The 57,671-nt window shown below is 51.1% G+C and carries 44 protein-coding genes, 2 tRNA genes, 3 rRNA genes and 1 pseudogene (2 of these 50 only partly in view); 20 read left to right on the plus strand and 30 right to left on the minus strand.

The genetic code is table 11. From position 1 onward, the window contains the following. The 3 genes in view from H4O27_RS10660 to H4O27_RS10670 are tightly spaced (at most 60 nt apart) and all read right to left on the minus strand, a layout consistent with a single transcriptional unit that may run on beyond the window. Positions 1-529, minus strand: the 5' portion of a protein-coding gene (locus H4O27_RS10660; RefSeq protein ID WP_165008739.1) for an efflux transporter outer membrane subunit. It extends 908 nt beyond the left edge of the window; only the first 529 of its 1,437 coding nucleotides appear in the window; its start codon is at positions 527-529; the stop codon falls past the left edge of the window. Between the two features lie 60 nt (positions 530-589). Continuing rightward, a complete protein-coding gene (locus H4O27_RS10665) occupies positions 590-3,808 on the minus strand; it encodes an efflux RND transporter permease subunit (RefSeq protein WP_165008737.1) in 3,219 nt (1,072 codons plus the stop codon). An 18-nt stretch (positions 3,809-3,826) separates the two neighbouring features. Next, positions 3,827-5,080 (minus strand): efflux RND transporter periplasmic adaptor subunit, encoded by a 1,254-nt coding sequence (locus tag H4O27_RS10670; RefSeq protein WP_165008735.1) that lies wholly within the window; start codon positions 5,078-5,080, stop codon positions 3,827-3,829. 233 nt (positions 5,081-5,313) lie between these two features. On the opposite strand from H4O27_RS10670, the gene mtrR reads away from it, so the two are divergent. Beyond that, positions 5,314-5,952, plus strand: coding sequence for a multidrug efflux system transcriptional repressor MtrR (gene mtrR, locus H4O27_RS10675; protein ID WP_165008733.1), 639 nt, complete (start codon positions 5,314-5,316; stop codon positions 5,950-5,952). A gap of 79 nt (positions 5,953-6,031) precedes the next feature. On the opposite strand, the gene H4O27_RS10680 is transcribed toward mtrR, so the two are convergent. Then, positions 6,032-8,020 (minus strand): O-linked N-acetylglucosamine transferase, SPINDLY family protein, encoded by a 1,989-nt coding sequence (locus H4O27_RS10680; protein ID WP_165008731.1) that lies wholly within the window; start codon positions 8,018-8,020, stop codon positions 6,032-6,034. Positions 8,021-8,296: 276 nt separating this feature from the next. Between H4O27_RS10680 and H4O27_RS13635 the strand changes: the two genes are divergently transcribed. Both H4O27_RS13635 and H4O27_RS10685 read left to right on the plus strand, forming a co-directional pair. Further along, positions 8,297-8,443, plus strand: a complete 147-nt coding sequence (locus H4O27_RS13635; protein ID WP_371870283.1) for a hypothetical protein — start codon at positions 8,297-8,299, stop codon at positions 8,441-8,443. Beyond that, a complete protein-coding gene (locus H4O27_RS10685) occupies positions 8,440-8,766 on the plus strand; it encodes a type II toxin-antitoxin system HicB family antitoxin (RefSeq protein WP_165008729.1) in 327 nt (108 codons plus the stop codon). The genes H4O27_RS13635 and H4O27_RS10685 overlap by 4 nt, the downstream gene beginning before the upstream one ends. A 71-nt stretch (positions 8,767-8,837) precedes the next feature. Here the strand turns inward: H4O27_RS10685 and ettA are convergent, their stop codons facing one another. Beyond that, on the minus strand, positions 8,838-10,511 hold the full coding sequence (gene ettA / locus H4O27_RS10690; RefSeq protein WP_165008727.1) for an energy-dependent translational throttle protein EttA: 1,674 nt from the start codon (positions 10,509-10,511) through the stop codon (positions 8,838-8,840). Between the two features lie 392 nt (positions 10,512-10,903). Between ettA and H4O27_RS10695 the strand changes: the two genes are divergently transcribed. From H4O27_RS10695 to H4O27_RS10705, 3 genes are all read left to right on the plus strand, one after another. Beyond that, positions 10,904-11,470 (plus strand): aldehyde dehydrogenase family protein, encoded by a 567-nt coding sequence (locus tag H4O27_RS10695; protein ID WP_165008725.1) that lies wholly within the window; start codon positions 10,904-10,906, stop codon positions 11,468-11,470. Between the two features lie 48 nt (positions 11,471-11,518). Further along, positions 11,519-11,854 (plus strand): DUF4298 domain-containing protein, encoded by a 336-nt coding sequence (locus H4O27_RS10700; protein ID WP_165008723.1) that lies wholly within the window; start codon positions 11,519-11,521, stop codon positions 11,852-11,854. Positions 11,855-11,919: 65 nt separating this feature from the next. Next, positions 11,920-12,231, plus strand: coding sequence for a GMC family oxidoreductase N-terminal domain-containing protein (locus H4O27_RS10705; protein ID WP_165008699.1), 312 nt, complete (start codon positions 11,920-11,922; stop codon positions 12,229-12,231). A 358-nt stretch (positions 12,232-12,589) separates the two neighbouring features. Here H4O27_RS10705 and murI read toward each other — a convergent pair whose 3' ends face one another. Then, positions 12,590-13,402, minus strand: coding sequence for a glutamate racemase (gene murI / locus H4O27_RS10710; protein WP_193004424.1), 813 nt, complete (start codon positions 13,400-13,402; stop codon positions 12,590-12,592). A 252-nt stretch (positions 13,403-13,654) separates the two neighbouring features. Between murI and tsaE the strand changes: the two genes are divergently transcribed. Next, positions 13,655-14,125 (plus strand): tRNA (adenosine(37)-N6)-threonylcarbamoyltransferase complex ATPase subunit type 1 TsaE, encoded by a 471-nt coding sequence (gene tsaE / locus H4O27_RS10715; RefSeq protein ID WP_165008719.1) that lies wholly within the window; start codon positions 13,655-13,657, stop codon positions 14,123-14,125. Beyond that, on the plus strand, positions 14,113-15,345 hold the full coding sequence (locus tag H4O27_RS10720; RefSeq protein ID WP_165008717.1) for an N-acetylmuramoyl-L-alanine amidase: 1,233 nt from the start codon (positions 14,113-14,115) through the stop codon (positions 15,343-15,345). Before tsaE ends, H4O27_RS10720 begins: the two co-directional genes overlap by 13 nt. Positions 15,346-15,494: 149 nt before the next feature. Here H4O27_RS10720 and H4O27_RS10725 read toward each other — a convergent pair whose 3' ends face one another. The 5 genes from H4O27_RS10725 to grxC form a co-directional block, all read right to left on the minus strand. Beyond that, positions 15,495-15,995 carry a GNAT family N-acetyltransferase gene (locus tag H4O27_RS10725; protein ID WP_165008715.1) on the minus strand — a complete coding sequence of 167 codons (501 nt, stop codon included), beginning with the start codon at positions 15,993-15,995 and terminating at the stop codon, positions 15,495-15,497. Between the two features lie 12 nt (positions 15,996-16,007). Continuing rightward, complete coding sequence (locus tag H4O27_RS10730) at positions 16,008-16,544, minus strand: isochorismatase family protein (RefSeq protein WP_165008713.1); 537 nt, start codon at positions 16,542-16,544, stop codon at positions 16,008-16,010. 96 nt (positions 16,545-16,640) lie between these two features. Next, complete coding sequence (gene recG / locus H4O27_RS10735) at positions 16,641-18,683, minus strand: ATP-dependent DNA helicase RecG (protein WP_193004263.1); 2,043 nt, start codon at positions 18,681-18,683, stop codon at positions 16,641-16,643. 99 nt (positions 18,684-18,782) lie between these two features. Continuing rightward, positions 18,783-19,217: a protein-export chaperone SecB gene (gene secB, locus H4O27_RS10740; protein WP_165008711.1), complete on the minus strand. Its 435-nt coding sequence runs from the start codon at positions 19,215-19,217 to the stop codon at positions 18,783-18,785. Between the two features lie 23 nt (positions 19,218-19,240). Then, entirely contained in the window at positions 19,241-19,498 is a 258-nt protein-coding gene (gene grxC / locus H4O27_RS10745) for a glutaredoxin 3 (RefSeq protein ID WP_165008709.1), read from the minus strand. Positions 19,499-19,791: 293 nt separating this feature from the next. On the opposite strand from grxC, the gene rng reads away from it, so the two are divergent. Then, positions 19,792-21,285: a ribonuclease G gene (rng, locus tag H4O27_RS10750; RefSeq protein ID WP_165008707.1), complete on the plus strand. Its 1,494-nt coding sequence runs from the start codon at positions 19,792-19,794 to the stop codon at positions 21,283-21,285. Between the two features lie 62 nt (positions 21,286-21,347). Here the strand turns inward: rng and H4O27_RS10755 are convergent, their stop codons facing one another. The 13 genes from H4O27_RS10755 to H4O27_RS10815 form a co-directional block, all read right to left on the minus strand. Continuing rightward, positions 21,348-22,907, minus strand: a complete 1,560-nt coding sequence (locus H4O27_RS10755; RefSeq protein WP_165008705.1) for a TerC family protein — start codon at positions 22,905-22,907, stop codon at positions 21,348-21,350. Positions 22,908-23,325: 418 nt separating this feature from the next. Next, on the minus strand, positions 23,326-24,609 hold the full coding sequence (locus H4O27_RS10760; RefSeq protein ID WP_165008703.1) for a tetratricopeptide repeat protein: 1,284 nt from the start codon (positions 24,607-24,609) through the stop codon (positions 23,326-23,328). A gap of 76 nt (positions 24,610-24,685) precedes the next feature. Then, positions 24,686-25,729: a 3-deoxy-7-phosphoheptulonate synthase AroG gene (aroG, locus tag H4O27_RS10765; RefSeq protein WP_165008701.1), complete on the minus strand. Its 1,044-nt coding sequence runs from the start codon at positions 25,727-25,729 to the stop codon at positions 24,686-24,688. A gap of 1,467 nt (positions 25,730-27,196) precedes the next feature. Continuing rightward, on the minus strand, positions 27,197-27,484 hold the full coding sequence (locus H4O27_RS10770; RefSeq protein ID WP_165008812.1) for a ComEA family DNA-binding protein: 288 nt from the start codon (positions 27,482-27,484) through the stop codon (positions 27,197-27,199). Between the two features lie 193 nt (positions 27,485-27,677). Next, positions 27,678-27,791 (minus strand): 5S ribosomal RNA (gene rrf, locus H4O27_RS10775). A gap of 120 nt (positions 27,792-27,911) precedes the next feature. Then, positions 27,912-30,799: ribosomal RNA gene (locus tag H4O27_RS10780) — 23S ribosomal RNA — on the minus strand. A gap of 424 nt (positions 30,800-31,223) precedes the next feature. After that, positions 31,224-31,299: transfer RNA gene (locus H4O27_RS10785), tRNA-Ala, on the minus strand. A gap of 11 nt (positions 31,300-31,310) precedes the next feature. Next, positions 31,311-31,387, minus strand: a tRNA-Ile gene (locus H4O27_RS10790). Between the two features lie 132 nt (positions 31,388-31,519). Beyond that, positions 31,520-33,060 (minus strand): 16S ribosomal RNA (locus H4O27_RS10795). Together the 16S, 23S and 5S rRNA genes with 2 tRNA genes alongside form the textbook arrangement of a ribosomal RNA operon. 480 nt (positions 33,061-33,540) lie before the next feature. Next, entirely contained in the window at positions 33,541-33,957 is a 417-nt protein-coding gene (gene dksA, locus H4O27_RS10800; protein ID WP_165010640.1) for an RNA polymerase-binding protein DksA, read from the minus strand. A gap of 223 nt (positions 33,958-34,180) precedes the next feature. Continuing rightward, a complete protein-coding gene (locus H4O27_RS10805) occupies positions 34,181-34,735 on the minus strand; it encodes a YggT family protein (protein ID WP_165010638.1) in 555 nt (184 codons plus the stop codon). Positions 34,736-34,739: 4 nt separating this feature from the next. Beyond that, positions 34,740-35,537 (minus strand): pyrroline-5-carboxylate reductase, encoded by a 798-nt coding sequence (gene proC, locus H4O27_RS10810; protein WP_165010637.1) that lies wholly within the window; start codon positions 35,535-35,537, stop codon positions 34,740-34,742. A gap of 284 nt (positions 35,538-35,821) precedes the next feature. Beyond that, positions 35,822-36,517, minus strand: coding sequence for a YggS family pyridoxal phosphate-dependent enzyme (locus H4O27_RS10815; RefSeq protein WP_165010635.1), 696 nt, complete (start codon positions 36,515-36,517; stop codon positions 35,822-35,824). A gap of 114 nt (positions 36,518-36,631) precedes the next feature. Between H4O27_RS10815 and H4O27_RS10820 the strand changes: the two genes are divergently transcribed. The 4 genes from H4O27_RS10820 to H4O27_RS10835 all read left to right on the plus strand — a co-directional run bounded on the left by H4O27_RS10820 (position 36,632) and on the right by H4O27_RS10835 (position 42,574). Then, positions 36,632-37,675, plus strand: coding sequence for a type IV pilus twitching motility protein PilT (locus H4O27_RS10820; protein WP_165010633.1), 1,044 nt, complete (start codon positions 36,632-36,634; stop codon positions 37,673-37,675). Between the two features lie 59 nt (positions 37,676-37,734). Next, positions 37,735-38,964 carry a PilT/PilU family type 4a pilus ATPase gene (locus tag H4O27_RS10825; RefSeq protein WP_165010631.1) on the plus strand — a complete coding sequence of 410 codons (1,230 nt, stop codon included), beginning with the start codon at positions 37,735-37,737 and terminating at the stop codon, positions 38,962-38,964. A gap of 415 nt (positions 38,965-39,379) precedes the next feature. Next, on the plus strand, positions 39,380-41,554 hold the full coding sequence (yccS, locus tag H4O27_RS10830) for a YccS family putative transporter (RefSeq protein ID WP_165010629.1): 2,175 nt from the start codon (positions 39,380-39,382) through the stop codon (positions 41,552-41,554). 129 nt (positions 41,555-41,683) lie between these two features. Then, positions 41,684-42,574 (plus strand): ABC transporter ATP-binding protein, encoded by an 891-nt coding sequence (locus H4O27_RS10835; RefSeq protein ID WP_165010627.1) that lies wholly within the window; start codon positions 41,684-41,686, stop codon positions 42,572-42,574. A gap of 373 nt (positions 42,575-42,947) precedes the next feature. Here H4O27_RS10835 and H4O27_RS10840 read toward each other — a convergent pair whose 3' ends face one another. Further along, positions 42,948-43,832, minus strand: coding sequence for a DegV family protein (locus H4O27_RS10840; RefSeq protein WP_165010625.1), 885 nt, complete (start codon positions 43,830-43,832; stop codon positions 42,948-42,950). A 393-nt stretch (positions 43,833-44,225) separates the two neighbouring features. Here H4O27_RS10840 and H4O27_RS10845 point away from each other — a divergent pair, with 393 nt between their 5' ends. Both H4O27_RS10845 and H4O27_RS10850 read left to right on the plus strand, forming a co-directional pair. Further along, positions 44,226-44,714 carry a dihydrofolate reductase gene (locus tag H4O27_RS10845; protein WP_165010623.1) on the plus strand — a complete coding sequence of 163 codons (489 nt, stop codon included), beginning with the start codon at positions 44,226-44,228 and terminating at the stop codon, positions 44,712-44,714. A gap of 438 nt (positions 44,715-45,152) precedes the next feature. Further along, positions 45,153-45,722: an outer membrane protein gene (locus tag H4O27_RS10850; protein ID WP_165010621.1), complete on the plus strand. Its 570-nt coding sequence runs from the start codon at positions 45,153-45,155 to the stop codon at positions 45,720-45,722. A gap of 87 nt (positions 45,723-45,809) precedes the next feature. Here H4O27_RS10850 and glgA read toward each other — a convergent pair whose 3' ends face one another. The 4 genes from glgA to H4O27_RS10870 form a co-directional block, all read right to left on the minus strand. Next, complete coding sequence (gene glgA, locus H4O27_RS10855; protein ID WP_165010619.1) at positions 45,810-47,228, minus strand: glycogen synthase GlgA; 1,419 nt, start codon at positions 47,226-47,228, stop codon at positions 45,810-45,812. Between the two features lie 103 nt (positions 47,229-47,331). Next, on the minus strand, positions 47,332-48,666 hold the full coding sequence (glgC, locus tag H4O27_RS10860; protein ID WP_165010617.1) for a glucose-1-phosphate adenylyltransferase: 1,335 nt from the start codon (positions 48,664-48,666) through the stop codon (positions 47,332-47,334). 312 nt (positions 48,667-48,978) lie between these two features. Then, positions 48,979-49,851 (minus strand): mechanosensitive ion channel family protein, encoded by an 873-nt coding sequence (locus H4O27_RS10865; RefSeq protein WP_165010615.1) that lies wholly within the window; start codon positions 49,849-49,851, stop codon positions 48,979-48,981. Positions 49,852-49,898: 47 nt separating this feature from the next. After that, entirely contained in the window at positions 49,899-50,654 is a 756-nt protein-coding gene (locus H4O27_RS10870) for an ABC transporter permease (RefSeq protein ID WP_165010613.1), read from the minus strand. A gap of 209 nt (positions 50,655-50,863) precedes the next feature. On the opposite strand from H4O27_RS10870, the gene H4O27_RS10875 reads away from it, so the two are divergent. The 5 genes from H4O27_RS10875 to glmS all read left to right on the plus strand — a co-directional run bounded on the left by H4O27_RS10875 (position 50,864) and on the right by glmS (position 56,163). Continuing rightward, the gene (locus H4O27_RS10875; RefSeq protein WP_165010611.1) at positions 50,864-51,532 is read left to right on the plus strand and encodes a pyrimidine 5'-nucleotidase; all 669 of its coding nucleotides are present in this window, start codon (positions 50,864-50,866) and stop codon (positions 51,530-51,532) included. A 63-nt stretch (positions 51,533-51,595) separates the two neighbouring features. Next, positions 51,596-51,862, plus strand: coding sequence for a spore cortex protein (locus tag H4O27_RS10880; RefSeq protein WP_165010609.1), 267 nt, complete (start codon positions 51,596-51,598; stop codon positions 51,860-51,862). Positions 51,863-51,951: 89 nt separating this feature from the next. Beyond that, complete coding sequence (gene glmU / locus H4O27_RS10885) at positions 51,952-53,322, plus strand: bifunctional UDP-N-acetylglucosamine diphosphorylase/glucosamine-1-phosphate N-acetyltransferase GlmU (RefSeq protein WP_165010607.1); 1,371 nt, start codon at positions 51,952-51,954, stop codon at positions 53,320-53,322. Between the two features lie 182 nt (positions 53,323-53,504). Next, on the plus strand, positions 53,505-54,164 hold the full coding sequence (locus H4O27_RS10890; RefSeq protein ID WP_165010605.1) for a hypothetical protein: 660 nt from the start codon (positions 53,505-53,507) through the stop codon (positions 54,162-54,164). Between the two features lie 160 nt (positions 54,165-54,324). Continuing rightward, on the plus strand, positions 54,325-56,163 hold the full coding sequence (gene glmS / locus H4O27_RS10895) for a glutamine--fructose-6-phosphate transaminase (isomerizing) (RefSeq protein ID WP_165010603.1): 1,839 nt from the start codon (positions 54,325-54,327) through the stop codon (positions 56,161-56,163). A 590-nt stretch (positions 56,164-56,753) separates the two neighbouring features. On the opposite strand, the pseudogene H4O27_RS10900 reads toward glmS, so the two are convergent. Beyond that, positions 56,754-57,671 (minus strand): annotated as a pseudogene (locus H4O27_RS10900) (IS30 family transposase); it runs 73 nt beyond the window's last position.

Genomic DNA, 57,671 nt, shown 5'->3' on the forward strand with positions numbered 1-57,671 from the left:
CAATGCTGGAAACCAAAGTCAAATGCGTAGCATCACGGGTAGCGGCACTGTTGAAATAACCTTGCAAGGCAGCTTCGCTGGTGCTGCGTACACGGCCGAACAAGTCGATTTCGTAAGAAGCCACACCCAGACCCACGGTGTAGGCTTCACGGACGTATGACGAACCGGTGCCGCTCATGTCGCGGGCAGTACGTGAACGGGTTGCGCTGCCGCTGCCGTCAACGTTTGGCAACAAATCATTGCGCGCAATCATATATTGTTTGCGGTAGATTTCCGCATTCAACACAGCTTGGCGCAAGTCGGTGTTGCGTTCTAATGCGATTTCGATTAAACGATGCAGGCGCGGGTCGGCGAAATAATCCTGCCAACCCAATGAAGCAGCCTGAATACCCGGCTCAGCAGTATCGTGTTTAAAAGTGTCGGCAACGGCCACAGTCGGCTGCTCGTATTTCGGCATCAGGGAACAGGCCGATAACAGCACCGCAGCAGCCACCGCGCTCAACACAGGTTTGATGGTTGTATTTTTCATAAAAAATCCTTAAGGCTGTCTGAAAAATAAAGTCTTTTTCAGACGGCCTGTTAGCTTTGATTAGTGCTTATCAGCGTCAGATTGTGTGGTTTCGTCGGCCAACATACCCGCAGCGGCGGCTTGCTGAACGGCAATTTCATGCTCGTGTGCGGTTTCTTTGAAGAACTTACGCACCACCACATAAAACAGCGGCACCAAGAATACCGACAGCAATGTGCCGATCAGCATACCCCAGAATACCGTTGTACCGATGGCACGCTGGCTCGACGAGCTGGCACCCGAAGCGATATACAGCGGCACCACGCCCAAAATAAAGGCAAACGAGGTCATTAAAATCGGACGGAAACGCAGGCGTGCAGCTTCCAATGCAGCGCCCAACGCGCTCTTGCCTTGAGCCTGCAAGTCTTTGGCAAACTCGATAATCAGAATCGCATTTTTCGCCGACAAACCCATCACGGTTACAAAACCGACTTGGAAGTAAATATCGTTGGCATACGCCGGAATACCGCCCAACAACATATCAAGCAGATTGCGGCCGCTCACGCCAAGCGCAGCACCAATCAGACCCAGCGGAATCACCAGAATCACCGCCAGCGGAATCGACCAGCTTTCATACAGCGCAGCCAATACCAAGAAGATGGCGGCACCGGCCAAAGCATACAGAATCATGGTTTGCGAACCGCCTTTTGCCTCTTCGCGAGACTGGCCGCCCCATTCCAAGCTGTAACCGCCGCCCAATTCTTCAACCATCTGCTGCAAGGCAACCATAGCGGCACCGGTCGAATGGCCCGGAGCCGGCGAACCGGTCAGCTCCATCGCAGGATAGCCGTTGAAACGTACGCTCTGCTGCATACCGTTTTCCCAAGATACGGTGGCAAAAGTCGAAAGCGGCACGGCAACGCCCTGTCTGTTCGGCACAGTCAGCGCCAGAATATCGGCAGGCTGCATACGGCCGGCGGCTTCAGCCTGAACCATCACCCGCTGCAAACGGCCCTGATTCGGGAAGTCGTTGATATACGAACCGCCCAATGCCGTACCCAATACGTTGCGGATACTTGAGAAATCAATACCTTGTGCAGCAGCAGCCTGACGGTTGATGTCGATTTTCAGCTGCGGCGCATCTTCCAAGCCGCCGGCACGCACGGTTTGCGGATTGAAAATCGGGCTTTGACGCATTTTGCCGATCAATTCGTTGCGTTTTGCCAGCAAGGCTTCATGGCCGCTGTTGGTGCGGTCTTGCAGGTAAAACGACAAACCCGAAGCGTTACCCAGTTCCATAATCGCAGGCGGCGAAATCGCAATCGCAAAACCGTCTTTGAGCGTACCCATAGCGGCACCGGTCAATTTGCCGGCAATCGCAGCCGCATTGCTGCCCGGCGCATTACGCTCACTCCAGTCTTTCAGAATCACAAAGCCCATCGCCATATTTTGACCCGAACCGCTGAAACTGAAACCGGATACGCTGATTACGTTTTCCACTTCCGGCATGGATTGGGCAATTTTGGTAACCTGATCAAGCGTAATATCGGTACGCTCTTTGGTCGCACCGGCAGGCAGCTGCACGCTCACCATCACAAAACCTTGGTCTTCTTCCGGCAGGAACGATCCCGGCAGTCGGGTCAGCAGGAATACGCCGACGGCCGACAATGCCACATACACCACCGCCATACGGCCGGTTTTGCGCAGGATTTTCGCCACCCAGCCTTCGTAACCGTGGGTTGCGCTGTCGAATTTACGGTTGAACCAACCAAAAAAGCCTTTTTTCGCTTCGTGATGGCCTTTCGGAATGGCTTTAAGCATGGTGGCACACAATGCCGGTGTCAGCGTCAGGGCAAGGAATGCCGAGAATGCGATTGCTGCAACCATCGTAATCGAAAATTGGCGGTAAATATTACCGGTTGCACCACTGAACATCGCCATCGGCACAAATACCGACATCAACACCGCCGTAATACCGATTACCGCACCGGAAATCTGCCCCATCGCTTTTTTGGTGGCTTCTTTCGGCGGCAAGCCCTCTTCCACCATAATCCGCTCGACGTTTTCCACCACCACAATGGCATCATCGACCACAATACCGATGACCAATACCATCGCAAACATGGTCAATACGTTAATCGACATGCCCATATATGCAATCACGGCAAATGCCCCCATCAGGGAAATCGGCACCACAATCGTCGGAATCAGCGTGTAGCGGATATTCTGCAGGAAGAGATACATCACGATAAACACCAATACGATGGCTTCTACCAACGTTTGGATCACTTTTTCAATCGAAATATCAACGAATGTGGACGTATCATAAGGAACGACCCATTTCATGCCCGCAGGGAAGAATTTTTGCAGCTCTTCCATTTTGGCTTTCACCGCTTTGGCGGTTGCCAAGGCATTACCGCTGTTGGACAGCGATACCGCCATACCGGTTGTGGCCGAGCCGTTGAGTTTGGATTCGGTAGCATAGTTTTCCATACCCAAACTGATTTTCGCTACGTCTTTCAGATAAACGTTGGAACCGTCCGTATTGGAACGCAGCATAATGTTGCCGAACTCTTCAGGCGTACTCAACTGGCCTTGGGCGGTAATGGTTGCCGAAATGGTCTGGCCTTCGTTGGCAGGCAGCCCACCGAGTGCACCGGCAGAAATCTGCACATTTTGGTCGCTGATAGTGGCAGATACATCGGCAAACGACAGATTGAAATTTTCCAGTTTCTTCGGATCAACCCAAATCCGCATCGCACGCTGCGCACCAAACAGGCGAACACCGCCCACGCCGTCAAGACGCTGCAATTCAGGCACGACGTTGCGTTGGGCATAATCGTTCATTTCTTCGACAGAATGGCTGTCGGATGTGAGCATCACCACCTGCAGGAAGTTGGAACGGGCTTTGGATACGGTTACACCGTATTGCTGCACGGTAGCCGGCAGCAAAGCGGTTACTTCCGAAAGTTTGTTCTGCACATTTACCTGCGCCAAATCCTCATTGGTTTCCGGCGTAAAAGCCAGCGTTACCGAACCACTGCCGCTCGAATCGGCAGACGTGGTCATATAGTCCAAACCGTCCACGCCGTACATATTACGTTCGATTACCGACAATACGCTGTCTTCCATCACTTTGGCGGAAGCACCGGGATAAGTGGCGGTCAGAGTAATGGTCGGCGAGGCCACCGACGGATATTGGGAAATCGGCAGGCTTTTAATCCCGAAAAAGCCGGCGGCGATGATAAAAATGGCGATAACCCATGCAAAGATGGGTCGGTCAATAAAAAACTTAGACATGCAGCCTCCTCAATTATTTTATTTGCTGTCGGAAGCAGCCTGTTCGGCTTCAGAGGCGGCCTGATTGTGTGCCGCAGGCATTTGAGGGGCATTTTCAGACGGCTGTTTCCACTCTTTCGGCGTAACTTTTTTCGCACCCATCATACCGGCAATCATCGTACCGTCCACCACCACTTTATCGCCGTCCTGCAGACCGGCCGTGATAATCCAGCTGCTGCCCTGCTGCTGCGCCACCGTTACTTCGCGAGGCTCCAAACCGCCTTGGGCATTGACAATCATCACCGTGTCTTTCGCACCCCGGGTTACCGCCTGTTGCGGCACGACAAACGCATTGGCAACATCGGCCTGATTCATCAGCACACGCACATACAGACCCGGCAACAATACGTTATCATCATTCGGAACCGCCGCACGCAGCGTTACCTGACCGGTGGATTCATTCACAGTCGGATCGGCAAACAGCAGGCGGCCGGTTTGGCCGTACATTTTACCGTTTTCAAACTGAATGCCTACTTGGATACTGCCGTTGACGGTTTGTAATTTACCTTCGGCAATGTCTTGACGCAGCTTCATGATGTCGGTGGCCGATTGGGTTACATTGACATACATCGGATTGGTTTGTTGAATGGTGGCCAATACGGTGGTATCGCCTGCATTCACTAACGTACCTTCAGAAACATTAGACTGCCCGATAAAACCTGAAATCGGCGCGGTAATCCGGCTGCGGCGGACATTAATACCGGCTGATTTAATCGAGGCTTTAGCCGCTTTCACGTTGGCTTCGGCCGAACGCTTAGCCGTGATGGCCGCATCGTATTCTTGGCGGCTGATGGCATCAGCTTCAACCAACGGTTTATAGCGTGCCAAGTCGGCATTGGCTTTGGCCAACGCAGCTTCAGCAGTGGCCAATTGCGCGCGTGCGCTTTCCAAATTGGCTTCGTAAGTGGCGCTGTCAATTTGATACAGCGGCTGTCCGGCGCGGACATAGCTGCCCTCTTGGAACAAACGTTTCTCAATAATACCGCCCACTTGCGCGCGCACTTGTGCTGTACGGACGGATTCCAAACGGCCCGGCAATTCCGTGGTCAATGAAACCGTTTGCGGATACACCGTTACCACGCCCACTTCAGGCGCACGGGCTTCTTGTTGGGCTTGGGCATTTTGACCGCCTTGTTTCTGCGCATCATCGCCTTTTCCGCAGGCCGACAAAGCCAAGGCGGTTGCTGCGGCAATTGCCGCCACACGCAGCATTTGAGAAGCATGAAGATTCATTACTTTTCCTATCGTCTTGATTGTTTATGTAAATTTATTACACACAGCCCATAAACACTACCTGCCTACTTACACGATTTGACCGGAATACAGGCAAGAAAACATCAATGTTGTGACTAAGACATTGATTACATAAGCTGTGATTACGGTCGGTATTATACATACATTCTTGCATGTTATGAAATTATTTTTTATAATACGCAGGATTTTTTACATAAAGATTTGAACGCCAAATGAGAAAAACCAAAATCGAAGCTTTGAAGACCAAAGAGCATTTAATGCTGGCCGCTTTGGAAACGTTTTACAAAAAAGGGGTTGCCCGCACCTCGCTCAACGAAATCGCCCAAACCGCCGGCGTGACCCGCGGTGCGTTATATTGGCATTTTAAGAATAAAGAAGATTTGTTCGACGGCTTGTTCCAACGTATTTCGGACGACATTGAAAATTGTTTGGTGCAGGATTTGGAGAATACCAATAAAGACAGCTGGCTCAATTTCCGCCTGACCTTGATGAAATTTTTTGAGCGCTTGGAAAACAACAACCTGCACAATAAGTTTTACAATATTCTGTTTCTCAAATGCGAACACACCGAACAAAACGAAGCCATCATTTCACTGGTAGGCAAATACCAAACCTTATGGAACCACAAACTCAACATGATTTTGGCAGCATGCGTCGAGCAGCACGATTTAGATGAAAATCTGGATATCGAATTTGCCACCATATTCGTCAAATGCAGCATCGACGGCCTGATTCAGCAATGGCTGGCCGCGCCGCACAACTTCGAACTGCACCTTGTCGCCCCGCGCATGATTGATATTCTTTTAGATAATTTGCAAAACCATCCTTCACTGCGCAAAAAAACGGTTTGATTTTTTCCTTTACGCCTCACAACAAAACTCCGTTAAAACACACATCAAAGGCCGTCTGAAACTTTCAGACGGCCTTCTTTTATCTGCTACACGCATCCTGCCATATCGTTTTTACTGTATCGCACCAGTCGCGGGCAAAGGTTTCCGCATCATAAAGCGGGCTTTCCAGCACCTGCGCGCGCAAGTTTTGGCGCAATGCATTGAGTTCAGTCCAATGCGCCGAATCCGCCCAGTAAAACGCCTTTGTCAAATACTCATCAAGACGCGGGCAAACCCAGTCCGGCAAGCCCGCCGCTGACAAAAGCTGCTGCCCTTGGCGCGACAGCATACCTTCTAAAGCCAAGGTCAGCGTCGGCACGCCCATCCACAGCGCATCCGCCGTGGTCGTACCGCCCGGAAACGGAAAACTGTCCAACACCATATCCACTTCATGATGCGCGGCAAAATAATCTTCATAGCCGCTCATGCCGTGAAAATGCAATACGCCGTCTGAAAAGCCCAAATCGAGTAATTTTTGTTTGAACGCAATTTGCTCGCCGCTGCCTTCGGTTAAACGTGCCGTCTGAAAACGCCAGTGTGCACTTGGGTATTTTTTCGCCACCACCGCCCATGTTTTCAACACATTATCATTCAGTTTGGTCAGATTTTGGAAGCAGCCAAACGTGATGCAGCCGTTTTTCAAGGCGGGCAATTCGTTTACCGTAATATCCAATTTCGGCACACGCATATTCAAGCGCGTGTGAGGCAGGCGGTAAACTTTTTCGCGGTAAAGCTTTTCTTCGCCTTCCGGCACGCAATACCTATCGGCAATCAGTGCCTGCATGGCCGGCAAGCCCGTGGTGGCAAAATAACCCAACCAAGCGGCCTGCACCGGCGCGGCTTGCGCGGCAAACACGCCCATGCGGTGACCGGCGGTATGGCCGTTTAAATCAATCAAAATATCAATGGCGTCTGAAGCGATTTGCGCCATCACCTGTTCATCAGACCAATCGTCAATCTTATGCCACGCCCGAAAGGTCGGACGGATGGTTTCGCTTAATGCGTCAAAAACCGGCGAGTTGGCATAGGCCGTCCAATCAAACTGCTTGGCCGCTTCGGAACACAATAAACCCTGCGCAAACATACCCACCGGATGATGGCGTAAATCCGACGACACCAGCCCGATGTGCAGCCTGTCTTTCGGCTGAATTTCATGCACGCATACATTTTTCGCCTGCGCCGCATACAAATCGCCCAAGCGGAAACTCTCTGCCGCGCCCTGCTCTGCCTGCCCCAAAATATACAGGCGGTTCAAGGCCAAATCGCTTTGTGCTTCGATACTGTCCGGCCGCAGCGCCACCGCCCGTGCCAAAGCGTCGCACGCTTCTTCATATTTCTGCTGAAAATGCCGCATTTTCGCCAAGCCGTACCAAGCATCGTAATTCTGCTCATCCAGCGCCAATGCTTTAAGATAACTTGATTCCGCCGGTGCATAACGTTTCAGACGGCGTCTTGCCCACGCATTGCCCAACCAAATATCCGCACGATCGGGCTGCTGTGCCAATAAGGCCGTCTGAAACGTATCGGCCTCGGCAAAATTCTGTGCATTAAACGCCAACATCGCCGCATATTCCAAACCATCCACATCATTCGGTTTCAACGCCAAAAACGCCTTTACCGCCTGCAAGCCTTCCGCATTGCGCCCCGCATCATTGAGCGTCAACACCAAATTCCAATGCGCCTCGGCATGATCCGGCTTCAGTTCCAATGCCTTGCGCAAATATTGCTCCGCCAAAGCCCATTTTTTCAGGCGGCGGCAGGCATTGCCCAAATTGTTCAATACCGAATGGCTTTTCTTCGCTTCCGGAATCTTCTGCCACATCGCCACCGCTTCTTCTTCGCGGTTTGACTGCGCCAAAATCACCCCCGCCATATTCAACACAGCATCCTGCTGCGGATAAAATTTCAACAACCCATGCACCTTATCCAAGGCCGTCTGAAAATCCTGCCGCTGATACGCGGCCAAAACTTCATTAAACCCCGCTTTCAAATCCGGCTTGGCCGATTGTTTGACAGATTTATTTTTCATGTTGCCCCGTTATGACGAATATGCCGAAGCATTATTTTAAAGGAAAAGGCCGTCTGAAAAACTATTTTTTCAGACGGCCTTTATATGACTACCCATAATTAACCTATCACAAGCCATTGCATTGCGCTTTGATTTCCGATAAAGTAGTACCAAAATACGGTATCAAATTATGAAGAAAAAACACCAAAAACCCTAGCCTTAATTTTCAAACGGCCTGTATCGGGCAACATTAAATGGGCAGACATCGAGGCACTGTTTCAAGAACTCGGCGCGGACATTCAAGAACGTGAAGACAGCCGTATCGCTGTGATTCTGTTTGGACAAGTTCAAGTTTTCCATCGTCTGCATCCGAATCCCGATACCGACAAAGGCGCAGTTGCCGCCGTAAGAAAATGGTTCGAAGCCAACGGAGTAAAACCATGAACAACATCATGATCATCAACGGCCGCAAAGCCGTCATCCAATACGACCCTGAAACTGAAATGCTGCGCGGCGAATTTATCGGCCTCAACGGCGGTGCAGATTTTTATGCAGACAACGTAGCCGACTTACATAAAGAAGGTGCGGTAAGTTTGCAAACTTTTCTTGATGTCTGCGCAGAACAAGGTTTAGAGCCTTACAAACACTATTCCGGCCACTTCAATGTGCGCGTCAGCCCGAAAATCCACGCTGCTGCCGCTGCCGCCAGCAACATCAGTTTGAATGAATGGATTAACCAGACTTTAGAACGTGCGGTTCAAGCCTGATTAACTTTCGGTATCGAAAAGGCCGTCTGAAAAACTAGTTTTTCAGACGGCCTCTTTATCGCCCATTCAAATCAACGCGTTACCGGTTTATACTTAATCCGTTTCGGTTTCGCGCCCTCTTCGCCCAAGCGGCGTTTTTTGTCTTCTTCGTATTCCTGATAGTTGCCGTCGAAGAACACCCATTTGGAATCGCCTTCGCAGGCGAGAATATGGGTGGCGATGCGGTCGAGGAACCAGCGATCGTGGGAAATCACCATCACGCTGCCGGCAAATTCGAGCAGGGCATCTTCGAGCGCGCGCAGGGTTTCTACGTCGAGGTCGTTGGACGGTTCGTCCAGCAGCAGCACGTTGCCGCCGCTCAACAGCGTTTTCGCCAAGTGCAGCCGCCCCCGTTCGCCGCCTGAAAGATTGCCGGCAATTTTGCTCTGATCGCTGCCTTTGAAGTTGAAGCGTCCCAAATAGGCGCGGGCAGGAATTTCAAATTGGCCGACTTGCAAAATATCCCGTCCTTCGGCGATGTTATCGAACACGGTTTTATCGTTTTGCAGACCTTCCCTGCTTTGGTCAATCAGGCTCATTTTCACGGTCTGCCCGATTTTCACTTCGCCGGAATCGGGTTGTTCTTTGCCGGAAATCATTTTAAACAGCGTGGATTTACCCGCACCGTTCGGACCGATAATGCCGACAATCGCACCCGCCGGCACTTTGAAGCTCAAATCGTCAATCAGCACTTTGTCGCCGAACGATTTGGAAACATTCACAAATTCAATCACTTCGTTACCCAAACGCTCGGCAACGGGAATGAAGATTTCCTGCGTTTCGTTGCGTTTTTGGTATTCGTAGTTGCTCATTTCTTCAAAACGTGCCAAACGGGCTTTGGATTTGGCTTGGCGGCCTTTGGCGTTTTGGCGCACCCATTCCAATTCCTGCTTCATGGCTTTGACACGGGCGGCTTCGGTTTTGGCTTCGGTTTCCAAGCGTTTTTCTTTTTGCTCCAGCCAAGACGAGTAATTGCCTTTCCACGGAATACCGTGTCCGCGGTCGAGTTCCAAAATCCATTCGGCGGCGTTGTCGAGGAAATAGCGGTCGTGGGTTACGGCAACCACCGTGCCGGGGAAACGCACTAAGAATTGCTCCAACCACTCTACCGATTCAGCGTCCAAGTGGTTGGTCGGCTCGTCCAACAGCAGCATATCGGGCTTGCTCAACAAGAGTTTGCACAAGGCGACACGGCGTTTTTCACCGCCCGACAACACGCCGATTTTGGTGTCCCAATCGGGCAGGCGCAAAGCGTCGGCGGCGATTTCCAACTCGTGTTCCGCACCGCCGCCCGAACTCGAACCGGCGGCGATAATTGCTTCCAACCGCCCCTGTTCTTCCGCCAAAGCGTCGAAATCGGCATCGGGATTGGCATATTCGGCATACACTTCTTCCAAACGTTTCTGCGCCGCCGCCACTTCACCCAAACCGCTTTCCACTTCTTCACGCACGGTTTTTTCAGGATCAAGCTCCGGCTCTTGCGGCAGATAGCCGATTTTGATGCCGCCCATCGGCACGGCTTCGCCCTCAAACTCTTTATCCACGCCCGCCATAATCCGCAACACGGTGGACTTGCCCGCGCCGTTCAAACCGAGCAAGCCGATTTTGGCACCGGGGAAAAACGACAGCGAAATGTCTTTAATAATGGTTTTCTGCGGCGGCACGACCTTGCTCACACGCAGCATGGAATATACATATTGGCTCATAAATTTTCTCGCTTAATGGTTACTTTTTTCAGACGGCCTTGATGCGGCTATAGGCCGTTTGAAACAGAAATTTCAGACTTCTTGATTCTAACCGAAAATCAGCTTTCCGTAAGGCTTTAAACACAATCAGGCCGTCTGAAAAGCCGCTTACTTTAAAACGACACCTTGATTTTTATTAAAATTTTTCAGACGAGAGGCTGCGTTTATGCGGATTTTGAATAATGTTCGATTTATGTTATGGTAAAAGCAGTTGGAAATTTGTACCAAAAATTATAGTGATTCACTTTAAAATAGGACAAGGCGGTGAGCCGAAGACAGTATAGATAATACTGCTAGACGAACCAACGCCGTACTATTTTAAAGTGGATTCACTATAAAAACGATTATTGTGAATGGTTCATCATGCGTATATCAACGGGGCACACGTCGCACCGAATCCGAATGCCGGCACCTTCGGCAACATCAATCCGGCCAACGGCGAAATCCTTGCCCTTGTGCAGGAAAGCGATGAGGCCGAAATCGAATGCGCAGTTCAGACGGCCATCGAAGGCCGGAAATTTTCGGCGGCATTGACGTCGGTTGAACGCAGCCGCATCCTACTCAAAGCGTTTGAACAAAAAATCATTGGGCGCGTGAATCGAATCCATATCGGCAACCCGCTCGAAGAAACCACCAATTTCGATCCTTTGGCCAGCTTTCCGCACGTGGAAAAAGTGTTGGATTACATCGAACGCGGCAAGCAGGAAGATACCACGCTGTTAACCGGCGTCGGCCGTCTGAAAGCCGGTATCTGCCGGCTCAATGCATGGGGCGAATCACCGGTGCAAATGCCGACGGGCGGCTGCAAACAATCGGACATCGACCGAGAAAACGGCGTTCAAACCCTAATGCACTACACCCGAACCAAATCGGTTTGGTGGATTTGGGCGAATTCCAATCGATGCTTTAAGGCCGTCTGAAAACAAACCGTTTTACCGAACAATCCAAATAAAGAAGGAAAAATAAAAATGAGCCACCCCACCCAACAACGCCTTAACGAAATCCAAGCCCTGTACCGCGAATGGACAGAGTTGCTGCCCAAGCTCGAAGAGGCACGCCGAGACTGGCAGCGCGGCGATGCAATTATGCTCGAGCTGGCGGCGTTTTACTTCGGCGGCGAATACCTTGCCTGCTTGGAAGCCGAAGAACAAGGTTGGCAGCCCGATTTAACCACGCAGGGCGAATACAGCGTATTGAGCGAAGATGCGTTGTGGAATGCCCACGGCGACCAGCAAACGCTGGCATGGCAGTGGATGCGCGACTGCATCGAAACGCTCGACCGCGACCGCAGCCACAGCGGCTGAAGCATTTCAGACGGCCTCAAATCATTTTCCGTCAAACCGGTAACAAGAAAGAGGCAGAAGGTGATTTGAATCCGACTTTAAAATCCGCCTACGACTACATCATCATCGGTGCAGGCAGCGCAGACGCGGTATTGGCGGCGCGTTTGACCGAAACGGCAAACGTGCGCGGTGTGCGTTTCGAGCATCAAGGCCGTCTGAAAAACGCTTTTCAGACGGCCTTTTATTATATGGTGCAATCAATTCACTATACGGTTTCTTTTTGCTCTGCCTTATCCGCGGCTTTACAATCTTGCCCACGTTTTTCACGCTGCTGGTGCATCATTTTGCGCGCTTCCCGATTACGGCGGGATTTTTCGATTCTATCCGAAATACGTTGATTAAGCGTTTTCCGGGCGTTTGGCGGCAATCACATCATCTGCCGCTTGGTTCAAAGTCACATTGTTCAGCTCGAATGCCGGCGCTTTATCCAAAAAAGCGCGGCGTTAACGGAAGCGTCGAGCTCCAACACCGGCATCTATCATAAAAACCGGCTTGCGTTGTTCATATCGTTCTCCTTTACGTCTGCTTCAGACGGCCTTGAATCCATGCCTTGCCTGACGGCTTTATGATATAGTGAATCCACTATAATTCCGCCGTTCGAATGCATGCGCTTTCTTGGCTCAACCCGTATGCAAAGGCCGTCTGAAAAGGATAACGACTTTTCAGACGGCCTGAGGTTTTTATCATTTTATTCGGTTAACCCAAGGTCACCATTTCAATCTTTTCCATACTGCGGCCCAAAAAACGCTCGCCGATGGTACGGAAACGCAGCGGAATATCGCTGACGTAAAAGCGGTAATCCGGCGCAGGATTGTCGGTATTGAGCAACCCGGCTTCGGCCAAGGCTTTGGCGACGGCTTCGGCCGTGGTGATGGCAGAATCGACCAAAGTCACATTCGGCGCTTCTTGGCTGATGAGCGGCTTGAGCAGCGGAAAGTGGGTGCAGCCCAACACCAGCGTGTCAATGCCGTCTACCAGCAAAGGTTTTAAATACTCGCGCGCTGTCAGGCGGGTCACTTCGTGATCGAGCCAACCCTCCTCTACCAACGGCACCAGCAAAGGCGAGGCTTGCGTGCGCACCAAGGTATCGGCATTTCGCGCATGAATGGCGCGGGCGTAGGCATTGCTGTTGACGGTGGTATTGGTGGCGATGATGCCGATTTTATTGTTGCGCGTGGTCGCCAACGCGGCTTCGGCACCGGCGGAAATCACGTCCAACACAGGCATATTGCCGGCTTTTTGGCGGATTTTCGTGCCGGCGGCCGCGGCAATGGTGTTGCAGGCGATGACCAAGGCTTTGACATCGTGTTCCAACAAGAAATCAACGATTTGCAGGGAAAAGGTTTCGATGGTGGCACGCGATTTGGTGCCGTAGGGCACGCGGGCGGTGTCGCCGAAATAGACGATGTTTTCCATCGGCAGCCGCTCCATCAACGCGCGGACATTGGTCAGGCCGCCGACGCCGGAATCGAATACGCCGATGGGGCGTTGTTTGCTGATATTCATGATTGGTGGTTAAAAGTCGATATGGCAGTTATTGTACACGCTTTCAGACGGCATTTTAATAGCCGTTTCGGCTCTCTATCATTCAAGCCATTCATGCAGGCCGTCTGAACCCATTCGGCTGAATTTGTGAAAAAGAAGCGCTCCACCGCCCGGGTTTTACGCCAATTTTATCTAAATTTATCATTCATAAGGTTTGCAAATCTGCCGGATTCCATCATAATTTACGCTTTATCCCACAATAAGAAGGCCGATTTGATGACTGATGGTGCGGGTGTAAGCCGTTTTCTCGCCGACGAAGAAGCGACTTTGGCGCTGGGCGCAAGCTGGGCACAATCGCTGAATGCACCGTTGGTGGTTTATCTGCAAGGCGGCTTGGGCGCGGGCAAAACCACACTGACACGCGGTTTGCTGCGCGGCTTAGGGCATCAGGGTGCGGTAAAAAGCCCGACTTATGCCATTGTCGAATCCTACCCGCTCGCCGATTTTACGCTGCACCATTTCGATCTCTACCGCTTCAGCACGCCTGAAGAATGGGAAGATGCGGGCTTAGACGATTTATTCGACGGCCAAAGCGTTTGCCTGATCGAATGGCCGCAGCAAGGCGGCGAATTTACGCCTGCCGCAGACATTACCCTTTCATTAAATCACGCGGAACACGGCAGAACGGTGACGTTCACCGCCCACACCTCTCACGGCCGGAAAAGTTTGGAAGCATGGTTAAACTGACACGACGACAAATGGTCCGCCAAGCGGCGGGTTTGTTTTTTACACTGACGCCGATTTCCACCGCACTGGCCAAAACCGCCAAGCCCGTTCAATTTGTGGCCGCCCGTATCTGGCCGGCACTCTCCTACACGCGCGTGACGATTGAAGCATCTGCGGTATTGCAGTTTCAGCATTTTTTGCTCGACAACCCCAACCGGCTGGTCGTAGATATTCAAAATACCAACATCAATACCGTTTTACAGGGTATTCCTAAAAAAGTGTTGGCCGACGACCCCTTTATCCGCAGCATCCGCGTCGGACAAAACACGCCGACCACCGTTCGCATCGTGATTGATTTGAAGCAAAGCGTACATCCGCAAGTGTTTGCGCTGGCGCCGGTGGGCGGTTTCAAACACCGCTTGGTGATGGACCTTTATCCGCACGGCGTGGATGTCAACGACCCGATGATGGCCTTGCTCAACGGTAATCCGGTTTCCGGCGCATCGCGTCCGTCCCGTACCGCCGGCAATCCGCCGCCATCGAGCAGTAAAGGCCGCCGTCCGGTCGTAATGATTGACCCCGGCCACGGCGGTGAAGACCCCGGCGCCATCAGTAAAGGCGGTTTACAAGAGAAAAACGTCGTGTTGTCTATCTCGCGCGAAGTCAAAAAACGGCTGGAAGCCTTGGGCTACACCGTGTATATGACGCGTAACGAAGATGTGTTTATCCCCCTCGGCGTGCGCGTGGCCAAAGCCCGTGCAAACAAAGCCGATTTATTCGTTTCGATACACGCCGACTCATTCTCCAGCCCGACCGCCCGCGGCACCGGTGTATATATTCTCAACCCGCGCGGTGCCAGCAGCGCCGCAGCCAAATTTTTGGCGCAAACGCAAAATAACGCCGATGCCATCGGTGGTGTGCGCACCAGCGGTAACCGCCATGTGGACAACGCCCTACTCGACATGGCGCAAACCGCCACCATGCGCGACAGCCACGAGCTCGGCCAATCGGTGCTGACCGAATTAGGCAAGCTCAACCAGCTACACAAAGGCCGCGTGGACGAAGCTAACTTCGCCGTCTTGCGTGCGCCGGATATTCCGTCGATTTTAGTGGAAACTGCTTTCCTGTCCAACCCGGTTGAAGAAAGGCTGTTGGCAGATTCGTCTTTCCGCATCCGCTGTGCCCAAGCGATTGCCACGGGGATACAGAAATATGTTAATTCGGCAATTTTGCGCCGCTAAATCAAAAGGCCGTCTGAAATTCAGACGGCCTTTTTATAGTGGATTCACTTTAAAACAGGACAAGGCGGTGAGCCGAAGACAGTATAGATAATACGGCTTGGCGAACCAACGCCGTACTATTTTAAAGTGGATTCACTATATTCATACAATCAATCCAAAATCTTCTTACCCAAAATCACAATATCCGCCAACTGCGTTTCCAAATCGCACACCTGTGGCAAGCGTCCCCATTCTTCAAAACCAAACGAACGGAACAAACGGATACTGGCGTGATTGTGGTCGAAAATCACCGCCAACACATTACGGATGCCCAACGACGGCGCACGCTCCAGCATATAGCGCAGCAACACTTTACCCACGCCGGCACCGCGCACATCCTGTCGCACATACACGCTGATTTCCGCGCTGATGTGGTAGGCTTGGCGCGGGTAATAATCGCTGAAGCTGCCCCACGCCACAATCTCGTTGCGCACATCCCGCAACACCAGCAACGGCCGCTTGCCACCATGCGCATCAAACCACGCCTGCCGCTGCGCCACCGTCACCGGCTGCAAATCCGCCGTCGCTTGGCGCGACTCAATCGTGCTGTTGTAAATGGCGACAATGGCAGGCAAATCATCCTGCACCGCTTCGGCAACCATATATTGCATTTCAGACGGCCTTTACTGAATCAGTTTCGATACGGTTTTAAACGCCGGATGCTTCGCATCGCCCAATAACTGGAACAACACGCTTTCGCTGCTGCCCACCACCGCACCGGCATCACGCATTTGCTGCAAAGCATTGTCTTTATTGGCCGGATTGCGCGAAGTGGTGCAATCAAACGGCACATACACCGCCAAACCCTTCGCACGCAAGTCCAACACCGTTTGCAGCATACACACATGCGCTTCGGCACCGAGCAAAATCACGTTTTCAACGTTCTTCTCATTCAACACGGCTTCCACTTCGGCAATCACCGCCGAAAAGCGCGTTTTCTCAAACACTGCCGCCCTATCGCCCAACAAAAGCTGCACCGCCGGCACGGTTTTACCCAAACCCTTCGGATACTGCTCCGTCGCCACCAACAGCACTTCCAAAGCCTGCAAGCCCTGAATCACCACACGGCTGCGCTCGACCATCGCATCCGCATTATGCAAGGCAGGCAGCAAACGCTCCTGAATGTCAACCACAATGCACAAAGTATTTTCCGGTTTCATGATTTTTCTCCTTTTCAGACGGCATGAATAATGTGATTTGATTGTACCGTAAACACAGGCCGTCTGAAAAATATTGCGCTTTCAGCCGGCCTTATATCACACCCCCAAATACCCTTCCCGACTGCCCAACCACCGATCCAAATGCGCCCGCACGATGTCCGGCCGTTCGGCAATCAGTTTCGGCGCGATTTCGCGGGCTTGTTCCAGCAGGTGCAAATCTTCTTCCAGATTGGCAAACCGCAACATGGGTACGCCGCTTTGGCGTGCGCCTAAAAATTCGCCGGGGCCGCGGATATTCAAGTCTTGACGGGCAATTTCGAAGCCGTCGGTGTGTTCGTAAATCACTTTCAGGCGTGCTTTGGCCAGTTCGCTCAAAGGCTCGGTAAACAGCAGCACGCAGGTGCTGGCGGCGGCACCCCGTCCGACACGGCCGCGTAATTGATGCAGTTGCGCCAAGCCCATGCGTTCGGCGTGTTCAATCACCATCAGGCTGGCATTGGGCACATCGACGCCGACTTCAATCACGGTCGTCGCCACCAACACATTCAGACGGCCTGCGATAAATCCGGCCATCACTTCGGCTTTTTCGGCGGGTTTCATGCGGCCGTGAACCAAGCCGATATTGAGTTCGGGTAAGGCCGTCTGAAGCTCGGCCAGAGTATCGACGGCGGTTTGCAGTTGCAGCGTTTCGCTCTCTTCAATCAGCGGACACACCCAATACGCCTGCTGCCCTTTTTGACAAGTACCCAACACCAGCCCTTCGACTTCGGCGCGGCGTACACTATTCACCAGCCGCGTTTTAATCGGCGTGCGGTTGGGCGGCAATTCGTCGATGACCGACACGTCCAAATCAGCGAAAAAACTCATCGCCAGCGTGCGCGGAATCGGGGTAGCCGACATCATCAGTTGATGCACGTCGTTGCCTTTGTTTTTTAAGGCCAAACGTTGCGCCACGCCGAAGCGGTGTTGTTCATCGACAATCACCAAGCCGAGATTGTGGAAAACGACATCGTCTTGAAACAGCGCATGTGTGCCGACGGCGATTTGGGCAAGGCCGTCTGAAATGGCGGTTTTGTTGCTGTCTTTTTCTTTTTTGCGCCGGCTGCCGGAAAGCCAAGCTACGGTCAAACCCAGCGGCTCAAACCATTGCTTGAACTTAATAAAGTGTTGTTCGGCCAAAATTTCGGTCGGTGCCATCACCGCTACTTGTGCGCCGGCCTCGATGGCGGTGAGTGCGGACAATGCGGCGACAATGGTTTTACCGCTGCCGACATCACCTTGCAGCAGGCGGTGCATAGGAAAGGTTTGCGTTAAATCTTGCTTGATTTCTCCCGCCACACGCTGTTGCGCCCGGGTCAGAGCAAACGGCAGCGAATCGAGCAGCTTTTGCACCAAGCTGCCGTTGCCGTTTAACGGTGCCGCCGCGCCGCTGACACGCTTTTGCCGTGCCAAACGCATGGACAATTGCTGCGCCAACAGTTCATCAAATTTCAGCCGCTGCCACGCGGGCAAGGTGCCGTCCGAAAGCCGGCGGATGGTGAAACTCGGCGGCGGCGAGTGCAGCAGGCGCAGGCTTTCGGCCAAGTTCGGCAGTTTCATACGGCCTAATAAATCATCGGGCAAGGTATCGTGCAAGGGAATGCTGTCTAAGGCCGTCTGAACGATACGGCGCAGGGTCGGCTGGTTTAAGCCGTTCACAGTCGGATAAATCGGCGTGAGGCTTTCGGCCAAACCGGTGCCGTCGGCATCGCGGATTTTCGGGTGAATCATCTCATCGCCGTAAAACCCGCGCTTGATTTCGCCCACCGCTCGAATGCGTTTACCCACCGCCATCTGCTTTTGGTGGCCGGCGTAAAAATGGATGAAGCGCAAATACAAGACACTGCCGGAACCATCGGCAATCTGCACCACCAACTGCCTACGCGGCTTGAAGGTGACTTCCTGATGCAACACTTCCCCCTCCACCTGACACGGCACGCCCGCCGCCGCATCGGCAATCGGTATGATGTGGGTTTCGTCTTCATAGCGCAAAGGCAGGTGCAGCGCCAAATCCCATGCGCTATGCAGATGAAGCTTGTCGAGCTTTTTGGCGGTAGTATCGTTGACTTTGAGCTGTTTTTGGGTTTCGGGTGTCATCATGGCGGCTATATTCGGAACAATCGTGTTTTACCGTATTTTAACGGAAAAAAGGCCGTCTGAAATTCAGACGGCCTTTTGATGGAACATCAAAGCAGCAAATTAAGCATTGCCTTCCTGCTGTTGTTGGTACATCGCTTCAAAGTTGATCGGTGCCAACAATACCGGTGGGAAGCCGGCACGGGTTACGGTTGAAGAAATCGCTTCGCGTGCGTATGGGAACAAGATGTTCGGACAAGCCACGCCCAACAGCAATTGGGTATCTTCTTCCGGAATGTTTTCCAAACGGAAAATACCGCTTTGGGTCACTTCGTTCAGGAACATGGTGCGCTCTTCGTTCAGTTTGGCGGTCACGGTCACGGTAACATCAACAGCGTAGATGCCCTCCTCCAGTTTTTGGCTGGCGGTTGACACGCGCATATCGACTTCAGGGTCGCCTTGCTCCAAGAAGATTTGTGGTGCGTTAGGCACTTCCAAAGACAAATCTTTTACATACAAACGCTCAATGCTGAATACAGGTTGCAATTCTTCTGCCATTTTATTTTCCTATCTGTTTAGGGTTATGGATTGAGTAATCCAATTAATTCGCCTTGCTGTTGCAAACGATATAAATCGGTAAAACCGCCGACATGGGTATCGCCGATAAAAATTTGCGGAATACTGCGCTGACCGCTCAATTGTTGCATTTCATCAAAATCAGCCGGATTTTTATCCACGCGGATTTCTTTGATTTCAGTCACACCCACGGCGGCTAAAAGCTTTTTTGCCATGGTGCAATACGGGCAAAACGCGCCGGTGTACATGGTTACGGGTTGCATAATGCGCTTTCTTGAGTGCTTTTAAACACTATATGGGCATAAGGCGCATTTTACAAGCGGGCGTGTGAACGGATTGTGAATTCAGATAAATGGTCGTACCGAAAGTTGGCGTGATGCCTGTCACCTCTGTTTCAAACGGCCTGCCGAGCACTTTAAATAAATCCCATCACAGCCATGACAGGCAAACGGCTTTTGAAGTATCATTGCTAAGACAAGACAAAGCTACTTTTGCAATCTGTTTGCCCGCTGCGGGCAGATTGCAAAAGTATTTTTTATATTTTGGGAAATTCAACATGTTAGCAGGTATTCCGATTCCTAAGGACACCATTCGTCCGCCAGAAACCGTTTTGGTCAACATCACGCCGCAGGAAACGCGCGTGGCGGTTTTGGAAGAAAACAACATTTGCGAGCTGCATATCGAGCGTAACACCGGCCACAGCTTGGTCGGCAACATCTATTTGGGCGTAGTGCGCCGTGTCTTGCCCGGCATGCAAAGCGCGTTTATCGACATCGGCTTGGAACGCGCGGCCTTTCTGCATATCGTCGATGTGTTGGAACAGCGCCGCAATCCCGATGAAGCACAGCGCATCGAGCATATGCTGTTTGAAGGACAAACCATTTTGGTGCAGGTCATCAAAGACCCGATCAACACCAAAGGCGCGCGCCTTTCCACGCAGATTTCGCTGGCCGGCCGTTTCTTGGTGCATCTGCCGCAGGAAGAACACATCGGCATTTCGCAGCGTATTGAAGATGATGCCGATCGCACTATTCTGCGCGAGCGTCTGCTGAATTTGCTGCCCGAGAGCGCATGCCACGGCTACATTATCCGCACCAATGCGGAAAATGCCACCGACGGGCAATTGCAGGCCGACATTCATTACCTGACCAAAGTGTGGGAACATATTCAGCAACAATCGAAAACCCAGCCACCCGAAACCCTGCTTTACCAAGATTTGTCGCTCAACTTGCGCGTGTTGCGCGATATGTTCAGCTTGGACACGCAAAAAATCCTGGTCGATTCCACCGAGAATTTCCGCCGCATGAACGAGTTCGCGCAATTGTATGTGCAAGGTGCGGTGGACAAATTGGAATTGTTCAAGGGTGACCGCCCGCTGTTTGAAACCCACAACATCGAGCAGGAAATCAGCCGCTCGCTGCAACCGCGCGTGAATCTGAATTTCGGCAGCTATCTGATTATCGAATCGACCGAAGCGATGACCACCATCGACGTAAACACCGGCGGCTTTGTCGGCGCGCGCAATTTCGATGAAACCATCTTCCGCACCAACCTCGAAGCCTGCCACACCATTGCCCGCGAGCTGCGCCTGCGCAATTTGGGCGGTATCATCATCATCGACTTCATCGATATGGCTAAAGAAGAACACCGCGAAGCCGTGTTGCAGGAATTGGCCAAAGCCTTGAGTTTCGACCGCACCCGCGTCACCCTCAACGGCTTTACCAGCTTAGGCTTGGTCGAACTCACACGCAAACGCTCGCGCGAAAACTTAAATCAAATCTTGTGTGAACCCTGCCCTTCCTGCCAAGGCAGAGGCCGTCTGAAAACACCGCAAACCGTATGCTACGAAATCCAGCGTGAAATCGTACGTGAAGCGCGCCGCTTCGATGCCAAAGAATTCCGCATTCTCGCCGCGCCGAATGTGATTGATTTGTTTCTCGACGAAGAATCGCAATCGCTGGCCATGCTGATTGACTTTATCGGCAAACCGATTTCTCTGGCGGTGGAAACAGCTTATACGCAAGAGCAGTATGATATTGTTTTAATTTAAATTTTTATCATACAAAAGGCCGTCTGAACCTTAATGATTCAGACGGCCTTTTATATGACCGATTACTCTTCTTCCGGCAATCGGGTAATTTTCACACGATCGATGCGCTGGCCTTCTTTTTCAATCACTTCAAAACGCCAGCCATGGAAATCGGCAAAATCACCGACATTCGGCAGGCTTTCCAGTTCTTCCATAATCAGACCAGCGACGGTGTGATAATCCACATCTTCATCTTGCGGCGGTAAGCCCAGCTGTGGTGCCAAATCGACATATTCCAACGCACCGTCCACTGTCAGGCTTTCGTCGGCATTGGCCTGCATCATCGGCTCTTCTTCACGCTCAAATTCCTCAGGAAACTCACCGGCAATAGTTTCCAGCATGTCTTTCATCGTCACCATGCCCAATACCGCACCGAATTCATCAACCACCAAAGCGTAATCGGCACTACTTTGGCGGAATAATTCAATTGCATCCAATGCGGTCGTGGTTTCCGGCAAAATCAAGGGCTGGCGTAAGGCCGTCTGAATATTCAGTTCGCCGCCTTGCAATAATTGTGCCAGCAAATCTTTTTTATTGATGTAACCCAAAGGCTCATCTACACCGGCTTTACCCACCACCAGCAAACGGCTGTATGGGGTGTTTTGCAGTTGCTCGCGCTGTTCTTCTTTGCTTTGCGAAATATCCAAGCGCTCGATTTCGCGGCGCGGAATCATCACGCCTTGAATCGGACGTTCGGCCAGCGTCAACACGCTGCGAATCATGGATTTTTCGTTTTCTTCAAAGTGGCCGTTATCCTCTGCTTCATCGCCATTTTTCGCCAAAATGGTTTCGCGGATACCCATCATGCCCAACACATTTTCCGCCGTGCGTTTGCGCCATGAACTGCTGATGTAGTCGTTTTTACGGCTGTTTTTCTGCGAAACTTGGTTGAACACTTCAATCAGAATCGAGAAGCCGATGGCGGCATACAGATAGCCTTTAGGAATATGGAAATGAAATGCTTCGGCAATCAGGCTAAAACCAATCATCAACAGAAAGCCCAAGCAGAGCATGACCACGGTCGGGTGTCTATCAACAAATTCTGTCAGCGGTTTGCTGGCGATAATCATCACGGTCATGGCCACGACTACAGCCGCCATTGCCACCACAATGTGATCCACCATGGCTACGGCGGTAATCACCGAGTCAATGGAAAACACCGCATCCAGCACCAAAATTTGTACTACTACCGCACCAAAAGCGGCGTGTTTCTTTTGTGTTTCGGCAATGGCAAAATGGTTGTGGCCTTCCAAACGCTCGTGCAATTCGGTGGTCGCCTTATAAAGCAAAAACAGGCCGCCGGCGAGCATAATCATGTCCTTACCCGACACCGGCCAGCCGGCAACGTGAAACATCGGCTCGGTCAGGGTAATGATATGCGCCATAAAAGCCAGCATAATAACGCGTATCACCACAGCCAAACCTAAGCCGGTAATCCGTGCCTTATCGCGCAGCACCGGTTTGACCTTATTGGCCAAAATCGCTACGAACACAAGGTTATCAATGCCCAAAACTACTTCGAGCACCAAAAGCGTTGCAAAGCCTATCCAAGTATGCGGATCGGCTAACCAACTGAGATCCATGATTTTTCTATTCCTTTAAATGTGAAAAAGCAGCCCGATGAACATGATTCATCGGCTGCTTCAAATACGGCATATACACGAAGGACGTAAGTAATATCGAACTATCCTGCTCCGCGTCTTTCATGGAATATGTATGCCTCTATCAAGATAATGATTCGGATAGTTTATCAGTTTGAAACCATCGTGGCAAAGTTTTACTTAAAATATTTTTAGGCCGTCTGAATCGTAAGTATTTTTCAGACGGCCTTTGGATATCGGTTTAAATACAAGTCTGAGACCTTTGAAAAGCCCCCGGATTTGAGTACAGTTCAAAGTTAGGCGGCACAGAAAGGCAAACATATTACAAAGACAGGCACGCTTTTGAGCAGCGCATAACGAAGAAATGTGCCAAAGATGGGGAGTTTGCAAAGGTCTCGGCCTATGCTTTCGTATCCGCCGGCACAACTACCATGCGCGACAAGCCTTGCGCAAAACCTTTGCTGTATCGGCGCGGCACATAGCCGCTGATTTTACCGTTTTGTACGGTGGTTTCATAGGCGCAAACCAAACGTTCTTGCGGCAGGGTTTGTATGCTGCCATCGGCTTGCAGCTTGGGCGATACTTTGCTGTACAGTTTCCAAATTACGGCGCTGTCGTCAGGCAAAGGATACGGGGCTTCAAAATGCGAGCTGCCTTCGTCGCAGCCGATGTGGTTGTTTTTAAAATCCTGCATTTGCGTATCGCTGAATTTTTGTGCGCCGTAAAAACCGAAAATGCGGTCATGTCCATGCACACTTTGGCGCACATATGCCCAGATATGGTCACGCAGGAAGAATTGATCGGCAAAATGACGCGACTCCAACGGCTGCCGCAAATAGTTTTGGATTTTACCGTCCATATCGGGCACGGCCTGACCTACTGCGCCCCACAATCCGGCTAAAATCAATTCAGTGTGCGTACCCGCATCGCGAATGGTGTGGAACAGTTTGCCGCTTTCCATCCATTCTGTAACGGCCTGCGCTTCGCGCTGAGAAATCACCGAATCGGCATCACGGAAAATCACGTAAGACACTTCCGGATCATCAATCGCAAGAAAGCGCCATAAAGTTCCCGGCCATTGCGTTTTCTCCCCGCTGACTTCAATAATCTCGGCACCATTTTGCGCCATGCGTTGGCATGCGGCTTCAGGTACACTGTGATCAACATAAAAGCGACACACCCAACCCGGATAGATTTCGGCAGCCAATTCGGTATTCAAAATCGCCGGTTCAATATAAGCCGAACTGTTACCGAATAATGAAAACGAAATGATTTTTTTACCCTTTGCCTTCGGCGTTACCGAAGGCAGCTCAGGTACCGTTTGCACGGCAATTTTTTGATCGCGCAATTGCAATGCTTTTAAGCCATAAATAGCAGCATTATCCCAGTCTTCCAAACCACCGTAAGCATGAGACAAGGCATCGTAGGAATTGATGTGTTCGGCATTACGCTGAATGGCTTTTTTCGCATACGCAATCGCATCTTGAAACAAGCCTCCTTTAACGGCGGCTGTGGCAGCATCGCTTAAGGGAGTAACGGAAGCAGGAATCAGCTTATGTGCGCGCATGGCCTCCGCTGCTGCTTGGGCATAATTTCCGGCAGCCATGTTTTTCTTAAATGCGGTAGAAATGATGTCGAGCTGCTTTTGGACTTTTTGTAATTGGGGCGTAAGTTTCTTTTTCATAATGTGCAAATATTTCAGACGGCCTTTGCGTGTTGCAAGGCCGTCTGAAATATTCCGTATGGGTTCAGATAATGAATTATACCCGAGAGCGCTTGGCTTCTGCCAATAATGCCAATAATTCTTCGGTGCTGTCCCAACCGATGCAGGCATCAGTGATGCTTTGGCCGTAGTTTTCCGGCTTATCCTGGCGGCCTTCCACCAAATGGCTCTCTACCATCACGCCCATGATGTTGTTTTCACCATCACGCAATTGCCGGGCAACATCTTGCGCCACTTCCATTTGACGTTTATAGTCTTTGCGGCTATTGGCATGACTGAAATCAATCATCATTTTCGGCGTTTGACCTGCTTGGGTTAACTGCTCAGCCGCCGCTTTGACGTGTTCGTTGCTGTAATTCGGTTCTTTACCGCCACGCAAAATCACATGGCAATCCGGATTGCCGGCAGTATGCACAATCGCAGAATGGCCGGTTTTGGTTACAGATAAGAAGTGGTGCGGATGACTCGCTGCGCCAATGGCGTCAATAGCGATTTTCAAGTTGCCATCCGTACCGTTTTTAAAACCAACCGGACAAGACAAGCCGCTAGACAATTCGCGGTGAACCTGACTTTCGGTAGTGCGCGCACCAATTGCGCCCCATGAAATCAAATCAGCGTAGTATTGCGGCGTAATCATGTCGAGAAATTCAGTCGACGCTGGCATGCCCATATTATTCAAGGTCAACAATAAGCTGCGCGCCTGACGCAAGCCATAGTTAATATCAAAAGTGCCATCCAAATAAGGGTCGTTAATCAAGCCTTTCCAGCCGACTGTCGTACGTGGTTTTTCAAAATATACGCGCATCACAATTAATAATTCTTTCTCATATTTTTTGCGTAATGGCAATAAACGCTCGGCGTATTCCAAAGCTGCTTTAGTATCATGAATCGAACAAGGGCCGATAATGACCAATAAACGGTTGTCTTTACCATGTACTAAATCAGCAATTTCTTGACGGGTTTGATGAACCAATTCAGCAGCTTGCTCACTGATCGGCAATTCATATAGATGGGCAATCGGTGGTAATAATTCGGCTACGGCTTTAATTCTGACATCATCTGTTTGGCGTGGTTGATTCATTGGATTAAACTTTCTGTTCTATTATTCATTAAGTGTGTATAGATTACCTCCTTTACATGAATTAAACAAGCATTAAAATTAATATATTGCAATTTTATATCAAAATTCTAGTTTTAAAACCTATTTAGTTATATAATTTTCCAAATTTTATTATTATTTAGAATTTTATTCTAAATAATTTCTTTAAATCTCTGTACCTACTTAGTCTATGTGTAGTTTTAAAAAGGGAAGTCAATGGACATTTAGGTTGGTAAAAACTACTGAAAGCCTTACCATACCGGACATTTTAGTAGTTTTTTACCAATGTTCGTAAAAAATGCCCGTTTTACAATCAAAAGACTTTCATCAAATATGGTCGCAGAAGCGGCAGACAGAGATACAGATGTTCTGTCTGCAACAAATTTTTACCTGTCCCAAAAAACCTGACAGCCACCGGCTCCTATACAAATCCATACATCTCAAACAAGCACCTATACGCAATTTGCCCATCATCATCAATGCAGCATCAAAACCATACAACGCCGTCTGAAACAAAGTATGCCGCCACCTCACCTGATATCGAGCTGCACATCCTGTTGCCAACATCATCATGGATACCATCTATTTCGACAGAGATTTCGGCATTATGGTATTGATTGACAGCCTCAATAATCAAATCATTCATAAAGCAATACGTCAGCCGGGAAAATACAGCACTTTATGAGTCGGGGTTAAAAGCCGTGATGAACAAAGGCATACATATTCAAAACATTACCGCCGATGGTTTTAAAGGATTGGCAAAACGCTTTTCCTAAATTCTTTTTCACCTATGCCGATTCCATCAACAGCAAACTATCCTCCGTTACCTGCCCCTCCTCCCCAAATCTGCTGCGGCGAAAAAATTAAAAGCATTGGCAGAGGGTTTGTTTACAGCCTCCCGTACCGACTTTAAATAGGAACTGAAGCTGTGGCATATACGGCATAAAAGTTACTTGGACGAAGTCAGTTACAGTTCAGACGGACGGCAGAAATAGTATCCCCATAAGAGGTTGAGAAGTGCATACAACAGCCTGAAACACGATCCGGGCTACTATTCACATACAGCCAGAACCGAGAGTTGATGATACCGAACACTACAAATCGGCTTGAAGGAAAGTTTGGTGAGTTAAAAACCGAAAAACGCTGTCATGCCGATATGAGTATGGAAACTAAGAAACTGTTTGTTTATAGATAATTTTTTGGTATCTGAATCTGGAAAAATGGCTGGGAAACCAACCATTTTGTCCATTAGGCGCTAAGTTCTCTAAAAATCAACCTAAACAGTCCATTAAGCCAAAAAAGATCATTAAGATAATTCATTGTGCACGACTTATCTTATTCTTTAACTAAAAATTAACTTGCCGAACCCCCAAACAGAAGGCCGCCCGAATCCCTAACAATCAGACGGCCTACCTCTTACATGCTATGTTACCTGCTGCACTGCCCCTACTACTTTTTAACCACAGGCTGGGCAGCCTTCTTGGCAGGGGCGGCAACCGACGCTTCATTCTTCAATTTCGCAAAAATCCCTTCCCCAATGCCTTTGACGTTTTTCAGTTCGTCCAAAGTCTTAAAGCTGCCATGCTGTTTGCGGTATTCCACAATGGCTTTGGCTTTGGCCGGGCCTACACCCGGCAGTGCCGTCAGTTCGCTTTCGGAAGCGGTGTTGATGTTGACTGCTGCTGCAGAGACGGAAGCGACCAAAGTGGTCAGTGCGCAGAAGATGATTTTTTTCATCGGATTCATACGTTTTCTCCTGAACGTGTTGATAATACCGTAGATTATATTTACCCAATATTAATAATGCAAATTTTCTCTGCCGATTATTTCATGACTGTTTCATCATGACCACGCTTTTATTCAATTACCGCTGCTTTTAACGTATGACGTAAAGAAGCCTCCGACAGGAGTCGGAGGCTTCGGAATGGGTGTTTGGCAGTGACCTACTTTCACATGGAAGAACCACACTATCATCGGCGCTGAGTCGTTTCACGGTCCTGTTCGGGATGGGAAGGCGTGGGACCAACTCGCTATGGCCGCCAAACTTAAACTGTACAAATTGTTAAGCCGTTATGCAGTTTCCTGCAGTTATTTATTGTTTAACCAACTTTTGGTGATGACTGAATCATCAGTAAGCTTTTATCTTTGAAGTCCTTCAAATGATAGAGTCAAGCCTCACGAGCAATTAGTATGGGTTAGCTTCATGCGTTACCGCACTTCCACACCCCACCTATCAACGTCCTGGTCTCGAACGACTCTTTAGGAGGATTAAATCCTCAGGGAAGTCTCATCTTCAGGCGAGTTTCGCGCTTAGATGCTTTCAGCGCTTATCTCTTCCGAACTTAGCTACCCGGCGATGCGACTGGCGTCACAACCGGTACACCAGAGGTTCGTCCACTCCGGTCCTCTCGTACTAGGAGCAGCCCCCGTCAAACTTCCAACGCCCACTGCAGATAGGGACCAAACTGTCTCACGACGTTTTAAACCCAGCTCACGTACCACTTTAAATGGCGAACAGCCATACCCTTGGGACCGACTACAGCCCCAGGATGTGATGAGCCGACATCGAGGTGCCAAACTCCGCCGTCGATATGAACTCTTGGGCGGAATCAGCCTGTTATCCCCGGAGTACCTTTTATCCGTTGAGCGATGGCCCTTCCATACAGAACCACCGGATCACTATGTCCTGCTTTCGCACCTGCTCGACTTGTCGGTCTCGCAGTTAAGCTACCTTTTGCCATTGCACTATCAGTCCGATTTCCGACCGGACCTAGGTAACCTTCGAACTCCTCCGTTACTCTTTGGGAGGAGACCGCCCCAGTCAAACTGCCTACCATGCACGGTCCCCGATCCGGATGACGGACCTGGGTTAGAACCTCAAAGACACCAGGGTGGTATTTCAAGGACGGCTCCACAGAGACTGGCGTCTCTGCTTCTAAGCCTCCCACCTATCCTACACAAGTGACTTCAAAGTCCAATGCAAAGCTACAGTAAAGGTTCACGGGGTCTTTCCGTCTAGCAGCGGGTAGATTGCATCTTCACAACCACTTCAACTTCGCTGAGTCTCGGGAGGAGACAGTGTGGCCATCGTTACGCCATTCGTGCGGGTCGGAACTTACCCGACAAGGAATTTCGCTACCTTAGGACCGTTATAGTTACGGCCGCCGTTTACTGGGGCTTCGATCCGATGCTCTCACATCTTCAATTAACCTTCCAGCACCGGGCAGGCGTCACACCCTATACGTCCACTTTCGTGTTAGCAGAGTGCTGTGTTTTTAATAAACAGTCGCAGCCACCTATTCTCTGCGACCCTCCAATGCTTACAGAGCAAGTCTTTCACATCGAAGGGCATACCTTCTCCCGAAGTTACGGTATCAATTTGCCGAGTTCCTTCTCCCGAGTTCTCTCAAGCGCCTTAGAATTCTCATCCTGCCCACCTGTGTCGGTTTGCGGTACGGTTCCGATTCAACTGAAGCTTAGTGGCTTTTCCTGGAAGCGTGGTATCGGTTACTTCGTGTCCGTAGACACTCGTCATCACTTCTCGGTGTTATGAAGACCCGGATTTGCCTAAGTCTTCCACCTACCGGCTTAAACAAACTATTCCAACAGTTTGCTAACCTAACCTTCTCCGTCCCCACATCGCATTGAATCAAAGTACAGGAATATTAACCTGTTTCCCATCGACTACGCATTTCTGCCTCGCCTTAGGGGCCGACTCACCCTACGCCGATGAACGTTGCGTAGGAAACCTTGGGCTTTCGGCGAGCGGGCTTTTCACCCGCTTTATCGCTACTCATGTCAACATTCGCACTTCTGATACCTCCAGCACACTTTACAATGCACCTTCTTCGGCCTACAGAACGCTCCCCTACCATACCTTACGGTATCCGCAGCTTCGGTTATAGATTTGAGCCCCGTTACATCTTCCGCGCAGGACGACTCGACCAGTGAGCTATTACGCTTTCTTTAAATGATGGCTGCTTCTAAGCCAACATCCTGGCTGTCTGGGCCTTCCCACTTCGTTTACCACTTAATCTATCATTTGGGACCTTAGCTGGCGGTCTGGGTTGTTTCCCTCTTGACAACGGACGTTAGCACCCGCTGTCTGTCTCCCGAGGAGCAACTTGATGGTATTCTTAGTTTGCCATGGGTTGGTAAGTTGCAATAACCCCCTAGCCATAACAGTGCTTTACCCCCATCAGTCTCATACTCGAGGCACTACCTAAATAGTTTTCGGGGAGAACCAGCTATCTCCGAGTTTGTTTAGCCTTTCACCCCTATCCACAGCTCATCCCCGCATTTTGCAACATGCGTGGGTTCGGACCTCCAGTGCGTGTTACCGCACCTTCATCCTGGCCATGGATAGATCACTCGGTTTCGGGTCTACACCCAGCAACTAGTCGCCCTATTAAGACTCGGTTTCCCTACGCCTCCCCTATCCGGTTAAGCTCGCTACTGAATGTAAGTCGTTGACCCATTATACAAAAGGTACGCAGTCACGGAACAAGTCCGCTCCCACTGTTTGTATGCATCAGGTTTCAGGTTCTGTTTCACTCCCCTCCCGGGGTTCTTTTCGCCTTTCCCTCACGGTACTGGTTCACTATCGGTCGATGATGAGTATTTAGCCTTGGAGGATGGTCCCCCCATATTCAGACAGGATTTCTCGTGTCCCGCCCTACTTGTCGTACGCTTAGTACCATTGATGAAATTTCGAATACGGGACTATCACCCACTATGGTCAAGCTTCCCAGCTTGTTCTTCTATCTCAACAATTATTACGTACAGGCTCCTCCGCGTTCGCTCGCCACTACTTGCGGAATCTCGGTTGATTTCTTTTCCTCCGGGTACTTAGATGGTTCAGTTCTCCGGGTTCGCTTCTCTAAGTCTATGTATTCAACTTAGGATACTGCACTGAATGCAGTGGGTTTCCCCATTCGGATATCGCGGGATCAAAGCTTTATTGCCAGCTCCCCCACGCTTTTCGCAGGCTTACACGTCCTTCGTCGCCTATCATCGCCAAGGCATCCACCTGATGCACTTATTCACTTGACTCTATCATTTCAAGAACCTCTTTGACTTCGCTTTGTTCCCGTTGACTAGGTAACTTGGCTTAAGGTGTTTACTTTGATAAAGCTTACTGCTTTGTTGTGTGTCGCTCCTGCCTTTTGTGTTTCAGGAGCAACTCGATACAATCATCACCCAAATACTGCGGTTTACTTCTTGGTAACGATTAGCCGTTTGCAACTGGCCAATCGTTAAAGTAAACCGACATTGTCTTTGTTTGTTGATTTCGGCTTTCCAATTTGTTAAAGATCGATGCTTTTCAATATTGCTATTGACTTCGCAAATCAAAATGAGCTGGCCATTATATCAGCCTTCTTCTTGCAGTCAAGCTTTTTCAGTCATTAAACAAAAAATCAGCGCTATGCGCTTTTTTATTTAAATTCTGCCAACTGACTTTGATTTGGAAAGTATTTGGTGGAGGCAAACGGGATCGAACCGATGACCCCCTGCTTGCAAAGCAGGTGCTCTACCAACTGAGCTATGCCCCCAGTATGAGTTGTGGTGGGTCTGGGAGGACTTGAACCTCCGACCCCACGCTTATCAAGCGTGTGCTCTAACCAGCTGAGCTACAAACCCAAGGTCGTTATTTTGAAACCGTTTCACCAAACCAGGCCTTATTGCCGATCCGTTACTTTGTTTTCTCAATATCTTCTGCATCTTCTACAGTTTACCGATAAGTGTGAATGCGAGAAGCCTCTTCTTCTCTAGAAAGGAGGTGATCCAGCCGCAGGTTCCCCTACGGCTACCTTGTTACGACTTCACCCCAGTCATGAAGCATACCGTGGTAAGCGGCCTCCTTGCGGTTAGCCTACCTACTTCTGGTATCCCCCACTCCCATGGTGTGACGGGCGGTGTGTACAAGACCCGGGAACGTATTCACCGCAGTATGCTGACCTGCGATTACTAGCGATTCCGACTTCATGCACTCGAGTTGCAGAGTGCAATCCGGACTACGATCGGTTTTGTGAGATTGGCTCCGCCTCGCGGCTTGGCTACCCTCTGTACCGACCATTGTATGACGTGTGAAGCCCTGGTCATAAGGGCCATGAGGACTTGACGTCATCCCCACCTTCCTCCGGCTTGTCACCGGCAGTCTCATTAGAGTGCCCAACTTAATGATGGCAACTAATGACAAGGGTTGCGCTCGTTGCGGGACTTAACCCAACATCTCACGACACGAGCTGACGACAGCCATGCAGCACCTGTGTTACGGTTCCCGAAGGCACTCCTCCGTCTCTGAAGGATTCCGTACATGTCAAGACCAGGTAAGGTTCTTCGCGTTGCATCGAATTAATCCACATCATCCACCGCTTGTGCGGGTCCCCGTCAATTCCTTTGAGTTTTAATCTTGCGACCGTACTCCCCAGGCGGTCAATTTCACGCGTTAGCTACGCTACTAAGCAATCAAGTTGCCCAACAGCTAATTGACATCGTTTAGGGCGTGGACTACCAGGGTATCTAATCCTGTTTGCTACCCACGCTTTCGAGCATGAACGTCAGTGTTATCCCAGGGGGCTGCCTTCGCCATCGGTATTCCTCCACATCTCTACGCATTTCACTGCTACACGTGGAATTCTACCCCCCTCTGACACACTCTAGTCAGCCAGTTCAAAACGCAGTTCCCAGGTTGAGCCCGGGGATTTCACATCTTGCTTAACTAACCGTCTGCGCTCGCTTTACGCCCAGTAATTCCGATTAACGCTCGCACCCTACGTATTACCGCGGCTGCTGGCACGTAGTTAGCCGGTGCTTATTCTTCAGGTACCGTCATAAGTTTATGGTATTAACACAAACCTTTTCTTCCCTGACAAAAGTCCTTTACAACCCGAAGGCCTTCTTCAGACACGCGGCATGGCTGGATCAGGCTTGCGCCCATTGTCCAAAATTCCCCACTGCTGCCTCCCGTAGGAGTCTGGGCCGTGTCTCAGTCCCAGTGTGGCGGATCATCCTCTCAGACCCGCTACTGATCGTCGCCTTGGTAGGCCTTTACCCCACCAACTAGCTAATCAGATATTGGCCGCTCGAATAACGCAAGGCCCGAAGGTCCCCTGCTTTCCTCCTCAGAGCGTATGCGGTATTAGCTAATCTTTCGATTAGTTATCCCCCATTACTCGGTACGTTCCAATATGTTACTCACCCGTTCGCCACTCGCCACCCAAGAAGCAAGCTTCTCTGTGCTGCCGTCCGACTTGCATGTGTAAAGCATGCCGCCAGCGTTCAATCTGAGCCAGGATCAAACTCTTATGTTTAATCTCTAACTTTTTAACTTCTGGTCTGCTTCAAAGAAACTGACAAGTCAATGTTTTAAACATTTGTCTTGTCTGTCTTTTTCAACAGTGTGAGGCTTGTCGCACTCACACTTATCGGTAATCTGTTTGTTAAAGAGCAAAAACCGAATTATATAACACCTAAACTGCTTGTCAACTCTTTTTTTTCAAAATCTATCGAAAATCCAAATCAACCGTGCTATAATTGTCAGTTCGGTTCTTCACCGCCGAAGCAGCGAAGAACCGAACTATACTCCTCGCCCCGATACCCGTCAACCCATACCCTCAATAAATTTTAACCCAAACCGCCAACCACCTGTTTTACAACCGGATTTAGTTCCAAACAAATGACATAAATCTTCAAAACCTTAAATCCCAATCCCCAACCTCATCCTTGCAATAAAGGCCGTCTGAAAGATTCAGACGGCCTTTTGAATACATATATGCCTTAGTATAGATAACTTAATCGGCAAATTGTTTCTTCATTCGCTCGCGACGCTCTTGAGCTTCAACAGACAATGTTGCGGTCGGACGCGCCAGCAATCGTTTCAAACCGATTGGTTCACCGGTATCGGCACAAAAGCCATAATCGCCTTCGTCAATACTGCGGATAGTGGCTTGTACTTTTGCCAAGAGCTTGCGTTCACGGTCGCGTGTGCGCAATTCTAAAGCGTATTCTTCTTCTTGCGTTGCACGATCGGCAGGATCGGGAGCGGATTCGTGTTCTTGCAGATGGCTGGTGGTGACTGTTGCATTTTGAATCAACTCATCTTGCATTTTGACGAGTAATTCCCGGAAGAATGCCAATTGGTCGGCATTCATGTAATCATCTTCCGGGCCGTCCCAGTTTAAAATGTCTTGTTCTGTCAACTTTGCCATAATGATTTCTTTCTCTAATAATCGGAAACTTCTGTTTCTGTCACAACCGCTTATTTTTTATTCATTTTTGAAAGGTTGTGCTTTCAAAAGTGCCGTATCATAACATGTTTTTTTCGGTGCGTTACGCTCGACTGCCCGCTTTGCACTTTTTTGCATTTGAATAACATGTTTGTTGGTGTAGCTGCGACATCACTCAACTTTTATTTATTCCGAATCATACTGACTAGCGCAACAGCCACAAATTCACACTGCTGACCAGTTTAGGCAAAAAATCTACCAACAAAAACCACAACACCAACGCCACCAAACTGCCAGAAAAGTCATAGCGGCCAATGCGCAAGAATGCAAACGGGCGCGACACCGGCTCAAAAATACGCTGCAACACCATAACCAGTGGCGAATACGGGTTCTGGAAGCTGAGCAGCATACGGATAATCAGACCAAACAGCAAAGCATAAGTCACGGCTTTCAGCATACCAATCAGCGCAAAAATAAAATTCGCCGCCATGATTTTGCCGCCGATACTGCCGGGCAGTTCCACCCACGCCACCACCATATAAGCAATGTAATACACCAACAATCCAGCCAACAGACAGGCTGTATCCCAACCGGCAGCGGGGGCGGCTTTGCGTAAGGGGTTGACCAACCAATCGGTGGTTTGGCGACAAAAGGCGGCCAGCGGATGGTTGTCCTCCAATTTCGCCCAATGCAACAGGCAGCGCGCCACCATTACAATCACCAAACCATCGGCCAGTAATAACAATAAATCGGCTTTCATGTTTTCAGACGGCCTCGAATTGTTGTGAAATCTCTTGTGAACGGGCTACGCAGGCCTCTACCCCTTCTACAATCGATTCGGTGATGCCGCGTTTATCGAACACATTATAGGCTTGCATGGTGGTGCCGCCTTTGGACATCACGCTTCGGCGCAAATCTTCAAATGATGTGCCGCTTTGCCCGGCCAACTCGACCGCACCTTTGAATGTCGCCAAGGTCAAACTACGTGCTTGCTCGGCATCGAAACCTTGTGCCAGTGCCGCTTGTTGCAAAGCATTCAGTAGATAAAACACATAGCCGCTGCCGCTGCCGCTGATGCCGGTGACGGCGTGTATTTGCGCTTCGTCATTAAGCCACACGGTTTGGCCGACGGCACGCATGATAGCATCGGCGGTTTGCTTGTCCGCCCCACTCGCTTCTTCGGCGGCGTACATGCCGGTAATACCCAAACCGATTTGGCTCGGCAGATTGGGCATGGTGCGCACAATGCGGCGGTTGTCTTGCAGATAACGGCTTAAGGTTTTGATGCTCAAACCGGCAGCGACCGACAGCACCAGTGCGCCGTTGGTTTGCACATGTTCACACGCCGCCTGCATGTCTTGCGGTTTAACCGCCAACACCAGCACATCGTTTTCAGACAACGGTGGCAGCTTCTCCGATACGCTGATGCCCAATTCCTTGGCCAAACGTTCGCGTTTTTCCACACCACGATTGGCGACATGCACCCGATAACCGCCCTGTTTCACTAAGCCGCCGGCAATTGCGGCCGCCATATTACCGCCGCCTAAGAAAAATACATTCATGTTGTTTGCCTTTCTTTATTCCCTCTATATATGTTGTAGGCCGTCTGAAAATAAATGATTTGTAGAAAATCGCCGGGTTGTTTACACTTTTTTATGCACAACAGCTTTTGTTTTTTGCCTGAACGATTGTTTTAGGATTTTCGGGCGTTATCAAGAACCGTGCGGCTTTGCCGTGCCTTTCGGTATGTTGGCAACGCTCGGAAATCCCCAAACGGGTCTTCCGGCGAAAAAGTGTAAACAACGCTGGGATTTTCTACAAAGATTGGTTTTCAGACGGCCTTTCTTTATTTACTGTAATCGCGCTGACCGAAAATCGCGCTGCCGATGCGCACATGCGTTGCCCCGCATTCCACCGCAACCCTCATGTCGCCCGACATGCCCATCGACAACACATCCGCCTTCACGCCTGCTGCGTTCAAATCTGCCAATAATTGCTGCATGGTTGCAAACTGTCGGCGCAATTCATCATCGCTGCTATCAGCCTTGGCGACACACATCAAACCGCGCACCTCAATATTCGGCAGCTTCGCCACTTCCGCCGCCAAAGCCACTGCTTCTTCGGGCGGCACGCCGTGCTTGGCTTCTTCGGCGGCGATGTTCACTTCAATACACACTTGCAGCGGCGGCATTTCAGACGGCCTTTGACTGCTGATACGCTGCGCGGTTTTCAGACGGCCTACCGTATGCAGCCAATGTGCTCGCTCGGCAACGTATTTGGTTTTATTCGATTGCACATCACCAATGATGTGCCACACGATATCGGACAAATCAGCAAGCGTTTGCGTTTTGTCATACCATTCCTGAATGTAGTTTTCGCCGAAATCACGCTGCCCGGCGGCATATACTTCGCGGATGTCTCCGGCCGGAAAGGTTTTGCTCACCGCCACCAGCTGCACCGATTCTTTCAGACGGCCGGCCGCTTCTGCGGCAAGGGCAAGGTCGCGCAAAACGGTTTGATAATGTTGTTGCAATCCCGACATGATTCTTTCCTTTATCCGGCCATTTGCGGCCTTTTTGCAAAATTTGCTTGGTTGAACGATATTATGTATTTAAAATAAACCGATTTACTATTCTAAACCAAATAAGGCCACATTATGCAGATTACAGACTTACTGGCGTTCGGCGTGAAGAACAAAGCGTCCGACCTTCACTTAAGCTCGGCAATGTCTCCGATGATTCGCGTTCACGGCGACATCCGCCGCATCAACCTGCCCGAAATGACCGCTGAAGAAGTCGGCACTATGGTGACTTCGGTAATGAACGACCACCAGCGCAAACTGTATCAGCAGGATTTAGAAGTCGATTTTTCGTTTGAATTGCCCAATGTCGCGCGTTTCCGTGTGAACGCATTCACCACCGAGCGCGGCCCTGCGGCGGTGTTCCGTACCATTCCCAGCAGCGTATTGACCTTGGAAGAATTGCGTGCACCGCGTATTTTCCAAAAAATCGCCGAGAATCCACGCGGCCTGGTGTTGGTAACCGGCCCGACCGGTTCGGGTAAATCGACCACTTTGGCGGCGATGATCAACTACATCAACGAAACCCAACCGACGCACATTCTGACCATCGAAGACCCGATTGAGTTTGTCCACCAAAGCAAAAAAGCCCTGATTAACCAGCGCGAATTGCACCAACACACCCACAGCTTCCACAACGCACTGCGCTCCGCACTGCGTGAAGATCCGGACGTGATTCTGATCGGTGAGATGCGCGACCCCGAAACCATCAGTTTGGCCTTGACCGCCGCCGAAACCGGCCACTTGGTATTCGGTACGCTGCACACCACCGGCGCAGCCAAAACCATCGACCGTATTGTCGACGTGTTCCCGGCGGGCGAAAAAGAAATGGTACGCTCTATGCTTTCCGAATCGCTGCGTGCCGTGATTTCGCAAACCTTATTGAAAACCCGCGACGGCAACGGCCGTGTGGCGGCGCATGAAATCCTGATTTCCACACCCGCCGTGCGCAACCTGATTCGTGAAAACAAAATTGCGCAAATCCAATCGGCGCTGCAAACCGGCCAATCACACGGCATGCAGACGCTCGACCAAGCCCTGCAAAACCTGCTGCGCCAAGGCACCATCAGCCACGAAGTTGCCCGCAGCAAAGCGCAAAACAGCGACACAATGATTCTTTAATCTATGGTTTCAGACGGCCTTTTCATCTCAAGGCCGTCTGAAAAGATAATGGAAAAACCATGAGCGATAATAATCCTTTACACGACCTGCTTTCTGAAATGGTGCAGGCGTATTCGCAAAAAAACCAAGCCCCGCATATCCCGACGCCGGCCGAAATCGGCACACATCTGCATCCCTTGCTCGACCGCATGTGTGTCGAAGCGGAAAACCGCAAAGCGTCAGATATTTTCATCAGCGCCGGTTTCCCGCCATCGATAAAAGTCAGCGGCGTGTTGACCCCTGTGCCGCACAAAGCCCTGACCGGCGAAGAAACGGCGCAAATCGTCGAATCCACCATGAACCCCGAGCAGTTGGAAACCTTCAACCGCGAATGGGAACTCAACTATTCCGTGCAATCGCGCAGCAATACGCGTTACCGTGTCAATGCGTATCACGAGCAAGGCCGCGTCGGCTTGGTGTTGCGCCGCATCAACCAAGAAATTCCCGAAATGGAAGTTTTGGGTTTGCCGGAAAAAACCAAAGATTTGGCACTCGCCCCACGCGGTTTATTGATTTTGGCAGGCCCGACCGGCTCGGGTAAATCGACCACCATGGCATCGATGCTCAACTACCGCAACAACAAAATCCCCGGCCACGTCGTAACCATCGAAGACCCGATTGAGTTTATCTACAAACCGCGCCGCTGTATTTTTACCCAGCGCGAAATCGGCATCGACACACCCGATTGGAAAACCGCCATCCAAAACGCCATGCGCCAAGCGCCTGACGTAGTGTGTATCGGTGAGGTCCGCAGCGCAGAGAGCATGGAATACGCCATGCAATTGGCACAAACCGGCCACTTGTGCGTGTTCACCATCCACGCCAACAGCGCATCGCAAACCATCGAGCGCATCATCAACTTCTATCCGGAAGAGCGTCAGAAACAAGTGTTGATGGACTTGGCTTTGAACCTGACCGGCATCATCGGCCAGCGTTTGGCGATTAAGAAAAACCGCACCCAGCGTACCGCTGCCATCGATTTGCTGCTCAACACGCCTGCCATGCAGGATTTGATTTTCAAAGGCGAACTGATGGAAATCCGCAGCCTGATGGATCGCGCTTCGGGTGACGGCATGCAAACGTTCGACCAGCATTTGTTCAATCTCTACACCCAAGGCCACATCGAATACAACGAAGCCCTGCGCCAAGCCGATTCGGCGAACGATTTGCGTTTGCGCATTCAATTACACGAAGAAGGCAACGAGCCGGAACGCTTGTTCGACCGCATCAGCGATTTGAATTTGATGTAAACATTGGGCGGAAACGATAAATAACAGGCCGAGACTTTTGCACGATTCAATTTGAACCGGAAGAACTATGCCCGTCATTCTCGCGTAAGCGGGAATGACGGTTTAAAGAGTTCCAGAAATTTGCGGATTTTACAAAAATCTCAGGCCGTCTGAAAAATTTAACGCCTTTCAGACGGCCTGAAACCTTTATCGTTTCCTATTTGTTAACGCTGCGTTTCTTTTAGTGAATTTATTCTAAAACCGATTTTGTCTACAATTACGGTTTCAAACACACCTTTCAGTTGAACAATATTTAAGCCCTACTTGTTTGTTTTACCCTCCCGGCAATGCTCGGGATTTTTTTTGCCCGCCGTTTCGGTGCGCTCTGCCGATTCCTGCTAAAATTCGGTTTATTTCACCTTATGCCTGCATCATCATGACCATCCCGCCACTCAAGCCGTTGATTATGACGTCGCTGCCCGTGTTTATCAGCGTGCTCATTGCCGCCGCCTGCGTTTGGTATATCGACATGCCCGCGCTGGCGATGCCTTTTGTATTGGGCATCATTGCAGGCGGCTTGGTTGATTTGGACAACCGCTTAACAGGCCGTCTGAAAAACATCGTGATTACGGTGATATTGTTCACCGTCGCATCTTTATCCGCACAACTGACGCTCGGCACCGGCTGGCCGTTTATCGCCACCATGACCGCGATGACGTTTTTTTTCACGCTGTTGGGGGCAGTCGGCCAACGCTACCGCACTTTTGCGTTCGGCTCGCTGGCGGTGGCGACCTACACTTCGCTGACCTACACGCCGGAAACCTTTTGGCTGACCAATCCGCTGATGATTTTATTAGGCACAGTGTTATACAGCACCTGCACGTTGGTCTTCCAGATGATGTTCCCTCACCGTCCGGTGCAGGAACGCGTGGCCGATGCTTATGAAAGCTTGGGCGATTATTTCGATGCCAAAGCCGACTTTTTCGACCCTGACGAAGCCGCATGGCTGGGCAACCGCCAAATCGACTTGGCCATGCGCAACACCGGCGTGATTGCCGACTTCAACCAATGCCGCGCCGCGCTGTTTTACCGTATGCGCGGCCAACACCGACACCCGCGCACCGCCCGCATGCTGCGCTATTACTTCACCGCGCAAGACATTCACGAACGCATCAGCTCGGCGCACGTCGATTACCGCGAACTGGCCGACAAACTGAAAAATACCGACCTGATTTTCCGCATCCACCGCCTGCTGGAAATGCAGGGGCAGGCCTGCCGCAACGTGGCCGGTGCCTTGCGCAGTGGCAAAGACTACCATTACAGCAAACGACTCGGACGCGCGATGGAAGGCTGCCGCCAATCCTTGCAATGTTTTTCAGACGGCCACCCCGACAGCCGCGAAGTCCACAATATCCGTCAACTGCTCAACAATTTAAGCAGCGTCGACCACCAACTCAAACAATTGGAAAACAACGACAATCTGGCTGCATTCGAAGGCGGATCCGACGCGACCCGAATCGCCGCTGTGGAAAGCCACAACGGTTTGAAACACGTTTGGCAAAGCGTGAAAAGCCAATTGAATTTGGAATCCGCCGTCTTCCGCCATGCCGTGCGCCTGTCGCTGGTGGTGGCCGTGGCCTGCGGCGTGGTCGAAATCCTCAATCTCAATCTCGGCTACTGGATTTTGCTGACCGCGCTGTTTGTGTGCCAGCCCAACTATTCCGCCACCAAAAGCCGCGTATACCAACGCATCGCCGGCACGATTTTGGGCGTGGTGGTCGGCTCGTTGGTACCTTATTTCACGCCGTCGGTGGAAACCAAGCTGTGGATTATCATCGCCTGCACCACTTTGTTTTTCATGAGCCGCAGCTACAAATACAGCTTCTCGACCTTCTTCATCACCATCCAAGCCTTAACCAGCTTTTCCTTGGCCGGGCTCGATGTCTATGCCGCCATGCCGTGGCGGATTATCGACACCATCATCGGCTCGGTGACGGCGTGGGCGGCGGTATCCTACCTGTGGCCGGACTGGCGCTATCTCACGCTCGGCCGTACAGCCGCGCTGGCGGTATCCGGCAACGGTGCCTATCTGGATAAAATTCTCGAGCAACTGCAACACGGCGGCAGCGATGACGTCAGCTACCGCACCGTACGCCGCCAAGCCCACGAACGCATCACCGCCCTGAGCAGTACCTTATCCGACATGAGCGGCGAGCCGGACAAATACGGCGGCCAACTTTCAGACGGCTTCAATCTATTGAAAACCAATTACGCGCTGACCGGCTACATTTCCGCACTCGGCGCCTACCGCAACGAAATGGCACAGGAAACCGATCCGGCCTTTACCGCCGGATTCTACCAAACCGCCCGCCAAATCGCCGCACTGTTGAAACACATGCCCCGGCAAACCACCGCCGATTTTCAGACGGCCTTAAACCAACTGCTGCACGACTTGGAAGCCTTGCGCAACCTGACCGCCGACCGCCAAAGCCATATCTTGTGGCAGCAACTGAGCCTGATTGCCCGCCAACTGCAACCGTGTTACCAAGCCTTGCATCATCAAGCCGATACGGTCGAAGCGGAACATTCTTCGGCTATGGCTGCATCTTAAAATCAAAGGCCGTCTGAAAAATTTAAACCTTTCAGACGGCCTTTGATTATCTGAACCACCTTCCTGCCGACCGTGCATGGTGTTTCTGCTAAAATACGCCTTTAATCACCACCGGAAAACCACACACCCATGCACGCCATCGATATCCGCCATGCTGTCAAAACCTATGCCGACGGTTTTACTGCCCTGAACGACGTTTCTTTTACGGTCGGACAAGGCGAGTTTTTTGCGCTGTTGGGGCCGAACGGTGCGGGCAAAACCACGCTGATTTCCGCCATGGCCGGACTCAACCGCCTGACTTCGGGCAGCATCAGCGTGATGGGTTACGATGTGGTCAAAAAGCCGCAAGGAGCGCGCATGAGCTTGGGTGTGGTGCCGCAGGAATTGGTGTTTGACGCGTTTTTCACCGTGCGCGAAGCCCTGCGTTTCCAATCAGGCTATTTCGGCATCCGCAACAATGAGGCGTGGATAGACGAAATCATCGACAGCCTCGGTTTGGGCGGCAAAGCCAACACCATCACCCGCAATCTTTCCGGCGGCATGAAACGGCGCGTGATGGTCGCGCAAGCTTTGGTGCATCGTCCGCCGGTAATTGTGTTGGACGAGCCGACCGCCGGTGTCGATGTCGAGCTGCGCCAAAGCCTGTGGACATTCATCGAAAGCCTCAACCGCCAAGGCCACACCATCATTCTGACCACGCATTATCTGGAAGAGGCGCAAAACCTGTGCAACCGCATCGCCATGATGAAACAAGGCCGCCTGGTGGCTTTGGATTCGACCGAGCATTTATTGCATGCCGAACAAGGCGTGCGTGTGGCGCTGCAATTGTCCGCGCCGCTGCCTGCCGCTTTGCAGCCTTGGTTGGTTGGCAAACAAGACGGCAGCCTTTTGCTGAAATTAGACGATTACAACCGTCTTGGCGAAGTGTTGGCCACGCTGAAAAGCGCGGGCATTGAGGTGTTGCACATGGTGCTGCCGGAAACGGATTTGGAAGATGTGTTTGTGAAGCTGACGCGTTGAGGCTAAGGCATTTGCAAAACTTATCAATTTTCAGAAACCTATCATTCGTCATTCCGCATAGGCAGGAATCCGGAACGTCGGATCTTTGTATTCCCTATATGCTTCTGAAACGGATAAATCCGGATTCCCGCCTACGCGGGAATGACGGTATAACTCTGTTATTCAAATTGAGCTTTGTATAGTGGATTCACTTTAAAATAGGGCAAGACGGCGAGCCGGAGACAGTATAGATAATACGGCCAGGCGAACCAACGCCGTACTATTTTAAAGTGGATTCACTATAAAAGCTTCAATGGCCTGAAACGGCTTTTCTTTAATAATCAGCACAAAGGCCGTCTGAAAGATTCAGACGGCCTTTGTTTGCTCTCAAGAATCAATCTTTCAATTTTTCCACCAAACCCACGCCGACACCGTGAATACCGACGTGCACCGCCACCGCCGGCGACACCGGTACACCGTCTCCCAAACGCAGGCCGGTTTTTTGGTGGAAACGGTTGGCAAATTGCAGATAGGTTTGTTTATCGCCGCTATACAAACCGGCCAACACAAAATCCTGCGGCGGTTTATCCGCCATCTGTTTTTGCGTGCAGGCAATCACCGAATCGAACATTTCTTCATCGTTGCCCACGGTTTCCAAGCGCGACAGTTTGTCTTCGGAAAAATGCAAAATCGTGCGTAATCCCAGCCAATCGCTGAAACGCGCGCCCAAACGTGACAATGTGCCGTTAAGCGACAAAGATTGCAGCGAGCGCAGGCCGAATACGATGTGGCTATTCGGTTTCAAGCGTTCCAAATAAGCCACGGCTTCTTCCGCCGTTTTGCCTTCTTCCAGCAAACGCATGGCTTCGAGCGCAAAAAAACCTTCCGGCATACAGCAGCTGCCGGTATCGACCACATAAATCTGCAATTGCGGAAAATCAGCCGCCAATGCGCGGATGGTATCGGCCGAATCGCTGAGTTTATGGCTCAGCGTGGTGATGATGACCTGCTGATAGCCTTGTTTGATTAAATATTGAAAAGTGTTGCGCAATAAATCCTGCGGCGGAGGCTCGGTGGCAACATTGTCATCTAAATGTTTTTGCCGCCATTCACAATAATCGCGGTTGTCGATTTCGATACCGTCCGCCGACTGGCGCGTGCCCAAATCGACGCGCAGCGGCAAAATCTGCACCAAGCTGTTGCGGTCGAGCACTTCACCCAGCGAACCGGTTGACGTGGACATCACCGCACAGCGGTAAAGCGAATACGAACTTGACATAACGTCTCCCTACAATCATCCAAACAACGATAAAAATATAAACAAATGGTCGAAAATTATGATAAACGGTATTATTCGCACTGTCTATCTTTTCTTTATTCATAACTGCATATTTAATTGAACGGCATAATCATTGCAGATAAGAGACCTTTGCAAAACACCGGATTTGAGTGCAGTTCGAAGTGAGCGCAGCACAGAAAGCAAAGATTTGTCATCTAAATATGAATAGACAAGCTTTCAAGCAGGGTATAACGAAGAAATGTGCCAAAAATGGAGATTTTGCAAAGGCCGCAGATAGGGATTATTTCACCCATGCTTTTCAGACGGCCTGATTTCTTTTTTGCCACAATCGTTTACAATAACCCTGTCCTTTCCATCGAAAAGAGCACGTTTATGCAAAAAATTACCCTGATTGCCGCCTACGCCGACGCGCGCTGCATCGGCATTAACAACACCATGCCGTGGCATTTGCCGGAAGATTTTGCCTTTTTCAAACACTACACCAGCGGCAAACCGGTGGTGATGGGGCGTAAAACATGGGAATCATTGCCGAAAAAACCTTTGCCCGAGCGCCGCAACATCATTATCAGCCGCCAGGCCGGCTATATGGCCGAAGGGGCGGAAGTGGCGGCGGGCTTGGATGAGGCATTGGCTTTGTGTGCCGATGCGCCTGAAATCATCATCATGGGCGGCGCACAGATTTATGCCCAAGCCCTGCCGCTGGCCACGGATTTGCGCTTGACCGAAGTGGCTTTGCAGGTCGCCGGCGGAGATACGTTTTTCCCTGAATTTTCCGCCGATGAATGGCAGGAAACCGCCCGCGAATCACACACCGGCGCCAAAGGCATCGATTATGCGTTTGTACATTACCAACGCCGATAATCAATTCAATCCATATAAAAATGCCGTCTGAAACCGGTTTCAGACGGCATTTTTATATGTTTTGCCAAAACGTGCACCGACAAGTGTGCAATAAAGATACATACACAAATGTAAATATAATTTCCAGAATCATTTCTCTAATTTTTCCCTTTTTCCGCTATTTCGCATTATTCGAACGGCGTGAGGCGTTTCAAAATCAGCTTGTTTTTCAGATGGCTAAACCGAACTGCTACATGCTGAACAATAGTCACGCCTTCGCCGTTATTTCCCATCCGGCCACAATTACAAACGTTAAACCGCCGCCAAAAAGCGTAATCCTAAAGCAAAGTCGCTTGCAGGCCGTCTGAAACATTACGATACTGAATTCATCGAAAGCGACAGCAACAGGCAACCGCCACCCGCTTTCCCCCTTTTTCTTTGCTTGAAGGAGCAACTGTTATGAAAAAAACTTTATTAACCACTTTGATTTTGACCGCAGCAGCCGCTGCCGCTGCCGCCCCGTTCAACACCTACAACACCGGCACTTTTACCGGTACTGCCGTTGAAATCGGTGCGGGGGCGACCAAAAGCGACGTGAAAAACAGCAGCTTGGACGAAGAATACAAAGCCGATATGGCCATTCGCGGTAACCACAACGTACAATTCGGCAACAGCAACTGGATTGGCGGCGCCGAAGTTGCGGTGAAACCGTTGCACCGCACCGTAGGCAGCAGCGCAGCCGGTGACGTGAAACAAAAAGTCGATGCCAGCGTGTCTTATGTTCAAGGCTACCGCCTGACCGATGACGTGATGGCTTACGGCAAAGTCGGCTACCACTACGGTAAATTCGAAAGTCCTTACGACACCAAGAAAAACATGAACGGCGTAGGCTACGGCGTGGGCGTGAAATATGCAGCGACCCCGAATATCGAAGTCGGCGCGGAATGGGAACAAACCCGCTTTAAGAAAGATGACGTGAAAATCAACAACAACGGCGTAATGGCCACTGCCGCTTACCGCTTCCGTTAATCTTCATATTCGAATCGTTTAAATACAGTAGCTTAAAAGGCCGTCTGAAATTCTTCAGACGGCCTTTTTTTATATGAACAAACTCATTTAATAATACCGGCGATACGATTGCGCCGCTTTCAGCCAACCAAAATCCTGCTGCATGGCGCGAGTGCGCATGTCTGCCCACAAAGTCGGCTCCGACCACGCATACAGCGCGGCGTTGAACGCATTCGTCAGCCCATGCACATCAGGCGCATCGAATACAAAACCGGTGGCCGCATCGCTTTCGCCGAAGCCTGCCACGGTATCGGCCAAACCGCCGGTGCGGCGTACCAAAGGCAAGGTGCCGTATTTTAAGCCGTAAAGCTGGGTCAGGCCGCAGGGTTCAAAACGGCTCGGCACCAAAATCACGTCGCCGCCGCCAATCAAACGGTGCGCCAAGGTTTCGTCGTAGCCGATGTGCACGCCCACGCGATCGGGATAGCGTTGTGCCAATTCGCTAAACGCCTGCTCCAAGGCCGGCGCACCGCTGCCCAACAAAGCAAACTGCATAGACGCATCTTCAGCAAGTTTCACATATAAGGCTTCCAACAGAAAATCCGCGCCCTTTTGCTCGGTCAGACGGGACACCATCACACACAGCATGGCATCGGCATCGTTTTTCAAGCCGAAATGCTGCTGCAAGGCGGCTTTGTTGGCGGCTTTGCCTTCAACCACATTGTCCGGGTCGTATGAAACGGACAAAGCCGGGTCGTTGGCCGGATGCCAAATGCTTTCGTCCACCCCATTGAGTATGCCGCTCAATCGGCCTTGATCGCGCCGTTGTTGCAGCAAGCCTTCCATGCCGTAAGCGGATACAGTGATTTCCCGGGCATAAGTCGGGCTGACGGTGGTGATGTGGTCGGCGTAATACAAACCGGCTTTGAGAAACGAAATTTGGCCGTTAAATTCCAATCCCTCGGGCTGGTACATATCCCACGGCAGCCACAAATCCGCCATGTGGCGTGCATCAAACAAGCCTTGGTAGGCGATGTTGTGGATGGTGAACACAGTTTTCACCTGCCATGCGCCCCATGATTTCAAATACGCCGCAGCCAAACCGGCCTGCCAGTCATGTGCGTGCAGCGCATCCACCTCCCTCCAAAACGGATCGGCACCACACGCCACGGCTGCGGCCGCCCAACCGAGCAAACCGAACCGCACGACATTATCGGGATAATCGCAGTAATCGCCGTCGTGGTAAGGATTGCCGTCGCGGTCGTACAAATGCGGTGCATCAATCAGATAAAGCCCCAAGCCCTGATACTCTGCAAAACGAATCACCGCATGGCCTCCCGGGCCGTCGCCGCGGAACACTTCAGACGTAAACGGAATCTGTTCGCGAATTCGGCGGTAGTAAGGCAGAACCATGCGCACGTTGTCGCCGTTTTGCTGCTGCGCAAAAGGAAGCGCGCCCAACACATCGGCCAGACCGCCGGTTTTCAATAAGGGGTAAAACTCGGAAGCTGCATGCAGGATATTCATAATATTCCTAAATCAAGGCGGGAATTCAGATTATACGATAATAAAGATTCAGACTGCATTTTTCAGGCCGTCTGAAAATAGTTCAAACGGCCTGAAGCCTTATTCAAATGCCCATACCATCGGCAAATTTATTCAAAGCTTTAACGCGTTTTTCCAACATATCGGGTGTCACCAACACCACGCTGCCGCCGGAACTCACGCGGAAAAACTCGGCATCTTTGCCCGGGTTGACCCCGATTTGCATACCGTCCGGAATCTCGCAAGCACGCTCGATGATGCAATTGCGGATAATGCAATTCTTGCCGATTTTCACCTGCGGCAGAATCACCGATTGCCCAATCACCGAACCTTCGTTGACGGTGACGCGTTCAAACAAAACCGACGAGCTGATTTCGGCATCAGTAATCAAACAGCCGCCGCTGATCATCGAATTGTCGATGGTGCGCTCGTGTTGGTGTTTGTAGAAAAATTTGCTCGGCATCGATTGCGACGGCAAACCGCGTATCGGCCACGAGCGGTCGAATAAATTCAGCTGCGAATATTCGGCCACCAAATCCATGTGTGCGCCCCAATAGCTGTCGAGCGTACCGACATCGCGCCAGTAAATGCTGCCCTCGGCGTTGCGCCCCATGCACGATCGCTCAAAAGGATGCGCATACAATACGCCGTCTTGCAGCGCTTTCGGAATGATGTCTTTGCCGAAGTCGTGGCTGGTATGGTCGAGCTTGACTTCGCGCTCCAGCGTTTCGTAAAGGTAATCGGCATCAAACACATAAATGCCCATCGAAGCCAGCGACGAATCCGGCTTCTCGCGCATGGCAGGCGGATTTTCCGGTTTTTCCACAAACGCCTGCACCTTCAAATGTTCGTCCACCGCCATCACGCCGAATTCTTTGGCTTCGCTGCGTTTCACTTCAATCGAACCGATGGTGCATTTGGCGCCGCGCGAAATGTGGTCGCGGATCATCTGCATATAGTCCATCTTGTAAATGTGGTCTCCGGCCAAAATCAACACGTATTTCGGTTTGTAATGCTCTTTCATCAAGGCCACGTTTTGCCAAACCGCATCGGCAGTGCCGCGATACCACATGTTTTCATCTATTTGTTGGCGCGCGGGCAGCATATCGACGAAGTAACCGCGCTCACGCGGCATAAACGACCATGCGTGCTGCAGATGGCGCAGCAGCGAATGGGCTTTGTATTGGGTAATCACGCCGATTTTAAACAGATTGGAATTGAAGCAGTTGGAAAGCGTAAAGTCGATAATGCGCCAGTTGCCGCCGAAATAGACGGCCGGTTTGGCACGGCGGTCGGTCATTTCGCGCAAACGCGAGCCGCGGCCGCCTGCCAAAATCAACACCAGCGTCTCATCGGTGATGGCGGCGACGGTTAAAGGGCGTTCGAGGCTATAAGCCTGCGGGATAAATTCTTGTGCCATGATGATGGTTTCTCCTGTGATTGAATCGGTTTATCAAACGGTCATTTCTCTGTGTATTGCTATTGTTTGCCGATGAATATTAACGCATCGGCTGAAACGGCTTGTATTTATTATGGCCGGCGACTGCACTGCTTCGGTTTTGTTACGGCAAAAAGCGGCAGCAGGGCGGGATGTCATCACATGATGATAGTCCAAAACCCAAGCTGCCGCCTGTACGAAACGCAAATAAAATCTGATATTTATGTTAAGTTAAGTAAAACCGGAAATCCGGATGAAAAAGCCTTATGCCTTGGCGCATGGCCGATAATAGGCTTACGCGGTTTTCACATCATTCGCCGCCGGTTGCGACACGATATGCACATCGCGCTGCGGGAACGGAATATTAATTTTCACTTCGCGCAGGTTTTCTACCACCTGCTCGTACAAATCACATTGAAAGCCCCACCAATCGGCTTCGGTCGTCCATGCCCACAAGGTGATTTCAATCGCGTTGTCGCCTAAATTGGTTACCTGAACCGTGGCCGGTTTCTCAGTTTGAATGCATTTCGGATGCTCAGTCGCCGCACGCAACACCGCCGCCTTAGCGGCTTTTAAATCGCAGGCATAATCCACACCCACCAACACTTGCGCACGCCATTGCGGCAGCGAAGATTTATTAGTAATGCTGTTGCCCATCACCACGCTGTTGGGCAGAATCACTTCTTCGTTGGCATAAGTGCGCAGCGAAGTCTGCACCATTTTGATTTCGCGCACATAGCCTTCAAAGCCGTTGACTTTAATATAGTCACCCACTTTAAACGGTCGGAACAAAATAATCAGCGCACCGGCGGCGAAGTTGGACAATTGATCTTTCAGCGACAAGGCAACCGCCAAACCCGCACCACCGACCAAGGCTGTCACCGAGGTGGTCGGCACGCCCAGTTTGCCCAGCGCGACGATGATGACCATAATCAGCAGGCCGATGTTGGCGACGTTGCCCAAAAAGCTCACCAAGGTCAAATCGACTTTGGCACGGGTCAGCGCGGCTTTCATCAGCTTGACGATATAGGTCGTCAACCAGCGGCCGACCACGAAAATCACTGCTGCCGCCAGCAGATTCAGGCCGAAATCCATGCCGTTTTCAGCCAAGCGTTCCCAGCTTTTCAGGCTGAAAAGCTGCTCGAAAGTAAAATTGTCAACATTCATTGTCTATCCTTATATAAATCAGTCTGTTAGGTTTCAGACGGCCTGTATTAACGGCGCAGCTTCCAGCCCGAATGCAACACCGCCAACACCAGTGCCCCCAATGCCGTCACCACCGCGCCGACTACTGCCAGCGACAGCCGCGGCGAAGTGTCGCTCACGCCGAAAAAGCCGTAGCGGAAGCCGTCAATCATGTAAAACACCGGATTAAAATGGCTGACTGTGCGCCAAAATTCAGGCAGGCTGTTGATGGAATAAAACACACCCGACAAAAACGTCAGCGGCATGATGAGAAAATTTTGGAACATGGCCAACTGGTCGAATTTTTCCGCCACAATGCCCGCCATCAGGCCGAGTATCGCCATCATGGCCGAACCCAACAGCCCGAACACCACAATCCAACCCGGATGATGCGGCATAGGCAAACCGAACGGAGCCGTCACCGCAATCACGCCCAAACCGACCAGCAAGCCGCGCACCACTGCCGCGCCGACATACGCGCCGAAAAAGGAAAACGCGGACAAAGGCGGCAGCAGAATAAACACCAAATTGCCCGACAAGCGCGACTGAATCAGGCTGCTGGATGCGTTGGCAAACGCATTTTGCGCCATGCTCATCATTGCCAAACCGGGAATCAGAAACGCATTATACGCCACGTCCGGCAAGGCTTCGACATGGCGGCCGATGGCGTGCGAGAAAATCAATTGGTACAACAGCGCGGTGAGCATGGGCGCCCCCAGCGTTTGCAAGCCCACTTTCCAAAAGCGCAGGATTTCTTTTTTGAATAAGGTATAAAAACCGATCATGATGTGTGTTCGTGTGTGTTATCCAGCGGAAAGGCCGTCTGAAAATGAAGGGCTTCAGACGGCCTATGTGTTATCGGCGGTATTTTAACATATTAAACATCACCGCTTAAATGATTGTTTCACTTTGTTTTATGCCGCCCTACCGGCCAAAAGGTTGCCCGACCGCGCACAAACTGCCATCATCTTGTTTTTTCCACCGCGAGCCCGCCATGAATGCGCCCGTTTGGCTTTTCGATCTCGACAACACCTTACACAACGCCGATGCCGGTATTTTCCTGCTCATCAACCACGCCATGACCGATTATCTGGCAGGCCGTCTGAATCTTTCCCATGATGAAGCGTCCGCCATACGCGAAGACTATTGGCACCGCTACGGCGCGACTTTGGCCGGACTGCAAATCCACCATCCTGAAATCGACATTACAGAATTTCTGACCCAAAGCCACCCCATGCCGCAAATTTTAGAAAAATTAACACCTATGGAACAAACTCAAACCCTGTTAGGCCGTCTGAAAGGGCGCAAGGCGGTATTTTCCAACGGGCCATCGTTTTATGTACAAGCGGTTATCGAAAGCTTGGCCATCCGCCCGCATTTCGACCTACTGGCCGGCACCGACGATTTCGGTTTTCTGTACAAACCCAACCGCCAAGCCTATCTGACCGTCTGTCAACTGCTTGAAACAAAACCGCAAAATTGTATTATCGTAGACGATAACGCAGATAACCTTTACGCCGCCAAACAACTGGGAATGCGCACCGCATGGTTCGGCCGTAAAGCCCACGAATTGCCCTTTGTCGATTGCGCCGCACACGACATGGCCGCGCTGGAGGACTGGGCGGCGCAACAAGGCTGGATTGAGGCCGTCCGAAACGCGTAAAACCCTATGATTCCTTATATAAATTCATTACAATAAACAAATATTCTCAACAAGGAAAAAGACATGCGTTACCTAGCAATGATTTTGGCATTGGCCGCACTGGCCGGCTGCACATGGGAAACCTACCAAAAAGCCGACGGCAGCACCGCCCTGCGCCAAAAATACGGAAAAGGCACCCGCGTTTACTATCAAGACGGCTCTTATTCGCGCAACATGAATTACAACCAATACCGCCCCGAGCAACGCGCCGTGAAGCCTGAAATGAAGCCGCGCCAGGATGTGCATGGCACCACATGGGACAGCGAAACCGACTCTGCCGCCGCCGAATAATTCTCATGCCGTCCGAACATTAAACCCATCGTTTCAGACGGCCTTCCACATTCAATATTCAATCGTTCACCCCGGATGGAAAAACAATAATGAGCCAAACACCTTTACATATCGTGATTCTTGCTGCGGGCAAAGGCACCCGTATGTATTCCAAAATGCCGAAAGTGCTGCACGAAGTCGGCGGCAAGCCGATGGTTGCCCGCGTGATTGACGTGGCCGCCACACTGAATCCGCAAAACATTTGCGTCGTTATCGGCCACGGCAAAGAGCAGGTTTTGGAAAAAGTGAAACGCGATGTGGTATGGGTAGAGCAAACCGAACAGCTCGGCACCGGCCACGCCGTGAAAATGGCCTTGCCGCACCTGCCTGCCGAAGGCCGCACTTTGGTGCTTTACGGTGATGTGCCGCTGACCGACACCGCCACTCTGGAAGCGCTGTTGGCCGCCGCCGGTGACGAAGTCGGCCTGTTGACCGATGTATTGGACAACCCGGCCGGCTACGGCCGCATCATCCGCGAAGGCGGAAAAGTGGTGGCGATTGTCGAAGAAAAAGATGCCGACGCCGCACAAAAAGCCGTGAAAGAAACCAATACCGGCATTTTGGTGCTGCCTAATGCCAAGCTCGAAGGCTGGCTCAACAGCTTGTCCAGCAACAACGCGCAAGGCGAATATTACCTGACCGACCTGATTGCCCTGGCCAATTCAGACAACATCGCCGTGCATCCGGTGCAAGTGCGTGCATCGCATTTGGCAGCCGGGGTGAACAATAAAGTGCAACTGGCCGAATTGGAACGCATTTTCCAAACCGAGCAAGCGCAAGAACTGCTCAAAGCCGGCGTCACCCTGCGCGACCCTGCCCGCTTTGATTTACGAGGCCGTCTGAAACACGGCCAAGACGTGGTGATTGATGTCAACGTAGTGATTGAAGGTGATGTGGAAATCGGCGACAACGTGGAAATCGGTGCCAACTGTGTGATTAAAAATGCCAAAATCGCCGCCAATGCCAAAATCGCCGCGTTCTCTTCATTGGAAGATTGCGAAGTGGGCGAAAACAACGTCATCGGCCCATACGCGCGTTTGCGTCCGCAAGCCAAGTTGGCCAATGATGTGCACATCGGCAACTTCGTCGAAGTGAAAAATTCCACCATCGGCGAAGGCACCAAAGCCAACCACCTGACCTACATCGGCGATGCCGAAGTCGGCCGCAAAACCAATTTCGGCGCAGGCACCATCATCGCCAACTACGACGGCGTGAACAAACACAAATCCGTCATCGGCGACGAAGTACGCTTGGGTTCCAACAGCGTGGTGATTGCGCCGGTAACCTTGGGCAACAAAGTGACCACCGGCGCCGGCAGCGCGATTAACAAAAATGTGGCCGACGGCCAGCTTGTCATCGCCCGCGCCCGCCAAACCATTATTGAAGGTTGGGTCCGTCCGGAAAAAGGCGATAAAAAGTAAGTTGCCCTTTAGGTTTCAGACGGCCTAACGATTAGAGGCCGTCTGAAATCCTGCTGCCCGGTTACTCATCTTCATTAAGGGATGCGTATGAAATTCCATATCGGATCCATCATTATTTCGCTTTGCGGCCTGTGCGCCCTGACTCCCGGCCTGATGGTTTTGTCCGGCATGGGCGGGGGGATATGAAGTGCTCAACCGGCCCATCGGCGGCATCTCTTTGCCCGCCATCGGCTTGTGCGGCGGCATTCCCTTTGCCGGTGAAATTTCTGACCCGACGCGGACACGGCAACCGCCCGAGAAATAACCGTTCGACAAGCAAGGAAACACGTATGGACATCCGCACTTTACTCGCGATCTCGACAGCCGCCTTATTATGGCAACCAATCTCTGCCGCGACCGTCACCGAAACTTACGATGACCCCGAACGCGGCCAAGTGGTGCGCACCACCACGACGGTAGACGAACCCGGCTTCAAAAGCCGCACGGTCACCGAGCAATCATCATCGGTACAGCAACTCACGCCGCAACAGCAGGCCGAGTTTGCCGAAGCCATGACCCAATGGGTCGGTAGCGTGCTGCAAAACGGCCTGCATTCCGGCAAACTCTTGAGCGGGCCGGCGAAAACCAACGGTATTCCGTTTGATGATGCGTTTCAAAAACAGGCCAATGAAGCGGCAGCGTTTTTGAAATCAGGCGAAGGTCAGGCAGTGATGAAAAAGAACCTCGGTGCGATGATGAACATACTGCCGCAACTGGAAGCCGCGTCACAACAAATGATGCAGCAGATGGAGCAACACAACCGCGCCTTACAGCAACAACTCGACAGCCTGTTTCAGGAATAAACAGGCCGTCTGAAATTTTCCCACACGGTCTGCCCGAAGCAGGCCAAACCGCCATGCCGTTAAAGCTAAAACGCGACCTTGAAGCAACGCTCAACATACTTGCTTCATCGCCCGTGATACGGTGTGGTTTTATTTAAACTCTTGATACTAAGGAACTTATATGTGCGGTATCGTCGGCGCATTGCGCGCCAATCATAATGTAGTCGATTTTTTAACTGACGGCCTGAAACGCTTGGAATATCGCGGTTACGATTCTTCGGGCATTGCCGTTCACACCGGCGAACGAATCCGCCGCGTGCGCCGCGTCGGGCGCGTACAATTAATGGAAAATGCCGCTCAAGAAAAAGGCATCCATGGACATTTGGGCATTGGCCACACCCGTTGGGCAACCCACGGCGGCGTGACCGAGCCAAATGCGCACCCACACATTTCCGGCGGCATGATTGCCGTGGTACACAACGGCATCATCGAAAACTTCGAAGCCGAGCGCGAACGCCTGCAAGGCTTGGGTTATGTGTTTGAATCACAAACCGACACCGAAGTGATTGCCCACAGCGTGAATCACGAATACAGTCAAAACGGCGGCAACTTATACGAAGCCGTTAAAGCCGCCACCCAAAATTTCCACGGTGCCTACGCCATTGCGGTGATTTCGCAAGAAAACGACAAAGAAATGGTCGTGGCACGCATGGGCTGCCCATTGTTGGTGGCCTTTGGCGACCAAGAAACCTTCATCGCCTCCGACGTATCGGCCGTGATCGCCTTCACCCGTAAAATTTCTTACTTGGAAGATGGTGACATCGCTCTGCTCAACGCTGACGGTATCGTGAAATTAATCGACAAAACCGGCGCACCGGCCGACCGCCAAGTAAAAGTATCCGAATTGTCGCTGGCTTCTTTAGAGTTGGGCCCATACAGCCACTTCATGCAAAAAGAAATCCACGAGCAACCGCGCGCGATTGCCGACACGGCAGAAGTATTCTTGGACGGCGGTTTCAATCCGGACAATTTCGGCGAAAAAGCACGCGAAGTGTTCGCCGACATCCACAGCATCAAAATCTTGGCCTGCGGTACCTCTTACTATTCCGCGCTGACCGCCAAATACTGGCTGGAAAGCATCGCCAAAATGCCGACCGACGTGGAAATTGCCAGCGAATACCGTTACCGCGACGTAATCGCCGATCCGAAACAATTGGTGATCACCATTTCCCAATCCGGCGAAACGCTCGACACCATGGAAGCGCTGAAATACGCGCAATCTTTGGGACAACACCACAGCTTGTCGATTTGTAACGTGATGGAATCCGCCCTGCCGCGCGAAAGCGAATTGGTGCTCTACACCCGCGCCGGTGCCGAAATCGGTGTGGCCTCGACCAAAGCCTTCACCACTCAATTGGTGGTCTTGTTCGGCTTGGCCGTGACCTTGGGCAAACTGAGCGGCCACGTTACCGAAGAGCAAGCACACACTTATGTGGAGGAATTGCGCCAATTGCCGGGCAGCATCCAACACGTTTTAAATCTCGAGCCGCAAATCGCTGCTTGGGCGCAAAAATTCGCCAAAAAAGACAGCGCCTTGTTCTTAGGCCGCGGCATTCACTACCCGATTGCCCTCGAAGGTGCGTTGAAACTGAAAGAAATCACCTACATCCACGCCGAAGCCTACCCTGCCGGCGAATTGAAACACGGGCCGTTGGCATTGGTGGATGAAAATATGCCGGTGGTGGTGATTGCGCCAAACGACACTTTGTTGGACAAAGTCAAAGCCAACATGCAGGAAGTCGGCGCGCGCGGCGGCGAATTGTTTGTATTCACCGACCTCGACAGCCAGTTCAACGAAGCCGACGGCGTACACGTTATCCGCACCCCGCGCCACGTCGGCGTATTGTCACCGATTGTACACACCATTCCGGTGCAATTGCTGTCTTACCACGCAGCCTTGGCACGCGGCACCGATGTGGACAAACCGCGCAACTTGGCCAAATCCGTGACCGTAGAATAATAGTTTGGCTTGTCTGAAAAAGACGCAAAAATATAGTGGATTCACTTTAAAAATAGGATATAAGGCGGTGAGCCGGAGACAGTATAGATAATACGGCCAGGCGAACCCAACGCCGTACTATTTTAAAGTGGATTCACTATAAAATCGGGACGGTACGCCACAATGTTGGCACGAAAACTTTCGCGCAAAGCCGCCTGCTCCGCCAAAGGCGGTCAGCCGTCAATCACTTCTTCCAATCCATACTCCGGCGGCAAATGCGCCAAAGCCTGATGCAGTTTACTGATAACGGATTCACGCCGCCGCACCGCATACACCGCCCCTGCCGACTCATTTCGGCATACACCTCCCGTACGCACAACCGAATGGAAGGCCGCAACATACAGAACGGCTCGCCGTTATCACAAATCGGAATACCCGCAATGCAGCATCAATCAAACGCTTAGTAAGTTAAGGCGGTGCGGATCATAAGTTTTCTGCCCCATCGTAATCGTTAGAGAATTATGATGCGAATGTAAAATAAAGGCCAAATCGAATCAAGCATTCAACCATGCAAAAGGCCGTCTGAAAAACTTGAAATCTTTCAGACGGCCTTACTTTCTCTTTTCAAGTGCAACCTCTGTTAACAGAGGTTGGAAGATATTCAAGAATAAAACACTTGGTGTTTCATAGCCAAGTGTTTTTCTTGGACGGTGGTTCGGTTCATCTTGAACCTGCCGGATTTCCTTCCCGCTGATTTTCCTGAAATCCGTCTGTTTCGGGAAGTATTGGCGTATCAGTCCGTTGGTGTTTTCGTTCGTTCCCTTCTCCCAAGAGTGGTAGGGGCTGCAGAAATAGGTTTCTGCTTTCAATGCGTCAGCGGTTTTTTTGTGCCGGTAAAACTCTTTGCCGTTGTCCATTGTAATCGTGTGTACCCTGTCTTTATGCGCCTTCAATGCGCTGATGACGGCGTTGGCGGTGTCTTCGGCTTTGAAGTCCTTCAACTTGCAGATGATGGTGTAACGGGTAACGCGTTCGGCTAAGGTCGGCAGTGCGCTTTTTTGGTCTTTGCCGATGATGGCGTCGGCTTCCCAGTCGCCGATGCGCGTTCTGTTGTTGACGGTTTTGGGATGGTGTTCGATACCGACGCGGTCGGGAACTTTGCCTCTGGTCCATGTTTTGCTGCCGTATTTTTTACGGTAGGGTTTGCTGCATATTCTGAGGTGTCGCCATAATGTGCCGCCGTTGTTTCTGTTTTGGTGCAGGTTGCGGTAAACGGTGCTGTGGTGGAGCTTGATTTGGTGGTGTTTTCCGAGGTATCCGCATATTTGCTGCGGGCTGGGTTTTTGACGGATAAGGGTGTTGATCTGTCCGATGTAGTTGTGCGGTCATTTTGTATGGACCGCGCTTTTTCTGTTTGCGTTGGCGGCTTTGCTGTTGTGCCGGGGCGGCGCGATAGTCTTGGTTTTGGCTATGGCGTTTGATTTCGCGGCTGACGGTGCTTTTGTGGCGGCCGAGCGTTTGTGCGATTT

The sequence above is a fragment of the Neisseria yangbaofengii genome, from assembly GCF_014898075.1.
Taxonomy (GTDB): Bacteria; Pseudomonadota; Gammaproteobacteria; order Burkholderiales; family Neisseriaceae; genus Neisseria; species Neisseria yangbaofengii.

Coding starts and splice junctions, on each gene's coding strand:
- H4O27_RS10665 (WP_165008737.1), bottom strand. CDS start 3,808: ATGTCTAAGTTTTTTATTGACCGACCCATCTTTGCATGGGTTATCGCC.
- H4O27_RS10670 (WP_165008735.1), bottom strand. CDS start 5,080: ATGAATCTTCATGCTTCTCAAATGCTGCGTGTGGCGGCAATTGCCGCA.
- mtrR (WP_165008733.1), top strand. CDS start 5,314: ATGAGAAAAACCAAAATCGAAGCTTTGAAGACCAAAGAGCATTTAATG.
- H4O27_RS10680 (WP_165008731.1), bottom strand. CDS start 8,020: ATGAAAAATAAATCTGTCAAACAATCGGCCAAGCCGGATTTGAAAGCG.
- H4O27_RS10685 (WP_165008729.1), top strand. CDS start 8,440: ATGAACAACATCATGATCATCAACGGCCGCAAAGCCGTCATCCAATAC.
- ettA (WP_165008727.1), bottom strand. CDS start 10,511: ATGAGCCAATATGTATATTCCATGCTGCGTGTGAGCAAGGTCGTGCCG.
- H4O27_RS10695 (WP_165008725.1), top strand. CDS start 10,904: ATGGTTCATCATGCGTATATCAACGGGGCACACGTCGCACCGAATCCG.
- H4O27_RS10700 (WP_165008723.1), top strand. CDS start 11,519: ATGAGCCACCCCACCCAACAACGCCTTAACGAAATCCAAGCCCTGTAC.
- tsaE (WP_165008719.1), top strand. CDS start 13,655: ATGACTGATGGTGCGGGTGTAAGCCGTTTTCTCGCCGACGAAGAAGCG.
- H4O27_RS10720 (WP_165008717.1), top strand. CDS start 14,113: ATGGTTAAACTGACACGACGACAAATGGTCCGCCAAGCGGCGGGTTTG.
- H4O27_RS10725 (WP_165008715.1), bottom strand. CDS start 15,995: ATGCAATATATGGTTGCCGAAGCGGTGCAGGATGATTTGCCTGCCATT.
- H4O27_RS10730 (WP_165008713.1), bottom strand. CDS start 16,544: ATGAAACCGGAAAATACTTTGTGCATTGTGGTTGACATTCAGGAGCGT.
- recG (WP_193004263.1), bottom strand. CDS start 18,683: ATGATGACACCCGAAACCCAAAAACAGCTCAAAGTCAACGATACTACC.
- secB (WP_165008711.1), bottom strand. CDS start 19,217: ATGGCAGAAGAATTGCAACCTGTATTCAGCATTGAGCGTTTGTATGTA.
- grxC (WP_165008709.1), bottom strand. CDS start 19,498: ATGCAACCCGTAACCATGTACACCGGCGCGTTTTGCCCGTATTGCACC.
- rng (WP_165008707.1), top strand. CDS start 19,792: ATGTTAGCAGGTATTCCGATTCCTAAGGACACCATTCGTCCGCCAGAA.
- H4O27_RS10755 (WP_165008705.1), bottom strand. CDS start 22,907: ATGGATCTCAGTTGGTTAGCCGATCCGCATACTTGGATAGGCTTTGCA.
- H4O27_RS10760 (WP_165008703.1), bottom strand. CDS start 24,609: ATGAAAAAGAAACTTACGCCCCAATTACAAAAAGTCCAAAAGCAGCTC.
- aroG (WP_165008701.1), bottom strand. CDS start 25,729: ATGAATCAACCACGCCAAACAGATGATGTCAGAATTAAAGCCGTAGCC.
- H4O27_RS10770 (WP_165008812.1), bottom strand. CDS start 27,484: ATGAAAAAAATCATCTTCTGCGCACTGACCACTTTGGTCGCTTCCGTC.
- dksA (WP_165010640.1), bottom strand. CDS start 33,957: ATGGCAAAGTTGACAGAACAAGACATTTTAAACTGGGACGGCCCGGAA.
- H4O27_RS10805 (WP_165010638.1), bottom strand. CDS start 34,735: ATGAAAGCCGATTTATTGTTATTACTGGCCGATGGTTTGGTGATTGTA.
- proC (WP_165010637.1), bottom strand. CDS start 35,537: ATGAATGTATTTTTCTTAGGCGGCGGTAATATGGCGGCCGCAATTGCC.
- H4O27_RS10815 (WP_165010635.1), bottom strand. CDS start 36,517: ATGTCGGGATTGCAACAACATTATCAAACCGTTTTGCGCGACCTTGCC.
- H4O27_RS10820 (WP_165010633.1), top strand. CDS start 36,632: ATGCAGATTACAGACTTACTGGCGTTCGGCGTGAAGAACAAAGCGTCC.
- H4O27_RS10825 (WP_165010631.1), top strand. CDS start 37,735: ATGAGCGATAATAATCCTTTACACGACCTGCTTTCTGAAATGGTGCAG.
- yccS (WP_165010629.1), top strand. CDS start 39,380: ATGACCATCCCGCCACTCAAGCCGTTGATTATGACGTCGCTGCCCGTG.
- H4O27_RS10835 (WP_165010627.1), top strand. CDS start 41,684: ATGCACGCCATCGATATCCGCCATGCTGTCAAAACCTATGCCGACGGT.
- H4O27_RS10840 (WP_165010625.1), bottom strand. CDS start 43,832: ATGTCAAGTTCGTATTCGCTTTACCGCTGTGCGGTGATGTCCACGTCA.
- H4O27_RS10845 (WP_165010623.1), top strand. CDS start 44,226: ATGCAAAAAATTACCCTGATTGCCGCCTACGCCGACGCGCGCTGCATC.
- H4O27_RS10850 (WP_165010621.1), top strand. CDS start 45,153: ATGAAAAAAACTTTATTAACCACTTTGATTTTGACCGCAGCAGCCGCT.
- glgA (WP_165010619.1), bottom strand. CDS start 47,228: ATGAATATCCTGCATGCAGCTTCCGAGTTTTACCCCTTATTGAAAACC.
- glgC (WP_165010617.1), bottom strand. CDS start 48,666: ATGGCACAAGAATTTATCCCGCAGGCTTATAGCCTCGAACGCCCTTTA.
- H4O27_RS10865 (WP_165010615.1), bottom strand. CDS start 49,851: ATGAATGTTGACAATTTTACTTTCGAGCAGCTTTTCAGCCTGAAAAGC.
- H4O27_RS10870 (WP_165010613.1), bottom strand. CDS start 50,654: ATGATCGGTTTTTATACCTTATTCAAAAAAGAAATCCTGCGCTTTTGG.
- H4O27_RS10875 (WP_165010611.1), top strand. CDS start 50,864: ATGAATGCGCCCGTTTGGCTTTTCGATCTCGACAACACCTTACACAAC.
- H4O27_RS10880 (WP_165010609.1), top strand. CDS start 51,596: ATGCGTTACCTAGCAATGATTTTGGCATTGGCCGCACTGGCCGGCTGC.
- glmU (WP_165010607.1), top strand. CDS start 51,952: ATGAGCCAAACACCTTTACATATCGTGATTCTTGCTGCGGGCAAAGGC.
- H4O27_RS10890 (WP_165010605.1), top strand. CDS start 53,505: ATGAAGTGCTCAACCGGCCCATCGGCGGCATCTCTTTGCCCGCCATCG.
- glmS (WP_165010603.1), top strand. CDS start 54,325: ATGTGCGGTATCGTCGGCGCATTGCGCGCCAATCATAATGTAGTCGAT.